This window comes from Aminobacter sp. BA135 (assembly GCF_050859125.1).
GTDB lineage: Bacteria > Pseudomonadota > Alphaproteobacteria > Rhizobiales > Rhizobiaceae > Aminobacter > Aminobacter ciceronei.
Genome location: NZ_CP139572.1, coordinates 2603512 through 2659767, shown reverse-complemented (window position 1 = coordinate 2659767; position 56256 = coordinate 2603512). Strand labels below are relative to the sequence as shown.

Sequence of the window (56256 nt, the reverse complement as noted above, 5' to 3'; positions counted from 1 at the left end):
GCGGCGCGGCAAACAGCTTGCTCTGCGGACGGAAGTCGTCAGCCGGAGCGGCCGGACGCGGCTGCGCCATCGCGGCGGCATTGGCTTCGGCAAGGCGGATGGCCTCGGCGACCGGATCGTTGGTGCGCACTTCCATGCGCGGCTGTTCGAGAGGAGCAGCCTGCACGACAGGACGCGGTGCCTCGACCTGACGCTGTGCCGGCTTCGGCGCCTGACGGATGGTCAGCGGTGCAGCAGCCATGTCGGCAGCCGACTTGTCGATGCCGGTGGCGACGACCGACACGCGGATGACGCCTTCGAGGTCTTCGTCGAAGGTGGCGCCCAGGATGATGTTGGCGTCCTGATCCACTTCCTCACGGATTCGGGTGGCAGCTTCGTCGACTTCGAACAGGGTCAGGTCGCGGCCGCCGGTGATCGAGATGAGCAGGCCCTTGGCGCCCTTCATCGAGGTTTCGTCGAGCAGCGGGTTGGCGATTGCCGCTTCGGCGGCGGCCATCGCACGGCCCTCGCCCGAAGCTTCGCCGGTGCCCATCATGGCCTTGCCCATCTCGCGCATCACCGAACGGACGTCGGCGAAGTCGAGGTTGATCAGGCCTTCCTTGACCATCAGGTCGGTGATGCAGGCAACGCCGGAATACAGCACCTGGTCGGCCATGGCGAAGGCGTCCGCGAAGGTCGTCTTGTCATTGGCCAGACGGAACAGGTTCTGGTTCGGGATGACGATCAGCGTGTCGACGCACTTCTGAAGCTCTTCGATGCCGTAATCGGCCGTCTTCATGCGGCGCTGGCCTTCGAAGTGGAACGGCTTGGTGACGACGCCGACGGTCAGGATACCCTTTTCGCGAGCGGCGCGGGCGACGACCGGAGCAGCACCGGTGCCGGTGCCGCCGCCCATGCCGGCGGTGACGAAGCACATATGCGTGTTCGACAGGTGGTCGATGATCTCGTCGATGCACTCTTCAGCGGCGGCGCGACCGACTTCCGGCTGCGAACCCGCGCCCAGGCCCTCGGTGACATGCGCGCCGAGCTGGATGAGGCGCTCGGCCTTCGACATGGTGAGTGCCTGCGCATCGGTGTTGGCCACGACGAACTCGACGCCGCGCAGGCCAGCGGTGATCATGTTGTTGACGGCATTGCCGCCGCCACCGCCGACACCGAACACGGTGATGCGGGGCTTGAGCTCGGTGATGTCCGGCTTCTGCAGATTGATCGTCATAGTCCTCGTCCTTTTTGCCTTTCGAACCGCTTCGCCGTGCGGCCGGTAATGGGGCTGCCCCCGTCAATTCCTAAAAACTGTCTCTCAACCACTGACTCATGCGATGCAGTTTTCCGCCAGTTCCCGTTGCCCTGTAACGGGAAATCCCTTTCGCAGACTGGCTCTCGATGCCGGCCATCTGCGGGTAGATGAGAAGCCCGACGGCGGTCGCGAAAGCTGGCCCCTTGGCCGCCTCCGGCAGACCTGCCACGCCGAGTGGGCGGCCGATGCGCACATTGCGGCCGAGAATGCGTCGCGCTGCCTCGGGCAGGCCGACGAGCTGACTGGCACCGCCGGTGAGGACGACGCGCTTGCCGACGGCATTGCCGTAACCCGACTTGTTGAGCCGGTCGCGCAGCAGCTCCAGCGTCTCGTCAATGCGGGCGCGGATGATGCGCGTCATGACAGAGCGCGGGATCTGCAGCGGAACTTCGCTGTCGTCGACGCCGATCGGCTGGATGCTGATCATGTCGCGGTCGTCGGTGGTGCCGGGAAGCGCCGATCCATGCATGACCTTGAGCCGCTCGGCATCGTCGAGGCGCGTCGACAGGCCCTTGGCCATATCCATGGTGACGTGATTGCCGCCGACAGGAATGGCGTCGGCATGGACGAAGCGCCCTTCCGCAAAGACCGAAAGCGTGGTCGTGCCACCGCCCATATCGATGCAGGCAGCACCCATTTCGAGTTCGTCGTCGACGAGTGCCGCAAGGCCGCTGGCGTAAGGCGTAGCCACCATATGCTCAACCGACAGGTGCGAGCGGTTGATGCAGAGCTCGAGATTGCGCATCGGCGCCGAATCGCCGGTCAGCACATGCATGTCGACGCCAAGCGTGTCGCCGACCATGCGGCGCGGATCGCGCACGCCGCGCTCGGCGTCGAGCGAGAAGGCGACGGGCAGCGAGTGGATAACGTCGCGCTCTGCCCTCAGCGCCTGTTTGGCACCGGCGGCGAGCACGCGCTGGACGTCGGTTTCGTCGACCTCATGGCCGCCGAGATTGATGGTTGCCGAAAACGCCTCGCTCTTGATGCGGCCGGCGGACAGATTGACGATCAGTGAGTCGGCGGTAAGGCCTGCCATGCGCTCGGCGGCGTCGACGGCGAGACGGATGGCATGTTCGGCGCGGTCGAGATCGACGACCACGCCCGACTTCACGCCCTGCGACTTCTGGTGGCCGATGCCGATGACCTGGGCCTGGTGGGTACGTCCCTTGAGCAGCTGACTGCCTTCGGCCGGCTTCAGCTTGGCGACCACGCAACAGACCTTGTTCGAACCGACATCGAGCACCGTAAGGATGCCCGAGCGACGCGAAACCGGATCCTTTTGACCGCCCAGCCAGCTCATATTCTCTTCTCCGCCTTCGCCTTGAGGGCTTTCGGCTTGTTTTTCAGCAGATCGGCGCGCCGCTCGACGGCTTCCGGCGTCAACTGCACGACCAGCCGGTCACTGAAACGCATGTCGACGGCCGAGATGTCACGGGTCAGCAGCGCGTTCTCGCGGTCGAGATCGGCAAGGTCGGCAAGCGCTGCATCGACCTGATTCTCGGGCAGCTTGACGGTGATGCCGTTGTCGAGACGCAGATCCCAGCGCCGTTCGCCGACGCGAATGTAGCCTTTTACCCGCGACGCAAGCGCGGGGAACGCCTGAACCCTGGCGACGAAGTCGGCGGCACGGTTGGCGGCACCAAAGCCGATGACCAGCGGCAGCGTGGCCTGGCGCCCGCCAGCATAAGGAGCGATGATCTTGCCGTCCTTCTCGACGACGCTGAGCTGGTTGCCGTGCTGCCAGATCGCAAAAGCGTCACGCTCGTCGATGCGAACCTCGATCGTATCGGGATAGACCTTGCGAACAGCGGCATCGCGCACCCAGGGCAAGCTGACGATACGCTCGCGCGCCTCTTCCGGATTGAAGCCGACGAGCGAAGTCCAGCCATCGAGCTCGAGCTTGTCGAGAATGTCGATTTCGGAGGTTTCGCGATTGCCCGAGACCTTGATCTGGTCGACGGCAAAGCCGCTGCGAGCGGTCACACCCTGGACCATCGCCGGGAAGTGACCACCGAGATAGGCGCCATAAAGCGAGCTTGCGGCAAGGAACGCAGCCGTCAGCATCGACGCAGCATAGGGCGGAGGAGTGAACTCCCCACGCCCGAAGCGCGACAGCATGCGAACCGGCTTGCGCAGCAGCCGCGGCAGCACGAAATGCTCCGCGGACAAGGGCAGCCCGAAGACGCGCGGCGCCGAGCCACCCATCCTTCTGTTCTGTCCCGACCTCAACGCAAACACGAAGCGTCCTCCACCATCCAACTCAACAACTCACCAAACGAATGCCCGGCTTGGGCGGCAATCTCAGGCACCAGCGACGTCGGCGTCATGCCGGGTTGCGTATTGACCTCCAGCCAGACGACCTCTCCATTTTCGGAATGGCGATCGTCGTACCGGAAGTCAGACCGGGAGACGCCCCGGCACCCGATCGCTTGGTGAGCCTTGAGCGACAGTGTTTGTATTTTTTGGTAAATATTCGGTGAAACTTTCGCGGGGCATTCGTGCTTTGATCCCCCGGCAACATATTTTGAATCATAATCGTAGAAGGCGTGACCGGTCGGGATGATCTCGCAGACGCCGAGCGCGACATCGCCCATGACGGCGCAGGTCAACTCACGGCCATGGACGTAGCGCTCGACCATCACCGTATCGCCGTAGCGCCATTCCGACGACGAGATGACCTGCGGCGGATGCGACTGGTCTTCCTTGACGATGACCACGCCGAAGCTCGACCCTTCCGACACAGGCTTGACCACGTAAGGCGGCTTCATCGGATGCTGATTGCCGATGGCGAACCGGTCGAGAACCCTGGATTCGGCAATCGGAATACCGGCAGCTTTGGCCACCTTCTTCGACTGCTCCTTGTTCATTGCAAGCGCCGAGGCAAGCACGCCAGAATGGGTGTATGGAATGGCCAGATATTCGAGAATTCCCTGGATGGTGCCGTCTTCGCCGAAAGGGCCATGCAGAGCATTGAATGCGACATCAGGCCTGAGCGCCGAAAGCGCTGCGCCGACGTCACGATCGACATCGACCCGAGTAACCTGAAAGCCCACCTGCTCGAGCGCTTCGGCGCAGGCATTGCCAGACGACAGGGACACAGGCCGCTCGGACGAAAACCCGCCCATCAGGACAGCGACGTGCTTTGACTTCATCCCCTGAGATCCCCTCTCGACTCAGACACAACGCCTTGTTTCCAAAGATCAAAAAAGAGCACCCGGAAGTTGGACCTCCGGCTGGAAACGCGGGCTACGCGTCACGCGACTCAAATCAGGAAACGCTTTAGGTCAGAGAATCAGAGACTTGATTCCGTGGCAAGAGCCGATTGGAATTCGTTGCAATTTCATGACCAATGCGGCTTCCGCTGACCCGCAGGATGACGATGGTAAAAGGCGAAATTCAGCTCGCAAAAAGGCCCCGGCAAGGATGTGTCGAGGCCTTTCGAAGATCGTCATTTCGGATGGCTTTCACAGGCTCCTGCTGCTCCGGCGGAGCGCGCCGCCTAGAGCAATTGCCCCAAGAATTCCTGCACTTCGTGGCCGGGCTTGAAGTTGCCGAGACGCTTGATTTCCCACTGCAGGCGGATGCCCGAATTCTCGAGCACGCGGCTGCGCACCGTCTCGCCAAGATACTCGAGATCATAGCCGCTGGCGTTGCCGGTGTTGATCATGAAATTGCAATGCAGCGGCGACATCTGTGCGCCGCCGATCATCAGTCCGCGGCAGCCGGCGTTGTCGATTTCCTTCCAGGCCGAGGTTCCCTCGGGATTCTTGAAGGTCGAGCCGCCCGTCTTCTCGCGGATCGGCTGCACCGTCTCGCGATGGTGCTGGACCGCATCCATAGCGGTCTTGATGGCGTCCTTGTCCTCGGCATAACCCTCGAAGGTCGCCGAGGTGAAGATCAGGTCGGCTGCGGCAGCCGATTGACGGTAGCTGTAGCCCATGTCGGCATTCGACAGCAGATGCAGGTCGCCCTTGCGGTCGAGCGCGCGGACCTCGACGACGCGTTCGCGCGTCTCGACGCCATTGGCGCCCGCATTCATCCGCAAGGCGCCGCCGATGGCGCCGGGAATGCCGTGGTAGAAATGAAAGCCGCCGATGCCGTTGTCATGCGCAAGGGCTGCCACGCGCTTGTCGGGCGTCGCAGCACCAGCCTTGATGCCGGTCGCCGAAATCGCCTCGGCCTCGCCGAACCCCTTGGCGGACAGGCGGACGACGAACCCCGGAATCCCGCCCTCGCGCACCAGCAGATTGGAACCGATGCCGACGACCATGACAGGGATTTCTTCCGGCACAGCCCTCAGGAAATCTGCCAGATCCTCTTCGTCGGCGGGCTGGAACAGCGCCTGGGCCAGGCCACCGGCACGAAACCAGGTGATCTTCTCCATCTCGGCGCTGGGCGTGATGCGGCCGCGCAGGCCGGTTAGCCGGTCACCGAGCTTGGCAATGAGCGCCTCGCCTCCGATCACGATCCGCTCCCGGCGAGTTCGCCCGGCAGGGCATAGGCCCATTGCGTGATGTTGCCGGCGCCGAGATAGACGACGAAGTCGCCCGGCTTGGCCAGTTCGCGCACGATCGGTGCCACGGCGGCGGGGCCATCGACGTAGCGTGCATCGCGGTGGCCACCGGCACGGATGCGCGACACCAGGGCTTCCGAATTGACGCCTTCGATCGGATCCTCGCCGGCCGTATAGACGGGCGCGATCATGACGGTATCGGCGTCGTTGAAGCAGGCAGAGAAATCGTCGAACAGGTCGCGCAAGCGGGTGAAGCGGTGCGGCTGGGCAATGGCGATGACGCGGCCGGCGGTGGCCTCGCGCGCGGCGCGCAGCACGGCCTTGATCTCGACCGGGTGGTGGCCGTAGTCGTCGAACACCTCGACGCCATTCCAGGTGCCGGTATGGGTAAAGCGGCGCTTGACGCCGCCGAACGACAGCAGCCCGCGCTTCACGGCCTCGGGCGTGATACCGAGTTCGGTGGCGACCGCGATGGCAGCGGTTGCATTGGAAACGTTATGGCGGCCCGGCATCGGCAGGCGCAACCCTTCGATCACCGTTGAAGACACGGACTTGCGGTTGCGGATGACAACGTCGAAGACCGAAACGGCACCTTCCATGCGGTGATTGGTAAAGCGCACATCGGCCTGGGCATTCTCGCCATAGGTGATGACGCGGCGATCCTCGATGTGGCTGACCAGCGCCTGCACCTCGGGATGGTCGGTGCACATCACCCCAAAACCGTAGAACGGCACATTCTCGACGAACTGGCGGAACGCCTCGCGCACCTTGTCGAAGGTGCCGTAATGGTCGAGATGCTCGGGGTCGATGTTGGTGACGACGGCGACGTCGGCCGGAAGCTTGAGGAAGGTGCCGTCGCTCTCGTCGGCTTCGACCACCATCCACTCGCCTTCGCCCATGCGGGCGTTGGTGCCATAGGCATTGATGATGCCGCCATTGATGACGGTCGGGTCGAGCCCGCCTGCATCGAGCAGCGTCGCCACCATCGAGGTCGTCGTGGTCTTGCCGTGGGTGCCGCCGATGGCGACCGCGTTGCGGAAGCGCATCAGCTCGGCCAGCATTTCGGCGCGGCGTACGACGGGCAGAAGCTTCTCGCGTGCCGCCTGCAGTTCGGGATTGGTCTTCTTGATCGCGGTCGAAACGACGATCACCTCGGCATCGCCAAGGTTCTCGGCCTTGTGACCGACGAAGCACTCGATGCCCTTGTCGCGCAGGCGCTGGACGTTGGCGCTCTCGGACTGGTCGGAGCCTTGCACCTTGTAGCCGAGATTGTGCAGCACCTCGGCGATGCCGCTCATGCCGATGCCGCCGATGCCGATGAAATGCACGAGGCCGATGGTCTGCGGCATCTTCATGACCGCACTCCCTTCTTGAATTCCGAAACGGGCGTTTTGGACGCAATAGCCTCTGCGAGGTCGGCGAGCAACCGTGTGGCGTCCGCTTTGCCGACTGACTTGGCGGCAGCCGCCATCGTCACCATGCGCGCCGGATCCTCCATCGCGCCGCCGATCATCTCGGCAATGCGCTCAGTCGAAAGCGTTGCCTGCGGGTGCACTTCGCCGCCGCCGGCTGCAGCCAGTCGCGCGGCGTTCGCCGCCTGGTCGTGGTCGAGCGCGTAGGGATAAGGCACCAGAAATGCCGGGCGGCCGATGACCGCAATCTCGGAAACCGTCGAGGCACCCGAGCGCGAGATCACCAGATGCGCTGCCGCCATGCGCTGCGCCATGTCGCCGAAGAACGGCGACACGTCGGCGGCGATGCCGAGCCTGGCATAGGCCGCCTTGACCTTGTCGGCATCCTCGACGCGTGCCTGCTGGGTAACACACAGGCGCTTGCGCTGCGCTTCGTTCAATAGCGCGATTGCACCAGGAACCGCGTCGGAAAAGAACTGCGCGCCCTGGCTGCCGCCAAAGACCAGCAAACTGAAGGCATCCGCGCCCGTCGACGCAATGTAAGGCGTCTTCGCCGCCTCGATGACCGCCGGGCGCACCGGATTGCCTGTCACGACGACCTTGGCGCTGTTGGCGCCGGCATTCTCGGGCAGGAAGCCGCCGGCGACTGCGTCGACCCTGGCTGCGAGCGCCTTGTTGGCGCGCCCCATCACGGCGTTCTGCTCATGCACCATCGACGGCACAGAACGCCGCGTCGCAGCGTAGAGCGGCGGCAGCGTCGGATAGCCGCCGAAGCCGATGACGACGGAGGGCTTGATCTGGGCAATGACCTTCGAGGCCTGGCGCACGCCGCGCCAGATGCTCCAGAAGGCGCGCAAGAGCGCTATCGGGTTCTTCGAGCCGATGGTCGACGATGAAATCGGATGAATGGCCGCAGCCGGAAACTTGCCGGCGAAACGTTCCGCGCGGTCGTCGGTGGCGAGATGCACCTGCCAGCCGCGCGCGGTCAGTTCATGTGCCAGCGCCTCGGCCGGAAAGAGATGGCCGCCGGTCCCGCCGGCGGCAAGCATGACAGTTCCCTTGGCCATGTTATTCGGCCGCAACCACATGGCGCGGCATGGCGGAGAAACCACCCGGCCTGAGTTTTTCCGGCTTCTTGCGGGTCAAGGACAGCACCATGCCCATCGACATGGCGATCGCGATCAGCGACGAGCCGCCATAAGAGATGAAGGGCAGCGTCATGCCCTTGGCCGGCATCAGCTGCAGGTTCACACCCATGTTGATGACCGACTGGAAGCCGAAAACGACGACGAGGCCGGCAACAGCATAGCGGGTGAAGTCGTCATGCTCCCTGAGCGCGGTGCGCAGGCCGCGCAGCACGATGAAGGCAAAGATCGCCATGATGATCAGGCACAGGATGATGCCGAACTCCTCGCCGGCGACGGAGAAGACGAAGTCGGCGTGGCTGTCGGGGATGACCCGCTTGACGGTGCCCTCGCCCGGTCCGACGCCGAACCAACCGCCATTGATGATGGCGTCGCGGCCCATGTCGACCTGGAAGGTGTCGCCCTCGCCGGTCATGAAGCGGTCGATACGTCCGGCGACGTGCGGGAAAATCGTATAGGCGGCAAACAGGCCGCCGGCGCCCACGCATCCAAGCGCGATGATCCAGAACCATGACATGCCGGCCATGAAGAACATCACGCCCCAGGTGCCCAGCACCAGCATGGTCTGGCCAAGGTCTGGCTGCGCCACAAGCAATGCCACGACGAGGCCAAGCAGGATCATGGCAAACAGGTTGCCGGGGATGTCGGGCTGGCGCTCGTGCTCAGCGAACAGCCAGGCGCAGATGACCACGAAGGCCGGCTTGAGAAACTCGGAGGGCTGGATCGAGACACCGGCCAGCGACAGCCAGCGCCTGGCACCCTTGACCTCGACGCCGATGAACAGCACGGCCACCATCATCACCAGCATGATGCAGAGCATCACCAGCGCCATGCGCCTGATCTGCCTGGTGTCGAGGAACGACACCGCGATCATCACCGCCAAGGCGGGGATGGTGAAGATGATCTGGCGGGTGGCGAAGTGGAACCCGTCCAGGCCGATGCGCTCGGCAACCGCCGGGCTTGCCGCGAACGAAAGCACGATGCCCAGTCCCATCAGCGACAGGAATGCCGCGAGGAACCATCGATCGACCGTCCACCACCACAAGGCGACGGGACTTCTGTCGAGACGGCTGGCCATTATCTTGCCCCTCCGATAGCGCTGACGCCATCAATAGCATTCACAGCTTGCCTGAAGGCTTCGCCGCGAATTTCGAAATTCTTGAACTGATCGAAGCTGGCGCAGGCTGGCGACAGCAGCACCACGGCCTCGCTCGTATCGTCCCTGGCGGCATCCTCGGCCGCGTGCTCGACGGCTGCCGCCAACGTGCCCGAGATTTCATAGGGCACCGCTTCTCCAAGCGTCGCGGAAAACGCCGGAGCCGCTTCGCCAATCAGATAAGCCTTGGCGATGCGCGGGAACAGGCTGCGCAGCGGCTCGATGCCTCCCTCCTTGGGCAAGCCGCCGGCGATCCAGTAGATGCGCTGGAAGCTAGACAGAGCGGGTGCCGCGGCATCAGCGTTGGTCGCCTTGGAATCGTTGACGAACAACACATGCCCCTTGCGGCCAACCTGCTCCATCCGGTGGGCAAGGCCGGGAAAGCTTTCGAGACCGGCCTGGATCTCGCCGAGGTCGAGCCCGACCTTGAGACAGGCAGCCACAGCTGCGAGCGCATTCTGGGCGTTGTGTTGGCCGCGCAGCGAACCGATGCCTTCGAGGAAGGCGATGCGGCTGTAGCGGCCGTCGATGGCTTCCATCAGGTCGCTGCCGTCGGCGAAATAGCCGTCGGTCAAAGGAAGACGCTTCGAAATACGCACGACTTCCTTGCCGGCGCGTTCGAGCCTGTCGGCGATCTGGGCGCAGTAGATGTCGTCGACGCCGATGATGGCGGTGTCGCTGCCGGCGACCAGGCGCTCCTTGATCGACGCGTAGTGCTGCATGGTGCCGTGGCGGTCGAGATGGTCAGGCGTCAGGTTGAGCAGCACGCCGGCAGTCGGGTTGATCGATGGCGCGAGGTCGATCTGGTAGGACGAGCACTCGACGACGTAATGGCGGTCAGGCCGCGGCGCATCCAGCGTCATCACGGCGCGACCGATATTGCCGCCCATCTGCGTATCACGACCGGCCGACTGCAGGATGTGCGCCGTCAGCGCCGTCGTCGTCGACTTGCCGTTGGTGCCGGTGATGGCGATGAAGGGCGCGGTCGGCGCCGTCGCCAGGCGTTCGCGCGCGAAAAGTTCGATGTCGCCGATGATCTCGACGCCGGCGCCACGCGCCAGTTCCACGGTCCAGTGCGGTTTGGGGTGCGTCAGCGGCACGCCCGGCGACAGCACGAAGGACGCGACGCCGGCCCAGTCGGCGCCGCGCAGGTCGCCGGTCGAAATGCCCTCGGCAGCGGCCCGCGCCACGCTTTCGGGATTGTCGTCCCAGGCAAGCACGTCGGCCCCACCCTCCGCAAGCGCGCGCGCGGTCGCGATTCCGGAGCCGCCGAGGCCGAAGAGCGCCACTCGCTTTCCCTGAAATGACGTCGCGGGGATCATGGGAGCCTCAGCGCAGCTTGAGGGTGGAAAGGCCGATCAGCGCCAGGATAACAGCAATGATCCAGAAGCGGATGACGACCTGGCTTTCGGTCCAGCCAAGTTTTTCGAAATGGTGGTGGATCGGCGCCATCAGGAACACCCTCTTCCCGGTCATCTTGAAGAAGCCGACCTGGATGATGACCGAAAGCGCCTCCATGACGAACAGACCGCCGACGATCGCCATGACGATCTCGTGCTTGGTGGCGACAGCAACCGTTCCGATCAAGCCACCAAGCGCCAGCGAGCCGGTGTCCCCCATGAAAATGGCGGCGGGCGGCGCGTTGAACCAGAGGAAGCCGAGGCCGGCGCCGATGACGGCGCCAAGGATGACGGCGAGTTCGCCGGTGCCGGGTACGAAGTGAATCTGCAGATACTCGGCGAAGACCGCGTTGCCCGAGAGATAGGCGATGACGCCGAAGGAGGCCGCCGCGATCATGATCGGAACGATTGCAAGACCGTCGAGGCCGTCGGTCAGGTTCACGGCATTGCCGGCACCGACGACCACGAAGCAGGCGAAGGGAATGAAGAACCAGCCGAGATTGAGCAGGAAATCCTTGATGAACGGGAATGTCAGCGACGACGAGAACGGCGCCTGGCCATTGTGCATGATGACCCATGCAGCGATGCCGGCGATGACGAATTCGATGCCGAGGCGCGCCTTGCCTGACAGGCCGAGATGCGACTGCTTGGTCACCTTGAGATAGTCGTCATAGAAGCCGATGGCGCCGAAGCCGAGGGTGACGAACAGCACCACCCAGACATAGACGGAGGTAATGTTGGCCCACAAAAGCGTCGACCCGACGATGCCGCTGAGGATCATCAGGCCGCCCATGGTCGGCGTGCCGGCCTTCTTGAAATGGGTTTGCGGACCATCGGCGCGGATCGGCTGGCCCTTTCCTTGCCTCAGGCGCAGGGCGTTGATGATCGCTGGCCCGAAGATGAAGACGATCAGCGCCGACGTGATCAACGCGCCGCCGGTGCGAAATGTGATGTAGCGGAAGACGTTGAAGAACGACACCTTGTCCGCAAAGTCGACAAGCAAAGTTAGCATGCGTATCGGTCCCCCGAGACCTCGTCAGGTCGGTGTGGTGTTGCCGGCCTCAGCCGGGAATGTCTTGATGAGCGCTTCAACCAGGCGATTGAAGCCAATGCCTTTCGACGACTTGATCATGACCGCGTCGCCAGGCCGCAGCGTGGTGAGGAGCACGGATTTCAGCTCCTCGACGCCGCTGCGATACTCGGCCCTGAACCCCTCGGGCAGCGTATCGGCAAGCGCCTTCATTTCGGGTCCCGCCATCAGCACCATGTCGGTCCTGGTCGAGCCGATCAGTTCGGCAAGTGCCTGATGCAGCTTGGCCGAATGGCTGCCGAGCTCCAGCATATCACCGAGCACGGCGATGCGGCGGCCGGCACCATGGATCGGCGTCGCGTCAAGCAGCTCGATCGCTGCCTTCATCGAGGCCGGATTGGCGTTGTAGCTCTCGTCGATCAGCGTGATCGGCCCGTTCGGCAGCTGCAAAATGTGGCGCTGGCCGCGTCCACTCTCTGCCGTCATCGAGGCGAGCGCCGTAGCGACCGTCGGAACGTCGGCGCCGCAGAGATGGGCTGCCCCCAGCACGGCGAGCGCATTCTGGACGATGTGGCGTCCAGGAGCACCGATGCGGGCCGGCACGTCGCGGCCGCCGATGCGCGCCATGATCATCGAATGATCGGCTTCCAGCGTGCATTTCAGCAGGCGGAAATTGGCACGGGCGTTCTCGCCATAGCTCATGACATTGTCGATGCCGGCAGCGCGAGCGAACTTTTCCAACAGCTTGAAGCGGCCGTCGTCGCGGTTGAGCAGCACCGCCCCGCCCGGCTCGACGCCTTCGAAGATCTCGGCCTTGGCCTTGGCGATCTCGTCGAGATTGCGGAAGAAGCCGAGATGGGCCGCCGCGATCAGCGTGACGATGGCGATATGCGGGCGGACCATGCGCACCAGCGGGCTGATCTCGCCGGGATGGTTCATGCCGATTTCGAAGACCGCGTAGTCGCAATCCTCGGGCATGCGTGCCAGGGTCAGCGGCACGCCCCAGTGGTTGTTGAAGGATGCGGCCGAGGCATGGACCTTGCCGACCGACGACAAAGCGTGGCGCAGGGCTTCCTTGGTCGAGGTCTTGCCGACGGAACCGGTCACCGCGATGATCCGTGCCCGCGAGCGGGCACGCGCCGCAATACCGGCCTTCTCCAGTGCAACGAGCACGTCGGGCACGACGATCATGGGCGCCGTCAGGCGCCCCAGGGCGGGCAGCTTGCCTTCGGCGACGACCAGCAGGCCGGCACCGGCCTTGATCGCCGCGGTAGCGAAATCGTGGCCGTCCATCGCGTCGCCCTTGATGGCGAAAAAGGCCTCACCGGGTTTAAGGCTGCGGCTGTCGATGGAAATGCCCGAAATGCCTTCCGGCATCTGGCCGAGCGGGCGGCCGCCTGTCGCCTCAACGAGCGCCTCGGAGGTCCACAACAGGCTCATGCCGCAACTCCGGCAAGCGCGTTGCGGACTTCCTCGTGATCCGAGAAGTGCAGTGTCTCGGCGCCGATGGTCTGGCCTTCCTCGTGGCCCTTGCCGGCGACGATCAGCGTATCGCCCGCATGCAGCATGCCGACGGCATCGTAGATCGCCCGGCGGCGGTCACCGATCTCAATGGCGCCGGGAGCCGCAGCCATGATGGCCGCGCGGATGGTTTCAGGAACCTCCGAACGTGGATTGTCGTCGGTGACGATGGTGACGTCGGCCAGTCGCGTCGCGATCTCGCCCATGATCGGGCGCTTGCCGCGATCGCGGTCGCCGCCGCAACCGAACACGACGATGACGCGGCCGGTGGTGAACGGCCTGACAGCCGCCAGCACGTTTTCGAGCGCGTCGGGCTTGTGGGCGTAATCGACGTAAACAGGCGCACCTTGCGCCGTTGTGCCGACGAGGTCGAGACGGCCCGGTGCGCCTTCGAGATGTTCAAGCGCTGCCAGCGCCTTGGCAACGTCGGTGCCGGTAGCGATCGCGAGCCCCGCGGCAACGAGCGAGTTGGAGACCTGGAAATCGCCGGCCAACGGCAGGTCGATCTCATAGATGGTGCCGTCGCATTCGATTTCGGCGCGCTGGCGGTGGCGTTCGTGCTCGACGCGCTTGAGCGCCAGGAACTGGCCGTTACGGCCGACGGTCAAGACGTCGAGGCCCGCAGCGCGGGCAGCCTTGATCGTCGGCTCGGACCAAGGGTCGTCGGCGAAGACGATCGCCGGCGCGCCCTTGGGCAGCAGCGTATCGAACAGGCGCAGCTTGGCGCGGTGATAATCCTCGACCGTCGGATGGTAATCCATGTGGTCGCGGCCGAGATTGGTGAAGCCGGCGGCAGCGAGGCGCACGCCGTCGAGGCGGCGCTGGTCGAGGCCGTGGCTGGACGCCTCCATCGAGGCATGGGTCACCCCTGACACTGCCAGTTCAGCGAGCAGCTTGTGCAGTGCGACCGGATCGGGTGTGGTCAGTTGGCCGTATTCGACGCGTCCGGGCGCCACGACACCTGTCGTACCTATGCTGGCCGCGGCCAGGCCGGCATGTTTCCAGACCTGCCGGGTGAAGGCGGCGACCGAGGTCTTGCCGCTGGTGCCGGTGACGGCGACCATGGTCTCCGGCTGGCTGCCATAGAACTTCGCTGCCGCAAGCGCCAATGCCCGACGCGGATCGTCGACCGCGATCACCGGCAGGCTGGCGGAAGAGAGATCGACGCCCGTGGCCGCGACGACAGCAATCGCACCGCGCCTGGCTGCATCGCCTGCATAGGTCGCGCCGTCCGCCTTGCTGCCGGAGACGGCAAAGAAAAGGATCCCCGGCGTCACCTGCCGCGAATCCGACGAAACCCCGCTCACCTCGACATCCCGGGGCAGAACCCCGTCGACGGGCAGGATACCAGCAAGGTCTTCTATTTTCATCGAGTTCCGTTCGTCACAAACAAGCAGGACGCTTCTGCGCGCCCAGAATCAAGGGTAGGAAGCCAGCGTTGCCCCAGCTTCTTGGCCGAATTCTGGCTTCACGCCAAGCAGAGACGCCGAACGGCGGATAATGTTGGCGACCATGGGTGCCGCGTTGAAGCCCGCCGTTGCGCCCACGCCCGGATGTTCACGCTTGGGTTCGTCGACGATGGTCAACACGACGTATTTCGGATTGTCCATCGGAAATGCCGCAAGAAAGGCGTTGAAACGGACGTCGGAGGAGTAGCGGCCGTTGACGACCTTCTCGGCGGTACCGGTCTTGCCGCCGACACGGTAGCCCTCGACCTGCGCTCGCGCGCCTGAACCGCCCGACCCCTTGGTCGCGTTGAGCTTGTAGAGATACCTCATATCCTCGCTGGTCTGCGGCTTGATGACCTGCGTCGCAACCGCGTCGGCCTCGGCCTCGGTCCGCGTCAGGAAAGTCGGCGGTATCAGCTTGCCGCCATTCATCAAGGCGGCGGCGCCAACCGCCGTCTGTAGCGGCGTCGTCGACATGCCGTGGCCGAAGGAGATCGTGATCGAATGCACCTTCTTCCACACCTTCGGCTCGGTCGGACGGGCAACTTCGGGCAGCTCCGTCTTCATGCGGTCGAGCAGACCCATGCGCTTCAGGAACTCGCGGTGGCCTTCGATGCCGACAACATCGGCTTCACGCGCCGAGCCGATGTTGGACGAATAGATGAACACCTCAGGCACGGTCAGCACCCTGCCCTTGCCGTGGAAGTCGCGGATGGTCTGGCGTCCGATGGTGATCGGCCGGCGCGCGTCGAAGGTGCTGTCCATCGTCACCTTGCCGGAATCGAGTGCCATCGCGGTGGTGAAGCTCTTGATTGTCGAACCCATCTCGAACAGGCCCGCCGACATGCGGTTCAGTCGATCCTTGTCCTGGGCGTTGTAGGGATTGTTGGGATCGAAATCGGGCACCGAGCCCATGGCCAGCACCTCGCCTGTCTTGACGTCGAGCACGACGGCGCCGGCGGCGATGGCCTTGTACTTCTCCAGGGCGCTGACGAGTTCGTCGCGGACGATGTGCTGGACACGCAGGTCGATGGACAGCTTGACCGGCTTGAGGTCCTTGGCGATTGCCAGGCCCGAAGCCTGGAGGTCGGCGAGACCCTGATCGTCGATGTATTTCTCGAGGCCGGAAATGCCCTTGTTGTCGATGTTGGTCAGGCCGACGATGTGCGAAGCCGTTTCACCGCCGGGATAGAAGCGGCGCTTTTCGGTTCGGAAGCCGATGCCGGGAATGCCCAGCGCCATGATCTCGGCCTGCTGCTTGGGTGTGAGCTGGCGCTTGAGCCAGACAAAGCCGGTGCCGCTCTTGAGCTTGAGATAGGTCTGCTCAACCTCAAGGTCGGGCAGCACGGTGGTGAGCTTCTCGATCGCCTCGTCGGCATCAACGATGCGGCGCGGCTCGGCGAACAGCGACGACGTCTTGATGTCGGTGGCAAGCACCTCGCCGTTGCGATCGACGATATCGGGACGCGACGCCGTGACGCGCGATTCAGGTCCCGAAGACGTCTCGGGGTCCTGCATGCCGAGATAGACGAGACGTCCGGCAATCGTCGCATAGATACCGAAGAACACCGCCATGGTCATGACGACGCGGTTGCGCGTGCGGCCGCCGGTCGCCTTGCGCGCGCTGTCGACGACGATCGAGGGCTTGCCTTCACCCTTGCCGCGCTTCCTGCCAAGCAAGCCGATCATCGGGCAATCCCTCCGGTCACGGTCTGGTCGGGTGCGGCTTCGGCAACGCCGCCGAAACGCTCCGATGTGATGTCTTCGATGGTCAGCTGGCGTTCCGGCAGATCGTTCAGGCCAACGATCTGGCGCGCATCCACCGGCTGCAACTTGAGTTCGGCCTCATAGACCTGTGACAGCTTCTGCAGGCGCGCGGGCTGGGTGAGCAGGCTCCAGTCCGCTTTCAACAGGTCGATCGTGTCTTCCTCGAAGCGGATCTGCGCCTCAATCTTGTTGACGGCCTTGAGCTGGTTCTCGGCCTCATCCTTGGTCTTGTAGGTGAACGCCGCGGCGCCAACCATGACGGCGATCAGCACGATGTCACTGGTGCGGAACATGGTTCACCTTTCTCCCGACTGGCTGACGTCGGGAAGTTTCGGAAGCCCGAAAATGGAAAAGTCTTCGGCGCGCGGTGCAGCCGTCGTGCGAACGGCAGCCCTGAGCTTGGCCGAACGCGAACGCGGATTGATTGCCGTCTCGGCGTCGCTCGGACCGACAGCACCGCCGGCCTTGTCGAAGGTCGTGGCGATGGTTTCGAGTTCCGGCATGTAGCGCGACCGCGACGGGCTCGACGAGCGGTCGGTGATGAAGCGCTTGACGATGCGGTCTTCGAGCGAATGGAAGGTGACGACCACAAGCCGCCCGCCGGGCTTCAGCGCACGCTCGGCTGCGAACAACGCCCGCGCCAGTTCGCCAAGCTCGTCGTTGACATAGATGCGCAGCGCCTGGAACACGCGCGTCGCCGGATGGATCTTGTCCTTCGGCGCGCGACCGATGTGGGTCTCGATGGCGTCTGCCAGATCGAGCGTGCGCTCGAACGGGCGGCGCTCGCGGCGGCTCTCGATCATACGGGCGATACGCCCGGCGTGGCGCTCCTCGCCGAGGAAACCGAAGATGCGCGCAAGATCGCCTGATTTGAAGCGGTTGACGACGTCGGCGGCGCTGGGACCGGCCTGGGCCATGCGCATGTCGAGCGGACCGTCGGCGCGGAAGGAAAAGCCGCGCTGCGCCTGGTCGATCTGCATCGACGACACGCCGATATCGAGCACGACACCGTCGACGAGCTCGACATGCTCGTCGAGGTTGGAGAATGGCGCCTGGACGAGACGGAGCTTGCCGCTCGACTGCGCTTCGAGCTCGCGCCCGGCTGCAATGGCATCAGGATCGCGGTCGATTGCCACCACCGACGCGCCGGCCGCGAGGATAGCCTTGGTATAGCCGCCGGCACCGAACGTGCCGTCGACGACCACGTCGCCCGGCTGCGGATGAAGCGCCTTCAGAACTTCGGCGAGGAGGACCGGAATGTGGCGGGCCGGTCCGCCGACAGCAAGATGGTCATCGCCGTGGCCAGCCGTCATTCCGGTCGCTCCCCAGGCTTCGTCCCCTGCCGAAGCTTCAGGAGCCGGGCACGCACGTCCGCGCCATGGCTGCGCAGCCGCTCCGGCTCCCACATCTGAAAAAACTGCCCCCGCCCGACAAAGGCCACGTCGGTGGTGATCCCCGTATGCTCGCGCAGGAAATCCGACACCGAAATGCGCCCATCCTGATCGAGCTTGAGGAAGGTGCTGTCGCCATGGATGAAAAAGGACATGTCGTCCGCCGTCTGCAGGAACGGATCTTCTTGGGCGATGCGCTGCTCGTAACGGTCGAGCAGGTCGAGGCCGCCAACATCCAGCGCCGGCACGTCGAGTGCCCTGAGCGCATAGAGCTCGGCGTAGCCGCGCTTCTGCAATACGGCACGGAAATGCGCCGGAACGGAGACCCGCCCCTTCGCATCGATCCTGTTCACCGCGTTTGACAGAAACCGATCCATCGACTGATCCGGCCACTTCCGTGGCCGCGCCCCTCTTCGTCATGCCACCCGAGCCCCGATGGCCCGGATCTATCCCAAAATGCCTCCGTCGCAGGGCCAGCGCACTTCGACCTGCAGCCGCCGCGGCTGCCGGATCGGCGAACGCCTTACCCTTTACTGGAACGAAATCATGGTTACCGATTTGGGATAACATGGGGTGATATGGGCGTCAACGGGAACTGGGCACACTTGGCCGTCACCAGCGCCCTTTCGGACCCTTTCGCGGCTTCCTGATTTTTATGATCCCTTAAGGCTAACGAAGTCTTACGTGGCCCAACGCTGCGGCCCGGTTTCCGTCTTGCCGCGCAAGGACCTAGCCCCTAGCGTTGAGGTGTCATCTGCATTGCCAGGGAGAGACAGCAAATCATGTCCGAGACCATGAAAGCCCGCGCCGCCACCCTCGCCCATCTGCGCCGTTCGAAACTCGGCGTCGGCGACCCGATCCCGGTGCCGTTGACCATGGCCTCGATCTATCACGCGCCCGGCGACGCGACGGGCTTCAACCAGTATGGCCGCTTCAGCAACGCCAACTGGTCGGCCACCGAAGAGATGCTCGGGCATCTGGAGGGCGCGCCTTGCGTGGCATTTCCCTCAGGCATGGGGGCCATTTCGGCCGCTTTCTTCGCCTTGCTCAAGACCGGCGACCGCATCCTCGTCGCCTCGGACGGCTATCACACGACGCGCATCCTGGCCGATCGCTTCCTCGGCGCCTTCGGCGTCAAGACCGACGTGCGGCCGACAGCAAGCTTCCTCGATGGCGGCTTCCAAGGCTACCGCCTCGTCTTCATCGAAAGCCCGTCCAACCCGACGCTCGACATCTGCGACATCGCGGCCGTGGCGGATGCCGTGCACAAGGCCGGCGGCCTGCTCATCGTCGACAACACCACGATGACGCCCTTCGGCCAGCGCCCGCTCGACCTCGGCGCCGACATCGTCGTCGCCGCCGACACCAAGGCGCCCAACGGCCATTCCGACGTGCTGTTCGGCCATGTCGCCAGCCGCGATCCGGACATCGTCGCCGCCGTCACCGAATGGCGACAGAATGCCGGCGGCATTCCCGGCCCGTTCGAGGCCTGGCTGGTGCATCGCGGCCTGGAAACGCTCGAGCTGCGCTTCGACCGCATGTGTTCGACAGCCGAAATCATCGCGCCGCGCCTCAATGCGCACCCGGCCGTCAGCGGCTTGCGCTTCCCAGGACTGGAAGGCGACCCGTCGCACAATCTGGCCCGTGTCCAGATGGACCGCTTCGGCTTCCTGATCAGCTTCGATCTCGGCTCCGAGGAGCGGGCGGAAACCTTCATCAATGGCTGCGAACTGATGCATGCCGCCACCTCCTTCGGTGGCGTGCACACCGTCGCCGAGCGCAGGCTGCGCCGCGGCGACGCGGTTACGCCGGGTTTCGTCAGGCTGTCGGTCGGCTGCGAGCCGGTGGAGGAGCTGTGGACCGCGATGAAGGCATCGCTGGACAGGCTGGACGGTTGACGGCAGTCAGGACGACGAAACGTCGTCGACCGAGATACCGCTATGGCCATGAAGGACGCACAGGATGTCTACGCATCCGCCTCCAACACGATAGAAAAACATGATCGACCTCGGCCAATCACATGCCCCGGGGCGCGGCCTCCGTGCCCTTGATTCAAGACACGCGAGATCGGCCACAAGCGATTGAAGACATGGGCAAAGAGGCAAGCGCCAGCTGGCCTGTAAGCCGGGTTCTGTATGGCCCCCGCGCCTTGCAGCACGGGAACGTGGCGACCATTCTTCTTGGGCGCATGTTGCCATGCGCCTCACGCAACCTACCCGGGCGGTGAGCCGGAAACAGCCCTGAGGGTTTCCCCTCGCACCACCCCTATTCGGTTTTGCTCCCGGTGGGGTTTACCTTGCCGCTTCTGTTGCCAGTCGCGCGGTGGGCTCTTACCCCACCCTTTCACCCTTACCGCGAAAATCGCGGCGGTTTGCTTTCTGTGGCACTTTCCCTGGGGTCGCCCCCGCCGGCCATTAACCGGCACCGTGTATCCATGGAGCCCGGACTTTCCTCACGCGCTGCCTTTCGGCAATTGCGGGTGCGGCCGCCCGGCCAGCTGGCAAGGCGTATAGAATGGTTCACACGGCAAAAGGCAAATGAAAACATTCGCCTTCAGCGCACTGTGCGTCCGAATGGACGCACCCCGTACGCTCCAACTCGCTACATCTGCGCATCGTGCTTTCCAAAATCGCCGACGATTTTCCAGCCGATGCGGCGGGAACCATTCCGTCCCCGAGCGGTCAACCGCCGATGCGGGCCTGGACTTTCTTGCAGTAGGCGGCGGAAACCGGGTTCATGCGCTTGGCACCGTGACCGGCATTGTACTTCAGGATCGTGCCGCAAGTCGTGCCGCCGGAAAGCTCGTGAGCCTTGGCAAGGTACTTCATGCCGAACTTGATATTGGTCTCGGGGTTGAACAGGCCCTTGGCCGAACCGCTGTAACCCATCATGCGGGCAGTCGACGGCTTGATCTGCATCAGCCCGATTTCGCCGGCGCTGCCGCGGACGTTGGGGCGATAGTTGCTTTCGACGCTGATCACGGCATGGGCGAGCGAAACCGGAACGCCGTAGGACGAAGCATAGCGCGCGACGATCTCACCGTAAGGTGCGTTCGCCTTGGCAGCCTTGGCCGACTTGCCTGCCTGCTCCTTCAGCGACTTCGCGCCCTTGGCGCCGATCGAGGCGGTCGTGAAATTGTCGACGGCGGTTTCCTTCTTGGCGCTGCAGCCGAACAGATATGGGCAGTCGTCGCCGATCTTGTTTGCTTTGGCTGCACTGGCCTTCTTGCTGGTTTCGATGATCGCCTTCGAGGCCCTGGCTGCGCCGTCCTGGGCGTGAGCGGCAAAAGAGGTCAGGCCGGCGGCAAATGCCACCGCTAAAACGGTCAAATTCTTCATATTATCCTTGTTCTCGAACAGGCCGAACGACAGCCGAAAGCCGTCGCGCAGCATCCCTTCCTAAACGCCGGAGGGCCCTCTTACGGGGCATGGCAGACTTAGCCGGCGCCTTGCACGGAAATGCATGTGACGGGGGAACTGGCGGGAAAAATGGCCGGACAAGTCACAATGCGTGACAGGTTGTAATCTGGCGAATCACCAACCCAGGGCTAGTCAAGCCCGCCGGGAAGCGCCGCAAGTAGTCGCCGCAGCGTCGACACGGTCGATGCGTCGACCACTCCGTCGACGCAGCTGGTGCGGAAGTGACGTTGAAAAGCCTGAACAGTTACAACCGTTTGCGCGTCGAGGCGGCCGGTGATCTCGACGCCGTAACCATAGAGCGCGAGCATCGACTGCAACTCCTCGACAGCCGCCCCGCCGTCGCCCGGTTGCAGCAGCGCGCGCCCGTTGCGCGGCGAAGGTGCGACCCAATGACCTATGCCGGACTGGGCCAGCATCCGCCACGAAAACTTCTCGCCGGGGTCGACCTTGCGTCCCAGGGCGACGTCGGAATGCGCTAGGACGCGTTCCGGCGCCACATTGTGGCGCTCGGCGATGCCGAGGCAGAGCTCGATCACCGCCCGCATCTGACGTCTGGGAAACGCGCTGTAGCCGAGCGCATGGCCCGGATTGACGATCTCGATGCCGACCGAGCAGGAGTTGATGTCGGTTTCGCCGCGCCAGGAGCTCTTGCCGGCATGCCAGGCGCGGTCGCCTTCGCGCACCATCTGAACGATGCGTCCGTCCTCATGCACCAGATAGTGCGACGACACTTCGCTTTCGGGATTGCACAGCCAGGACTCCGCACCGTCGCCGGTTTCCATGCCGGTGTAGTGCAACACGATCATGTCGGGCTTCATCCCGTCGCGCCGCTGCCCGAAATTGGGCGAAAGCCGTACCTCGGCATGCGGTTGGTCGGGTTGAAAACCGCTCATGCGTGCCGGAGTCCCCTTTCGATCATCTCGTAGGCCGCATTGATTGCGGCGATGCGGGTGGTGGCGATCCTGATGAACTCTTCCGGCAGGCCGCGCGCGATCAGCTTATCGGGATGATTGCTGGCGACAAGCTTGCGGTAGTGTTTGCGCACATCTTCGAACGGCTTGCCGCGCTCGATGCCGAGCACACGATAGGGATCGGTGTCGCCGAGATCGAGATGGCGCGCCACGATGGTCTGGTAGTGCAACTCGTCGATGCGGAAGATCTCGGAGACCCGATGCAGAAAGCTGCCCTCGCACTGGTGCATCATGCCGTCGGCCTTGGCGATGTGGAACAGGCCGTCGAGAATGTCCTCCAACATTGCGCAATTGGAATGGCCGGAACCGCACAGCTTGGCCATGCGTTCGGCGTAAAACTCGAAGCCGGCGACGTCCTGCTGGGCAATGTCGTAGAGCCGCGCGACGTCGCGCGCATGCTCGGGCGGGACCGCAAATATTTCGTAGAAGGCGCGCACCTCGGCCTGGGAAACAATCCCATCGGCCTTGGCCATCTTCGCCGACAGCGCGATCATCGCCACTGAAAACGCCACGCGGCGGCGGGTTTCCGCGTCTCCGGAAAAGACGGTGCGCACGGCCTCGACGACGTCCGCGACGCCATTTGCCGCCGACGCAGAGATACGCGCGATGAAGTCGCCGAGACGGTCCCAAATCGACATGGCCGCTTCTTAGGATGAAACATTCGCAAATGCGAGATGCCTTGGTGCCACGCGCATAACTTTGTCGGCAACAGTCCGGCATCTGGACCAAAATTCTGGCCCAATGGAATTTTCACGACGCAAAAGCCAGCTGCCGCTATCGATCTGCGTCATGGATGCACGCAACACCACCCAGCCGGCACGCACGGTCTCCCGCGAGACGATTGGCCTTGCCTTGGGCACGCTCGGCGTCGTCATCTTCGGCGGCACCCTGCCGGCGACGCGCGTGGCTCTCGCAACCTTTTCGCCCTGGTTCGTCACCAACGGCCGCGCGGCAATGGCCTCGCTTGCTGCGGCCGCGCTGCTGCTCATCCTGCGCAAGCGGTTCCCGAAGGACGATGCGCCGGCATTGTTCCTCGCCGGCCTGCTTCTGGTCTTCGGCTTCCCGATCTTCTCCTCCATCGCCATGCAGACGGTACCGGCGTCCCATGGCGGTGTGGTTCTCGGCGTACTGCCGCTGAGCACCAGCATCTTTGCCGCCCTCATCGGCGGCGAGCGGCCATCCTCGTTTTTCTGGGCCTGCGGCGTCGCAGGCGCCGCTCTCGTCGTCACCTTCGCCATCAGCGACAGCGGCATGCAGCTGTCGTCAGGCGACCTGTTCCTGTTCCTCGCTGCCCTCTCGGCAAGCCTCGGCTACGTCGTGTCTGGCAAGCTGTCCCGCCGCATGCCGGGCTGGGAGGTTATCTGCTGGTCGCTGATCCTGACCGCGCCGATCTCCATGACAGGAGCCCTGCTGAGCTGGCATCCGGAGTTCGCCTCTGCCTCCTCGGCGCAGACATCTGCCTTCTTCTATCTTTGCTTCGGCTCGATGTTCCTCGGCTTCTTCGCCTGGAATGTCGGTCTCGGCATGGGCGGCATCGCCCGCGTCAGCCAGGTCCAGCTGCTGCAGACATTCGTCACCCTCGCCATCTCCGCCTTCCTGCTTGGCGAACATGTCGGTGCAAGAACTCTCATCTTCGCGCTCGCCGTCATCGCGATCGTGGCGCTTGGCCGCCGGGCCCGGGTGACGCGCTAACCTCGACACAAAAGAAAAGCCCGGAGCGATGCTCCGGGCTTGCCTCCTCCCGCAACTTTACTGCGCGGGTGCAGCCGGCTCGACGGGCTTGGGCTGCATCGGATCGGTGTTCTGCATCTCGCCGCTCTTGCCGCTCTCCGGTGCCGGCGTAATGCTCTTGGTCGTGGTGTTGTCGGTCGCCGGCGGCGAGGCCTCGGGCGTGGCCGGTGCCGGGTTCACGGGAGCCGACTGCTCGGTCACAGGCGGTTTCACGCTTTCAGTGGTCGTGCTGTCGGTGCCGCTGTCACTACAGGCGGCAACGCCGAACAGCGCAATGGCGGAAACCGACGAGAATGAACTTCTTCATAACAATCTCCTTTCGAGAACAGCCCGTTGAACGGGCGTCGGGAAGGAAATGCGCGAGGTCCCGCACGGTTTCGTAACGTTCGGTTGCGCCCTGACACATAAGCGCCTGTCGTACCGCCGTCATCGCACCGTCACCGCGCTGTCACGCCGGTAGGCTACCCGCTGCGCCCAACAACGAAGCGGGGAATCGCATTTCCATGACCGACGTTTCCGGAGAACTTGTCTTTCGTCGCGGCAAGAAAGTTGGAAAGGCGGTTTACCAGAACCGCGCACTTTCGAAGGAGGGCCTGTCCGAGCGGCTGTTTGCGCTGCTGTTTTCGGGCCTCGTCTATCCGCAGATCTGGGAAGATCCCGACGTCGACATGGAGGCCATGCAGCTTGGCAAGGGCCACAGGATCGTCACCATCGCCTCGGGCGGCTGTAACATTCTCGCCTATCTTACTCGCTCGCCAGCCAGGATCGACGCCGTCGATCTCAACGGTGCCCACATCGCGCTGAACCGAATGAAGCTGGCCGCGGTACGCCACCTGCCAACGCAGGGCGACCTGTTCCGCTTCTTCGGCGAAACCGATGTCGAGCACAACTCACATGCCTATGACCGCTTCATCGCGCCGCATCTCGATGCTTCGAGCCGCGCCTATTGGGAGCGCCGCAGCTGGCGCGGCAAGCGCCGCATCGCCACCTTCGACGGCAATTTCTACAAGACCGGCCTGCTTGGCCTGTTCATCGCTGCCGGTCACCGCGTCGCCAAACTCTACGGCGTCGACCCGGCCGCCATCATGGCCACCGGCAGCCAGCAGGAGCAGCGCCGCTTCTTCGACGAAAAGATCGCGCCGGTGTTCGAGCGCCGCATGCTGCGCTTCATCACGTCGCGCAAATCCTCGCTGTTCGGTCTCGGCATCCCGCCGGCGCAATACGACTCGCTTCTGACTTCGGGCGACGGCTCGATGGCCGGCGTGCTCAAGGCGCGGTTGGAAAAGCTCGCCTGCGACTTCCCGCTCGAAAGCAACTATTTCGCCTGGCAGGCCTTCGCTCGCCGCTACCCCAAGCCTGGCGAAGCCGCCCTGCCCGCCTATCTCGAGCAGGACAATTACGCCACGATCCGCGCGAGCGTCGATCGTGTCACCGTCCACCATGCCAACTTCACCGAACTTCTGGCCGACAAGGATGCCGGTTCCGTCGACCGCTACATCCTGCTCGACGCCCAGGACTGGATGAGCGACGAGCAACTCAACGCGCTGTGGACCGAAATTACGCGCACGGCCGCGTCAGGCGCCCGCGTCATCTTCCGCACCGCGGCCGAACCCAGCCTGCTGCCAGGCCGCCTGTCGCCGGCTTTGCTCGACCAGTGGACCTACGAGGAACGGGCCTCGCGCGATTACACCGCCCGCGACCGCTCGGCGATCTATGGCGGCTTCCACCTCTATGTGAAGAAATCCTGATGAGTACGCCCGAGCTTTCGGCCGGCCATTCCGGGCTGATGGACGGCGTCTACCGGCATCAACGCCACATCTACGACCTGACGCGCAAATACTATCTGCTAGGCCGCGACCGCATGATCTCCGAACTCGCTCCGCCCAAGGGCGGCACCGTGCTCGAACTCGGCTGCGGCACCGGCCGCAACCTGATCCTCGCCGCCAAGCGTTATCCCAATGCTCATTTCTATGGCCTCGACATTTCCGCCGAGATGCTGGCAACGGCCAGGGCGTCGATTGCCCGCGCCGGCCTGTCTGATCGCATATCGCTCGCGCAGGCCGACGCGACCTCATTCGACGCCGCATCCCTGTTCGGCCGTACCGGCTTCGACCGGGTGTTCGTCTCCTATGCCTTGTCGATGATCCCGGGCTGGGAACGCTCGGTGTCGGCGGCGCTGGCAGTGTCGGTGGGCTCGGTCCACATCGTCGATTTCGGCCAACAGGAAGGGCTGCCAAACTGGTTCCGCAACCTGCTGCGCGGCTGGCTGGCACGGTTCCACGTCAGTCCACGCGAAACCATGGCGGTCGAAATCGCCGCCCAGGCCAGCGCCGCCGGCAAGAGCTGCCGCTTCAGCGCACTCTACCGCGGTTACGCCTGGCTCTTCGTCGTCGGCGGGCCCAAGCCTATCTGAGTGCTGCCACCAAGGCCGACAGCATCGCCTGCGGCTTGTAGCGCAGCTTGGACGGGGTCAGGCCGAGGCGGACGACCACCAGATTGGCCGAAGGCACCATCGCCACCGTCTGGCCGTCATGGCCCTGCATCCAGAAGGTGTCGTCGGGCAGATCGAAGCCGACATCGGGATCTTCGCCTTCCGGCGTGCCGCCCTCCGGTCCCTGCAGCCACAACTGGCCGCGGCCGTACTCGCCAATCGCGGCTGCCGGCGCCTTCTCGCGCATCCAGGCGACATAGCCTTCGGGCAGGATGCGCGCGCCGTTCCAGACACCATCCTGCAGCAGGAACTGGCCAAAGCGCGCCCAATCATGCGCCGAGGCGTAGAGATACGACGATCCGGCGAAGGTGCCGCGCGCATCGGCCTCCAGCACCGCACTGGTCATGCCGAGCGGACCGAACAGTTTTTCGCGTGGCCAGGCCAGTGCCCTGGCCGGATCGCCGACAGCGTCCTGCCAGAGGCGCGACAAAAGCAAGGTCGTGCCGCTGGAATAGGAGAATTTCTTGCCGACTTCGGCGACCAGAGGCTTGGCCGCGGCGAAACCTGCCATATCGGATTCGAGATAGAGCATGCGCGTGACATCGGTGACGTCGCCGTAATCCTCGTTGAACTCGAGTCCGCTCGACATCGCCATGAGGTCGGCGAGGCTGATCGCAGCGCGGCGGTCGGCCTTCCACGGCTCGAACAGTCCGCTCTTGTCGACCGACATCTTGCCGTCGCCGACGAGCGTTCCGATGATCGCGGCCGTAACCGTCTTGGTCATCGACCAGCCGAGCAGCGGCGTCGAAGAAGCAAAACCCTCGCCATAACGTTCGCCGACGATCCGGCCGTTCTGCACGACGACGATGGCGCGCATGCCGGGGCCGGCCAGTGCCGCATCGTCAAGAACGGCCGTGATCGCCGGGTTCTGCGAGGCATCGACCTTCTCGCCCTCCGGCCACAGCGCCTCGGCATTGGCATCGGCCGCGGGTGCGACCGGTACGGCACCCAGCGCCGCGGCGGCAATGTCGCCGTCCGGCACGTTGCTGCAACCGGCGCCGTCATGGGCAACGGCAAGTCCTCTGCCGAAGACGCCGAACAGGCCCGCGCGCACCGTGCCGGCGCTCTGGTCGACGCTCACCGACATCAGCCGGAGCAACGGATGACCCGGCGCCTGGACATCGTCGGCCAGCACCTGATTGGCGTCGCGGCCGGCGAGGAAGACATTGGAACAGACTATCTTGGCGGCATAGCCGGAGCCGACACGGATCAGCGCCGGGGGCGCAAAGTACAACCAGGCCGACAAGCCGGCGACCACAAGGACAATGACGCCGACCAGCCATTTCAGGATCTTGCCGATGATGCGCATAGCTTTCCCCGCCCCCGACGTCATGCGTCCGCCATGGAATTGCCGTCATTCCTCCGCCAAATCTTTCAGGCTGTCGAGCGCGATCAACGGTTTATCAACCATGATCGGCGATCACAGAGGGGGATGTGCGGTGTCTCGGGGAAACCGCTGATCCATCGGAATAACATCCGGGCCTAAGGGCCTGCCCCATAAACGACGTGCTCTGGCCGGTTCCTGCCGGCCGCAAGGAGAAGTAATGCGCCGCGCTTCGGCTCTTGTGCTGCTCGCCTTCCTCGGCGCTTGCTCGACCTCCGACACCTTGTCGCTTGGCCCTGTCGGCAATGCCGGCAACATGGCCTCCGTTTCGGTCAAGAACCCGCGCTTCAGCGACAGCGATCCGCACCAGTGGGAAAGCGGCGCCCCGTGGACCTACGCCGTCCACGGCACCGACGTTTCGAAATACCAGACCTCGATCGACTGGCCGCAGGCCAAAGGCAGCGGCATCTCCTTCGCCTTCATCAAGGCCACCGAGGGCGGCGACCGCGTCGACGACTATTTCGCCGAGCACTGGCGCGAGACAAAATCCGCCGGCGTGCCGCGCGGTGCCTACCATTTCTATTATTTCTGCCGGCCGGCCGCCGAGCAGGCGCGCTGGTTCATCCAGAACGTGCCCAATGAGCGCTCGTCGCTGCCGCCGATCCTCGACATGGAATGGAACCCGCAGTCGCCGAGCTGCAAGCTGCGTCCGCCTGCCGCCACCGTACGCAGCGAGATGAAGATCTTCCTCGAAATGGTCGAGAACCACTACGGCAAAAAGCCGATCATCTACACCTCGATCGATTTCTTCGACGACAACAACCTGTCGACGTTCCGCGGTTATCCCTACTGGCTGCGCTCGGTCGCCGGTCACCCGACGTCGCGTTATGGCAGCCACCCCTTCACCTTCTGGCAGTACACCGGCACCGGTGTCGTGCCTGGGATCAGGGGCGACGCCGACATCAACGTCTTCAACGGCAGCGAAGCCCACTGGAAGAAGTGGCTGGCCGCCAACACCAGATAGTCCGGACTGCACCTCCGGGCTGCGCATTTCGCATGGCAGATGCGACAAGAAGAGGGGGTGCGGCCCTCGCCCGGGTTCTGTAGAAGGCGCGGCAAGACATTGAGCTGGCCGTCTGCCTGCTTTCGCCGTTCAGCGAAGGCCTGACCGGTCAAGCAGGAGAGCTGCCCATGAAACTGCTGAGCAAGGCGCTGGTCGCCGCCCTTTTCGCCACCGCCGCAATGCCGGCAAACGCGCAGAATACCGCTGCCGTAACCCCTGCCGCGCCGGCAGCGACGCTGGAATGCGGCGACGACTTCGCCACCTGGAAACAGAACCTTGCCAACGAAGCCCGGGCCGCAGGCGTTGGTGAAAAGGGTCTTTCGGCTCTGGCGAATGCCACCCTCGACCCCAAGGTGCTCGAGCGCGACCGCGCCCAGGGCGTGTTCGCCCAGACCTTCACCCAGTTCTCCGAGCGCATGATCAGCGATTACCGGCTGAAGCATGGTGCCGCCAACCTGCAGAAATACGACCAGTATTTCACCGTGGCCGAACAGGAATTCGGCGTGCCCGGCCCGGTCATTGCCGCCTTCTGGGCGCTGGAGACCGATTTCGGCGCGGTGCAGGGCAACTTCAACTCGCTCAACGCGCTGGTGACGCTGGCGCATGACTGCCGCCGCCCGGACCTGTTCCGGCCGCAGGTCATCCCGCTGATCACGCTGATCGACCGCAACGTGCTGCCGGCCGACGTCCAGGGCGCCTGGGCCGGCGAAATCGGCCAGACTCAGATCCTGCCTTCCGACTATCTGGCGCGCGGTGTCGACGGTGACGGCGACGGCATCGTCGACCTGCGCAACACCCCCGCCGACGTCATCCTGACGACCGGCAAGAAGATTCAGTCGCGCGGCTGGAAGCGCGGCGAGCCGTGGATCGAAGAGGTTCGGGTACCGGCCGAAATGGCCTGGGAAGAAACCGGCCGCACCAATAAACAGCCGCTGTCGAAATGGGCGGCTATGGGTGTAACAATGCGCGACGGCACGCCGCTCAAGGACACCGGCCTCAAGGCAGGCATCGTGCTGCCGATGGGCCGCAAGGGCCCAGCCTTCCTGACCTATGACAATTACGACGTCTATCTCGAGTGGAACCAGTCGGCGACCTACACGCTGACGGCAGCCCACCTCGCTGCCCGCCTCGCCGGCCAGCCGGCCTTCGACCGCGGCAATCCTGACGCCGGCCTGACCGGCGACGCCATGAAGGCGTTACAGCAGAAGCTTCACGACAGAGGCTACGACGTCGGCGGCATCGACGGCATTTTGGGCACCAACACCCGTGAAGCCATCCGCCAGGAGCAGATGCGCCTCAAGCTGCCCGTCGACGGTTGGCCGACCGACGAGCTGCTGGCGGATCTGTAAGGGAATAGGGAGGGATACCAACGCCTTGCCGTTGGAACCTCTTTATTCGCTATTCGCTTCCAAACAACTCCGCCACGCTGCCGTGCCTTGGTTTCCAGCCAAGCTCGGCTCGCGCCTTGTCGCCGCCCAGCCGCTGGCTGATGGCATAGCCGCGTGCCCACTCGCCGAGCCGCTCCGCAGCCTCATCGACGGCAGTAGCGCGGACTGCCGGTTGCACCATTCCCAGGTGCTGCGCCACGGCTGAGGCGATGTCGCCCACGCTCATGCCTTCAATAGCCGAACCGTTGTAGACGGAGCCAGGCCGCGCTTTCTCCATGACCCGCACATAGAGGTCGGCAAGGTCCTCGGCATGGACGAGCGGCCAGACGACATCTATCGATCCGATGACGTCGACGGTGCCGTCCTTGCGCAGAGCATCCATGTAGGACGAGAACACCCCGCCCTCGCCGGAATAGACCATCGCCGGATGAACCACGGTGCCTTCCACCTCCGGCGCCAAGAGCACGCGGTTCATGTTCTCGATCATCCAGCCGAAGGCCGGCAGCGGATCGAACGGGCTGTCTTCAGTCGCGGCCCGCTCCCCAGTCGCACCGAACAGCCAGCAGCCGCCGGTATAGACGAAGCGCGGCCGCTTCGGCATCGCACCGAGCACCGGCAGCAGCGCATCAAGCAAGGTCGTCTCGACCTCGCCCATGTCGTCGCCGAAGTCGGCAGCGGCATGGATCACGGCATCGACCGGTGGAAGCTTGCCGGCCCATTCGCGCGGAGTGCGCAGGTCGCCGAGCAGCGGCGTGGCACCTGCAGACTTGAGGCGTTCAGCCGACGCTTGGGAACGAGCGAGGCCGATCACATCGTGGCCGCCCTCGACCAGGCGCTGCAGGATATGGCGACCGATGAAGCCGGTGCCGCCGAGAAGGAAAACATCCATGGGAATAGTCACTTAGCGAATGGTGGGCAACGAGTGGTGAGATGCGTAGATCGGAACGCGCCCAAGGCTATTCAAGCCACGATCATTGTTTGCCTGTTCGCTCTTCCCTTCCCTCACTCCGCCGCCATCGTCTCCAGGCTGGCGAAGCCTTGCGGCGCGTCGCCTTCGTCGAACGGCGTTGTCACCTCGACGAAGGTGTCGGGGTAGAAGCCGTTGAAACGGGTGCGCAGCGACAAAGAGTAGGCACCGATATGGCCGATTTCGATCCAGTCGCCGGTGTCGATGGTCTCGGGCAGCCAGAACGGCCGTGACAGGATGTCGACGGAATCGCAGGTCGCGCCGCAGACCTTGAACGGAACGATCTTGTCGGCGTCACCGTTGCGGGCGCGTATCGCGGGATCGGGGATGAAGCGCGCCGGCAGCGTGATCTTGCCGGTCCATGAATCCGACAGCGACGCCCAGATGCCGTCATTGATGTAGAGCCGCCTGCCCTTGCGCAACAGCACCCGCACGATCAGCGACAGGCACCGCGCCACAATCACCCGACCCGGCTCGGCAACGAGCGGCATCTCGTCGAAATTGTATTCCTTGAGGTCGCCGCGCAAGCGCGACATGATCTGCCCGATCGAAGGCATGGCCGGCTTCTTGGAATTCGGATCGTGGCCGTATTCGGCCGGGAAGCCGCCGCCGACATCGAGTCCGGCGAGGTCAAACGACACACGATTACGCACCCAGTCGACTGAGGCGAGCGCCCGCTCATATGTGTCGGGGTCCTCGATCTGGCTGCCGACATGGAAACACAGGCCGACCTTGTAGCCGTTGCGGTTGAGCCGCTCGCACAGCTCGACCGCATTGGCCGGCCCGGCGCCGAACTTCTTCGACAGTTCATATGCCGCCGAGCCCTTGGTCTGGACACGCACGAAGACGGTGGTCGCGCCGGGGTCGATGTCGAGCGCCCGCACGACACGGTTCAGCTTGTTGATCTCGTCTTCGTGGTCGACCGCGATCACTCTGATGCCATAGGTCTCAAGCGCCAGGCGGATGTCGGACTGCGCCTTGACCGGATGCATGTAGATCATCTCGGCCTCAGTGGAGACTTCCCTCACCGCGGCGAATTCGCCTGGAGAAGCCACGTCGAACATGGTCACGCCGGCCTCGACAAGCGCCTTGAGCACGATCAGTTCGCCATTGGTCTTCACCGCATAGGCGGTTCTGCCGGGGAACATCTCCATGAAGGCGCGTGCATCGGTCTTCAGCACTTCCGGTCGGAAGCAATAGACCGGTGCATCGGGGCGAAGAGCGAGGGCTGCCTCGCGTGCATTCTCGAATCGCTGCATGGAAGCTCCTCGTTTGCCGGCCAAAATCTAAACCAAGCGGTCCGCGATGCAACCCGACAGGGCTTGGCAGGAGTGTTGCGTCAGCCAAAGGAATCGGGTGGCCCTACCCAGGAATCGCGCGTAGCTGTCGAATGTGACGAAGCGAAGAAGGAAGCGGACATGAGTGCACGCGACTGGGCCAGGCTGTTGCTTCTGGGGGCGATCTGGGGCGGGTCGTTCTTCTGCGTACACATCGCGGTCGCCGAGATCGCGCCGCTGAAACTGGTGCTGTTCCGTGTGCTCATCGCGGGAGCGGCACTGCAGCTGTTCCTGCTGCTCCGCGGCCCCTCCTTCCGCCTTGCTGTCCCCCACCTCGGCACGCTGTTCGTGCTCGCAGTGCTCAACAACGTCATCCCGTTCACGCTGATCTGCCTCGGCCAGACCGAGATCGGCGCGGGCCTGGCCTCGGTGCTCAACGCCACGACGCCATTCTGGACGCTGGTCATCGCCAACATCGTCACCAACGACGAGAAGCTGAACTGGAACAAGCTGGCCGGCATCGGTCTGGGCATCGCCGGCACAGCCATCATGGTCGGACCCGGCATCGTCGCCGGGCTCGGCGGCCCGGTCTGGGCCAAGTTCGCCCTCGTCGGCGCCTCTCTCTCCTACGCCTTCGCGCTGATGGTGGCGCGCCGGCTGAGGGGCATACCGCCGGCAATCATCGCCACCGGCCAGCTCACCTGCTCCTCGATCATCATGATCCCGCTTGTGCTTGCGCTCTACGGCACGTCGGGCCTGTTTGTGGCCAGCTCCAATGCCTGGCTGGCGACCTTCGCGCTGGCGCTCGTCGCCACGGCCTTCGCTTATATCCTGTTCTTCAAGCTGGTCGAGTCGGCAGGCGCCACCAACACCTCGCTGGTCACGCTGGTCGTGCCGGCAAGTGCGATGCTCCTGTCGGTGAGCTTCCTCGGCGAGAGGCTTGAGATGTTCGAGCTTGGCGGCATGGCGCTGATCGCGCTCGGGCTCGTCACCATCGACGGACGTCTGTTCAAGCGGCGCCAGCCGGCGGGCGCGTAAGCGAAATCGGGTTGCCATTGGGGAGAGCAATACCCAGCTCGGGATTGCTGCAGCGCCGTCTTTCACCTTCCGAAAAGGTGATAAGGCACTGTTGTGGCTAATCGATTTGCCACAATTTCTCCACAACCCTTGCCGGTGTGTTTACCAAGCAAATCCAACGGCTAAGCGTGAGAAACGCGTCGCATTTTCCACAATCTTGTCGCAATGCAGCACATTTTTCGCTTGTGTGTGACCGAAATGACCCTAGATTCCGGCCTGTGGCTTGCAAACAGGAGGCTATGCATGGGACTGACTAGGTCAATCAATGCAGTCATGATTTGCGCTGCCTTTGCCTTCATCGGCGCGCTTATTGTCGGAGTTCTTCCATAGGCCGTTCAACGGCGGAAGACCAAAGCACCTCCAAGGTGGAAGCTTCGAAAAGGCCGGGATCACCCTCCCGGCCTTTTTGATTCCGCCCAGTCGGTTCCAACTTGCCGTCAGGCGGCTGCCGATCCCTGCACAACCGGCTGCGGCCGGATGCCGATCATGTGGCACACCGCCACCACCAGGTCGGCGCGGTTCATGGTGTAGAAATGGAAGTCGTTGACGCCGCGCTCGACCAGGTCGAGCACCTGTTCCACCGCCACGGCCGACGCCACCAGCGCATGGGTCTGCGGATCCTTGTCGAGGCCTTCGAAGCGCTCGGCCAGCCAGCCCGGCACATGGGCGCCGCAGCGCGAGGCAAAATTGGCAACCTGGGTGAAGCTGTGGATCGGCAGCACACCCGGCACGATCGGAATGTAGATGCCGGCCTTGCGGGCGCGCTCGACGTAACGCTCGTAAAGATCATTGTCGAAGAAGAACTGGGTCACCGCGCGCGTCGCGCCATTGTCGACCTTGCGCTTCAGCATGTCGAAATCGGTAACGAAATCAGGGCTTTCCGGATGCTTTTCCGGGTAGGCCGAAACCGAAATGTCGAAATCGCCCTGCGCCTTCAGCGCGCCGACCAGCTCGGCGCCGTTGGCGTAGCCGCCGGGATGCGGCTGGTAGGCAGCACCTACGCCCTCCTTGGGATCGCCGCGCAGCGCCACGAAGCGCTTCACGCCCATGGCGGCGAACTCTGCGATCACCTGGTCGACTTCCTCGCGGGTCGCGTCGACGCAGGTCATGTGCGCGGCGGGCGTCAGCGTCGATTCCTCAAGGATGCGCTTGACCGTGCGGGCGGTACGCTCGCGGGTCGAGCCACCGGCACCGTAAGTCACCGAAACGAACTGCGGGCGCAGCGGCTCGAGCCGGGTCACAGTCTCCCAGAGACGCGCTTCCATGTCGTCGTTCTTGGGCGGGAAGAACTCGAAGGAAACACGGATCTTGTTGCCGATGTCGGAACGCCTGGAGAGCGGAAATTGGTTCATCAGGCAGTTTCCCTATGGGCTTGCAGTTCAGGATTGGGATCGGCGACCAGCAGGCGCTTGTCGCGCGCCAGCCAGAGTTTGACGGTCAGGCTGGCCTTGGCCGAACCGCGTGGCTCGAATTCCTGCGTCTCCTCGAGTTCCAGCCCGGCCTCGGACAGCCAGTCCTCGATCTGACGGTCGGAGAAGCCGAGGCGCGCATGCGCATGCTCGGAGCGCAGGAAGTCGAGCCCGTGCGGGGCGAAGTCGACGATCACCAGCCGTCCCGAAGGGCGCAGCAGCCGCGCCGCCTCTTGGATGGCGCGGGCGGGATCGTCGAGATAGTGCAGCACCTGGTGGATGGTCACGAGGTCGAAGGCATCGCGCTCGACCGGCGGCGAGAAGATGTCGCCCTGGCGCACCTGCGCGTTGGCAATTCCCGCCTTGTCGAGATTGGCGCGGGCAACGGCCAGCATTTCGCGCGACTGATCGATGCCGACGCCGCGGCGATAGATCGGGGCGAAAATTTCGAGCAGGCGCCCCGTGCCGGTGCCGAGGTCGAGCATCGACTGGAACGGCCGCTTGCCGACCAGCTTGACGAGTGCGGCTTCCACGGCGCGATCAGGTGCATGCAGCGAGCGCAATTCGTCCCAGCTCGCGGCATTGGCGCTGAAGTAACGGGCCGCGCGCTCCTGGCGCTTGTGCTTGACGTCATCAAGACGCTCGAAATCGCGCACCACCTGGCTATCTGATGTATCGATGCTTGACACCAGCCCCTGCACGAAACCGCGCGCCTGGTCGGCGTCGGAAAGCCGGAAGAACGCCCAGGATCCTTCCTGGTAGCGGTCGATCAGCCCCGCCTCGAGCAACAGCTTGAGATGACGCGAAACGCGCGGCTGCGACTGGCCGAGAATCTCGGTCAGGTCGGAAACCGTCAGGTCGCCGCGCGAAAGCAGCGTCAGGATGCGAAGCCGGCTGGATTCGGCCGCCGCCTTCAAGGTATCTACCATGGTGTCGAGCGTCACATGCATCGGCTTTGGTTCTCGCCAAAAGACATAAACATATCTTTATGTGACGCAGTGAATGATTGCAACGCCCAATGTCGCATGCGGGCAAGAAAATGGCGCGACCGTGGGAGGCGACATGAAGATGTTCGAACAACGCGAGGGCGAAATTCCGCTGGCCTGCGATCCGGCGGCGGACGCCGACGACGCCCGCCTCGCCTATATCGGCCGCGTCACCTCGCCCTGGAAGTTGCGCGAGGATTGTCCCAAGAACATGAACGACGCGCGTGAGCGTGGCGGTGGAGCGACGGTGACCGTCGATGCCGCCTATCGCGCCGGGCTCGCCGGCCTTGCCGGCTTCAGCCATGTCATCGTGCTCAGCTGGTTCGAACAGGCGCCGCGGAATCTGATTGTCCAGAAACCGCGCCATGCCTCTGACGCGAAAGGCGTTTTTGCCCTGCGCTCGCCTGCCCGACCGAACCCTATCGGCCTTCACGTCGCGGCGATCGTCTCGCTCGACATGGAAAACGGCGTGATTGAACTTGATGCCATCGATGCGTTGGATGGCACACCGGTCATCGACCTGAAACCCTACTTCGCTTCGGTCGACGCCATTCCGGACGCGACGCGTCCGACCAAGGACGCCTGAGCATGCCAGCCTCCACTGGCCGCCAACGTGCAGTGGCCAAATCGCTGACCGCGCTCCTGCCACTCGCGCCCTATGCCGACACGGAAGCCATCCGCGCCGACGCGCTCGCTGTGCATCTGAAGACGCTGCCGCCGTCGATCGCCGTGTGGCTGGCGACCGTCGCCCATGTCCGCCATGCCCATACCGACTACGAGAAGCTGCTCTCGGAGGGTTACGACCGCGATTCCGCCCGCTTCTTCGTCATCGACCAGGTCAACGCCACCCTCACCCGCTGGCGCGCCACCCGCCTGCTCGACGCCGACGAGGATTTGGAATGACCGGAACGCAGCCCAACAGCCGAAGTGCTGTGCCGCTCGACGAGCTCGACCGCCGTATCCTGGCCGCTCTGCAACAGGACAACCGGCTGTCTTTCGCCGAACTTGCCGAGCGGGTCGCCTCGTCGGCAGCCTCCTGCATGCGACGGGTCAAGCGCCTGCGCGATGCCGGTGTCATCATCGCCGACGTTTCGATCCTCGATCCTGTAGCCGTCGGCAAATCGCTGACAGCGGTGGTCAACATCGACCTCGAGGCCGAGCAGCGCGATCTTGTCGACGCGTTCAAGCGGCAGATGCGCGCAGCTCCCGAAGTGACCCAATGCTACATGGTGACGGGCGGGGCCGATTTCGTGGTGATCGTCAACGTCGAAGACATCGACGCCTATGAGGCATTCACCCGCAAGTGGCTCTACTCCAATCCCAACATACGCAAGTTCCGCTCGATGATCATGCTGGACCGCGTCAAGTTCGAACCGCGCGTCGCCGTATAACGTCATTCGCTCTTCAAACAGCTCGACTGCATTGCTCTTGTTTCAGCAAGGCCGGGATTTTGATCGGCCTGCGTCATCTGGCCCGGCATTTTGACCGAAATGGCGTATCGCGAGGCGGCATACTCCGGTCGATCATCCTGGACGCGGAGAACCAGCGACAATGGACGTCAAGCCACAGCAATTGCCGGCGATCGAACCCCGCCACGTGGATGCGCATGCCTATCCCCAAGGCGTCGCCTTCCTCGACGGCCAATATCTGCCGATGTCGGAAGCCAAGATCTCGGTACTCGACTGGGGCTTCCTGCATTCGGACGCGACCTACGACACCGTCCATGTCTGGAACGGCGCCTTCTTCCGGCTCGACCTGCATATCGAGCGCTTTTTCAACGGGCTGGAGCGGCTCCGTATGTCGATCCCCTTCGACCGGGCTGGCGTCACTGAGATCCTGCACAATTGCGTGGCGCTGTCAGGGCATCGCTCGGCCTATGTCGAGATGCTGTGCACCCGCGGCGCCTCGCCGAACTTCAGCCGCGACCCGCGCGACGCCACCAACCGTTTCATGGCCTTCGCCGTGCCGTTCGGCTCTGTCGCCAATCCTGAGCAGCTAGAGCGCGGCCTGCATGTGTCGATCAGCCAGCGCGTGCGGATCCCGCCGGCCTCGATCGACCCCACAATCAAGAACTACCACTGGCTCGACCTCGTGCGTGGCCTCTATGATGCCTATGACAACAACGCCGAGACGGCACTGCTGCTCGACTTCAACGGTAATGTCGCCGAGGGCCCGGGCTTCAATGTCTTTGCCGTGAAGGACGGGCGCCTGGCGACGCCGGCAACCGGCGTCCTGCCCGGCATCACCCGGCGCAGCGTCTTCGACCTCTGTGCCGAAGCCGGCCTTGTCGCCGAAGCCGTTGACGTCAGCGTCGATGCATTGCTTGGCGCCGACGAGGTGTTCATCACCTCGACCGCCGGCGGCATCATGCCGGTGACCAGGATCGACGGCGTTGCTGTCGCCGACGGCAAGGTCGGCCCTGTGACCACGAGGTTGACAGACGCCTATTGGGCGAAACACGACGACCCCGCCTGGTCGACGCCGGTCGTCTATTCCTGATAGGCTCAGCCCCCCGGGAGGATACGGCGGATGTCGGAAGCGACAGAACCCTATCGCCATCATCACCGCGACGGCAGCCTCTGGATCGTCGGTCAGTTGCGCGACGGCAAGGCCGATGGTTACTGGGAGTGGTTCCGCAAGGACGGCAGCAAGCTCCGCTCCGGCCATTTTGCCGAAGGTGTCCAGGTCGGCGATTGGACGACCTATGACAAGGCGGGAAAACTGTACAAGGTGACCACTATCAAGCAACCGGACCCGGGTGCGGTGACCAGCAGCGCCACATTGCCCCGTTAGGCCCTGTAGATCCACTGCTCCGGCACGCGCACTGAAACTTCTTCGCCGGCTGATATCGTGCCGGGCTTCTCGACCCAGCCGACAAGCCCGCGCAGGCGGCGCGACACTTTCGGGAACAGCAGCGAGCCGGCGTCGTGGTCGGCCATGCCGGCATGCTCGGCGATCGAGCGACCGGCAACACGGCACGGCGCGTTCTGGCCGTCGATCTTGATCGTCACGCCACCCTTGAAGAACAGCATGGTGCCGGCAGGCAGCATCGACAGCATCGGCACGCCCTCGAGCAGGAGATTGGCGCCGATCCACTCCGGTTTGATCTCGGCAAGCCCCATGCGCTCGGAAACGATCGCCATCTCGTCGGGTGCGACGATCGACAGCTGCCGCTCGTTGCGCATTTCAGTGCCGCGCGGATACCACGGCTCGCGCCCGCCGGAGCGCCTGGTGTGACCGGCATGGACATCGCCGACGATGCCCTCGAAGGTCAGCGGCAGCGTTTCCACCGCCCGGGTGACGAAATGGTCCTCCGGCGCGGTGTAGACACCGGCAACGCGCGCCGCGAATTTGCGGCCCGGCAGGATTTCAGGTTCGCCCTCGCGGTGCATCGTCGGGTCGAGCATCTCTAGCCTCTCGGTTTCGGACTGCTGCTTTGAACGGCATGACCCGGGAAATCCAGACAAAAAGCCTGATCCCGGCGATCATCCGAACTGATCGATCGCCTGGTCGCCCCTTCACATCATGCGGACCAGCGCGCCGCCGATCGAGTAGCCGGCGCCGAAGGCGCAGATCAGCCCGTGGTCGCCCGCCTTCATGTCCTCGTGATTTTCCTTGAGCGCGATGACAGCACCTGCCGCCGCCGTGTTGCCCAGCCGCTCCAGCACCATCGGCGCCTTGTCGTGGTCGGCGTCATGGCCGAGCGCCAGCTTCAGGATCATCGCGTTCATCCGCGCATTGGCCTGGTGCAGCCAGTAGCGCCTGATGTCGGACGGTGTCATGCCATGGTCGGCAAGGAAGGCGGTGATGAAGCGATGCGCCGCATGTGTCACCTCCTTGAACACCTTGTTGCCGACCTGCTTGATCATGTTGCCCTCCATCTCGACGACGGAGGTGTTTTCCTGACCAGTGCGCAGCAGGAAGCCGAAATTGGTGCGGATGTTGTTGGAGAACTGCGTCCAGTTGCGCGTGTCGAGCATCTCGAAGCGCCCCGGCCGGGTCTCCTTGGGTCCAATAGCCTCGACGACCATCGCCACCGAGGCGTCGCCGAAGATGAAATGCGTCTGGCGGTCGCGGAAATTGAGTTGCCCGGTGATGATCTCGGGCGTCACGATCAGCACGCGCTTCTGTCCGCCCGAGCGGACGAGATTGAAAGCGACGTGCAGGGCGGCCGCCGCCGACGAGCAGCCGAGGCTCATGTCGAAGGCAGCACCCTCGATGCCGAGCTCCTTCTGGATCTCGATCGAGATCGCCGGATAAGGTCGCTGCTGGTGCGAGGCGGCGCAGATCACCATGTCGATGTCGCCGCCGGTGAGCCCGGCATGGGCGAGCGCCTTGCGTGCCGAGGCAACACCGAACTCGGCCTCGACCGAAAGGACGTCGTCGGCGCGCGGCGCGATGCGCGGCGTCATCCGCGCAGGGTCGAGAATGCCGTCGAGCGTGTGGACGTGCCGGTTCTTCACGCCGGAGGCATAGACGATGAAGTCACTGTCCGATTTCTTGATCGGCTCCTGCCCTGCGGCTTCGCGCCTGATGTTCTCGATGTCGGCCCAGGCGTTGAAGCTCTCGACAAGTTCGTCGTTGCTGATCGTTGCCTGGGGAATTTCGACGCCGATGCCACTGATGATGACGCGATGCATAAGACCGTCCATGCCTGAATTCCCGAAGCATGCCCGATAGCAGTTACCGCTTCGGAAAAACCCATGCTCCAGCGACGAAAATGGAGCCATCGGGCCCCGGCGCGTCCTGTCCCCGTCTCCACCAGACTCGCCAAGTGCAGCTTACGTCACATGGAGGCGTTCGAATACGCCCTGAGCGCAACACTCGCCCCGATATCCCGCCCTATGCTCGCTGTGCCACCAGGAAGATCCTGGGAAAGCGCAACAGCACCTTGCCGTCGGCGGCGGGCGGATAGGCAGCGGCGATGCGTGCCGTGTAGGCGGCGAGATAGGCTTCGCGCTCGGCCGGTTCGAGCGGATCGACGAAGGGCTTGAGCCCCGTCCCCTTGACCCACTCGACGATCGCCGCGGCGTCCGCCAGCGGGTGGTTGTACACGGTGTGCCAGATGTCGACCCGCGCCGACAGCGGCACGAGCAGGTCATAGTATGAAACGACCGATGGCAATTGCGCGCGGGCGGCGCCTGCGATCCTGGCGGCGAAGGGCACTGCGGCTGCGGTCTCGCGCATCGCCATATGCGACGGCTCGCCGATATTGTCGGGCATCTGCACTGCGAGGTACCCGCCCGGGGCGAGCAGCGTCATCAGGCGTGCCAGAACGGCCTGATGGTCCGGCAGCCACTGGAACACGGCATTGGCGAAGATCACGTCGACGGGCTCGTCGGGCGTCCAGTCGCGCGCATTGGCGAGCTGGAACTCAACATCGGGCAGCCGACGCCTGGCCTGCTCGATCATGTCGGGCGACGTGTCGAAGCCGGAAACCGCCGAATCCGGCCAGCGCTCGACCAGAAGCTCGGTCGAATTGCCCGGCCCACAGCCGATGTCGACCACTCTTCTCGGCCGCTCCAGCGGGATTTGCGCCAGAAGGTCCCGGGACGGCCGCGTCCGCTCGTCCTCGAATTTGAGATATTGCGCGGCGGACCAGTCCTTCACGTCGGGGACTCCAGAAGCAATTCCAGGAAGTGCGAGGGCGTTTTCCGTCTCGCTAAGCAAGGCAGCGGGCAGAAAACAAAAACGCCCCGCTTTGTGGGCGAGGCGTTTCTTGGTCTGTCAGCGCGTCAGGCGCTTGTGGCTCATCCGGTGCGGGGTGGCCGCATCGGCGCCGAGACGACGGATCTTGTCCTTCTCGTACTCTTCGAAGTTGCCTTCGAACCACTCGACATGCGCATCGCCTTCATAGGCCAGCATGTGGGTGGCCATGCGGTCGAGGAACATACGATCGTGGGAGATGATAACGGCGCAGCCGGCATATGCTTCCAGTGCGTCTTCGAGCGCGCCCAGCGTCTCGGTGTCGAGATCGTTGGTCGGTTCGTCGAGCAGCAGGACGTTGCCGCCGTTCTTCAGCATCTTGGCGAGGTGGACGCGGTTGCGCTGACCACCCGACAGGTTGCCGACGCGCTGCTGCTGGTCGCCACCGCGGAAGTTGAACGACGAGCAATAGGCGCGGCTGTTCACTTCATGCTTGCCGAGCTTGATGACTTCGGCGCCGCCAGAAATCTCTTCCCAGACCGTCTTGGTCGGGTCGAGCGCATCGCGGCTCTGGTCGACATAACCGAGCTTGACGGTCTCGCCGACGCGGATCGTGCCGGCATCAGGCGTTTCCTGGCCGGTGATCATCCTGAACAGCGTGGTCTTGCCCGCGCCGTTGGGGCCGATAACGCCGACGATGCCGCCGGGCGGCAGCTTGAAGTTCAGGTTTTCGATCAAAAGCTCGTCGCCGTAACCCTTGTTCACGCTATCGACCTCGATCACCACATTGCCAAGGCGTTCGCCGGCCGGGATGACGATCTGCGTGTCGGTAGGCTTGCGGTTCTGCGACTGCTCGACCAACTCCTCATAGGCCTTGATACGCGCCTTCGACTTGGTCTGGCGTGCCTTGGGCGAGGATGCGATCCACTCGCGCTCGCGCCAGATCGCCTTCTGGCGCGAATCGTCTTCGCGGCCTTCCTGGATCAGGCGCTTGGCCTTGGCGTCGAGATATTTGGTGTAGTTGCCCTCATAAGGGATGCCGCGGCCACGATCGAGTTCGAGGATCCAGCCGGTGACGTTGTCGAGGAAGTAGCGATCGTGGGTGATGATCAGCACCGAGCCTGGATAGTCGCGCAGGTGCTTTTCCAGCCACGCCGTGGTCTCGGCGTCGAGATGGTTGGTCGGTTCGTCGAGCAGCAGAAGGTCAGGCTGTTCGAGCAGCAAGCGGCATAGCGCGATGCGGCGGCGTTCGCCACCCGACAACTGGGTCACTTCGGAGTCGCCGGGCGGGCACTGCAGAGCGTCCATCGCCATCTCGACCTGCTGTTCCAGGTCCCACAGGTTGAGACGATCCATCTCGTCCTGCAGCTTGGCGCCCTCGTCGGCGGTCTCGTCGGAGTAGTTCATCATCAGCTCGTTGTAGCGCTCGATGATGGCGGTCTTCTTGGAGACACCGTCCATGACGTTCTCGAACACGGTCTTGGCCGGGTCGAGATGCGGCTCCTGCGCCAGGTAGCCGACGGTGGCGCCGTCAGCCAGCCAGGCCTCGCCCGACCATTCCTTGTCGAGGCCGGCCATGATCTTGAGCACGGTCGACTTGCCCGCACCGTTGGGGCCGAGGATGCCGATCTTGGCATCCGGGTAGAACGAAAGGTTGAGGTTTTCCAGCACCTTCTTGGTGCCGTAGGACTTGGTCAGTCCCGACATGTGATAGATGAACTGGCGTGCCACGCGCGCGTATCCTGCTTCAGGTGAACGGAGATTTGCGCGCTATGTAGGCCATCCCACCCCAAACGGCAAATGCTTTCGGGGCGAACATCGCGATGACACGCGCGTCCGAGCACCGTCCGGACACCACGCCTCGGTCGTGCCCGCGCCAATAGGCAAGAGGACCATCCAGATCACCTTGGTGGTATTCTTGCCAAGGCAATATCTAAGGTTGCCAATGCCTCCCACGGGACTACATTACCTTCGCTCGAAGGCTGATGGGGGATGCAATGCTCCGGTTAGGTCAGAAGTACCAGCACCTCGTTCACGGAACCGGCTGCAGCTGCTTCAGCCCCGAGATTCAGCAGGCATCGCGACGCCTCGAGGCCCTTACGCGACGCGGCTTCATGGCGGGCATGGGAGCAAGCCTTGCCGCTCTTGCCTCGCCTTCCCTGGCCCAGGCACCCGGCCCGTCACAAAAAACCCTGTTCCGACAGGTCAGGCTGTTCGACGGCACCTCCGACACACTCAAGACTGGCGTTCAGGTTCTGGTCGAAGGCAACCGTGTCGCAGCGGTAGACACGACAAACAGCGCAGCACCTTCCGACGCAATTGTCATCGACTGCGGCGATCGTGTGCTCATGCCGGGCCTGATCGACGCCCACTGGCATACGGTCTTTGCGGCGGTGCCGTTGAACGTATTGCTGGCGGGCGACCCGGGCATCATCTTCGCTGCCACCACCGCCGAGGCAGAGCGTACCTTGCTGCGCGGCTTCACCACGATCCGGGATTTGGGTGGTCCGGTTTTCTCGTTCAAGCAGGCCGTCGACAGCGGCATCGTGCCGGGCCCGCGCATCTTTCCCTGCGGCGCAATGATCACGACGACCGGCGGACACGGCGATCTGCGCATGCCGACGGAAATTCCACGAAACGGCAACCAGCTTAGCGTCGGCGAACTGATGGGAGGCTCCGCCATCGTCGACGGCATCCCCGACTTGAAGATGCGCATCCGCGAGCAGCTGATCCAGGGGGCATCGCAGATCAAGCTTGTCGGCGGTGGCGGGGTTTCGTCGCCGCGCAGCCCGCTCGACATGTCGACCTTTGCCGAAGACGAAATACGCGCTGCCGTCTCTGTGGCAAAAGACTGGAATACATACATCACCGTCCACGCCTATGCCCCCAACACCGTTCAGCGGGCGATCAACGCCGGAGCGGCCTGCGTCGAGCATGCGCACCTGATGGATGAGGCGACGGCAAAGCTGTTTGCCGAAAAAGACGTATGGCTCAGCATGCAGCCGTTCCTCACTGTCGAGGATGCTGAGCCTCAGACCGGTCCAAGCGCGGAACGCATCCAGCAGCTGTTCGCCGGCACTCCCAAGGTCTACGAGTTTGTTCGCAAGCACGGCATCAGGACCGCGTGGGGTTCCGACGTGCTGTTTTCACCTGCAATGACCGCGCGCCAAAGCGTCATGTTCACCCATCTCAGCAATTTCTACAGCAATGCCGAGGCACTCCGCATGGCAACTTCGGGCAATGCACAGCTGCTGGCGCTGTCCAATCAGCGCAATCCCTATCCCGGCAAGCTCGGCGTGATCGAACAAGGCGCTCTCGCCGACATGCTCCTTCTGGACGGCAATCCGCTCGAAAATATCGACCTGATCAGCGACCCCGGCAAGAACATGGTGGTGATCATGAAGGACGGGACGATTCACAAGAACACACTTGGCTGAATGTCCCACCAACGTGCCAATTGCAGCCCAATCAGGCCTGTGCGACAGATGGTAAGCATTGCGCTTGAACAAAGGTTAGCTGGGAGGCAGCAGGCAGGTGTGGCCCGTATTCAGAAAGCTGTTCTCCCGGTCAAAATCTCTGAACGCTCTCCTTGGCGACGTCATTTTTGCAACGCCGCGAGAACATGGCACCAATCTGAGCTCGTTCTTTGAGTGGCGCGTGAAGAAATCTATAGATGGCGCCAAATTCTACGTATCGCTCGCCATGATACCTGACGGCTATGCCGGCGCTCAGGGCTCCCCTACCAATTACATCAACTTCGACCTGGAAACTGCTGAAAGGGTGCGCGAGCACCTCACCGAGTGCATCGACGTTGCACGCCGCAGCCAGAATTCGCCTGCCGCAGCGAGCGCCGACAACGGCTGATTTTTTGGTATTGGCCATTTGGCTATACGCGTACGGCTGGAGCAGTTGAACGCGAGCGCGACACATCGCTCAAACGCAAAGCAAAAATTAACCACATTTGTCCATCCTTTCTCCATCGTTCTGTCGAGTTGGGGACATTCCGGAAATCACGCACTGCGGTCGCTTCGCCGGCCGCACGATGTTGCGGGACAACTGGTCTGCTACGCGTTTTGAGTAAAATCGTTCGTCCACAATCCTTGCGCCGTCTAATGCGCCCGTTTGTCATCGCTTGTGTCGGCACGGCTTTCGCCGGCATGGCCGCATGGTCGATGGCCGGCATGGCCGCGATGGGCAATGTCAGCGCTTTCAATCCGGCCCACTTCGCGCCCAAACCACACGCGCAGCCGGTGATCGTCAAGCAGGCGCGCCTTTCGGCCTATGTCAGCACCGACAAGGCATCGCGGCTCGCCGCCTCGACCAAGCCCTTGATATCCGCCAACGGCGCCAAGCCCGCCGCCATGGCCAGCCTAGCCGGCAGTCTGGGCAAATCAGCCCGCCATGCCACCGTGGCGGCTGCCGCGCCCGCAAACAGCAATGCCGCCCGCTTCGACAACATAGCCAGCAAGGCTGATCTGAGCTCCAAGAAGCTCGCCAGCCTGTTCGCGGCCAGTTCCGTCGAACTGAAACAGCTTGCCGACGCCGCAGAGAGCGCCGATCAGCCGGTATCCTTGCCAGCTTCGGTCGCAGAGCGCCCGACCATCCTCGCTTATGCTGATCCGTCGCCTGGCGGCGCTGCCGACACTGCACTGTCGACCCTTCTGACCGGGCCTTCCGAAGAGGAACTCGCCGCGGCACAAGCGGAAGCAGAAGCGGCCGCCCTACCCGACTATGCCGAAACCCCGTCGGCCGGCCCCCGTCCGGAACTCCGCCCCGAAGCCGCTGCCGCCGAGCCTGCAGATGCCGGCAAGGCGAACGGCCCCGATCCCGAGGTCAGTGCACCGAAGGTGGTCGAAAAGCCAGAAACCCGAAGGCCGCAAAAACTCGCCTATGCGCGCCCGGAAATTCCCGAGGACAAGCCGGGCAGCACGCTCGGCCAGTCGCTGCGCAGCCTGTTCGGCGGCAAGACGCGGGCCGGAAATGGCGTCGCCGTCTATGACATCAGCGCCGCCAAGGTCTACATGCCCGACGGCAGCGTGCTCGAGGCACATTCGGGCATCGGCAACATGGCCGACAACCCGCGCTACGTCCACGTCAAGATGAACGGCCCGACCCCGCCCCACACGTATAATCTCAAGATGCGCGAGAGCCGCTTCCACGGCGTCGAGGCGATCCGCATGCTGCCGGTCGACGGCAAGAACAAATATGGCCGCGACGGCTTCCTGACGCATAGCTATCTGCTGCGCGGCGGGCGCGAGGAGTCGCATGGCTGCGTCGCCTTCGCCGACTACAAGCGCTTCCTCACCGCCTTCAAGCAGGGCAAGGTCAAGCAGATGATCGTGGTGCCGAGCGGCGGCCGCGAGAGCTTCCGCCTGGCGTCGAACGGCAAGGCGATCTGAGGCAAGACCGCCCTTAAAGCCGTCAGCGATGGACATCCGCAGGCGGCTATTTCATAGCTGAGCCATGAAAACCGAAACAAATCTGCTTCGGATGTCAATCGCCGTGACGTTCGTCGTCGCGCTGTTCGGCATCGTCTTCGGCGTCCTCAGCGGCTCCTTCTCCATCGCCTTCGACGGCGCCTATTCGCTCGCCGATGCGACGATGACCATCCTGGCGCTGATCGTCGCCCGCCTCATCACCAGCAATGCCACCCACAACCGACGCCTGCACAAGCGCTTCTCGTTTGGCTTCTGGCATCTCGAGCCCATCGTGCTCGGCCTGAACGGCATCGTGCTGATCAGCGTCTCCTGCTACGCGCTGATCAATGCTGTCGCCAACCTTTTGGCCGGCGGACATCATCTCGAATTCGATTTCGCCATCATCTATGCGGCCGTCACCCTTGCCGCATGCCTGACGATGGCGACCATCGGCAGCCGCGCCAACCGGACGATCCAGTCCGACTTCGTGGCGCTCGACGTCACCGCCTGGATGATGTCGGGCGGCATCACCGCGGCACTGTTGATCGCCTTCATCGGCGGCTGGCTGGTCGAAGGCTCAAACCTTGCCTGGACAGCGCCTTACGTCGATCCGGCTGTGCTCGCGCTTGTCTGCCTGGTCATCATCCCGATGCCCATCGGCACAATTCGCCAGGCCTTCTCCGACATTCTGCTGATCACGCCCGAGGCGCTCAAGGCACATGTCGACGAGGTCGCACGGGCAACGGTGAAGAAGCACGGCTTCGTCTCATACCGCGCCTATGTCGCCAAGGTCGGCCGCCTGATGCAGGTCGAGCTCTATTTCATCGTCCCGCCCGGCCTGCCCGCCAGGACCATCGAGGAATGGGACGCCCTGCGCAACGAGATCGGCGACGAACTCGGCGACGAAGGCCCCGACCGCTGGCTGACGATCGCCTTCACCGCCGACAGGGAATGGGCGGAGTAAGCCTCCGCCCTTCCGTTACACCTTGATGCGCCAGCCAGTCCTGAAGATCCACCAGACGGCGGTAAGGCAGGCCGCCAGGAACACCAGCGTCATGCCGAGGCTGATGCCGACATTGACGTCGGAGACGCCGAAGAAGCTCCAGCGGAAGCCGCTCACCAGATAGACCACCGGATTGAACAGCGACACCGTGCGCCAGAACGGCGGCAGCATGTCGATAGAGTAGAAGCTGCCGCCCAGGAAGGTCAGCGGGGTGACGATCAGCAGCGGCACCAGCTGCAATTGCTCGAAACTGCGCGCCCAGATGCCGATGATGAAGCCGAACAGGCTGAAGGTTACCGCCGTCAGCACCAAAAACAGCAGCATCCAGACCGGATGCTGGACCTGCAGCGGAACGAACAGGGCCGCCGTGGCAAGGATGATCACGCCTAAAATGATCGACTTGGACGCCGCCGCCCCGACATAGGCGATGACGATCTCCAGATAGGACACCGGCGCCGACAAAAGCTCGTAGATAGTGCCGACAAATTTCGGGAAGTAGATGCCGAACGATGCGTTGGAAATGCTCTGGGTCAACAGCGACAGCATGACCAGGCCGGGCACGATGAAGGCGCCATAGCTGATGCCGTTGATCTCGCTGATGCGCGAACCGATGGCCGCACCAAAGACGACGAAATAGAGCGAGGTCGAGATAACCGGCGAGACGATGCTCTGCAGCAGCGTGCGCCACGTACGCGCCATTTCGAAAAGATAGATTGCTCGGATCGCGTAAAAATTCATCGCCGTTCACTCACCAGATTGACGAAGATCTCTTCCAGCGAGCTCTGCTTGGTCTGCAGGTCGCGGAAGCGGATTCCTGCGTCGTTGAGGTCCTTGAGCAGGGCCGTGATGCCCGTCCGCTCGCCTTGGGTGTCGTAGGTGTAGATGAGCTCGTTGCCGTCCTCGGACAGTTCGAGCCCGTGGCTCGAAAGCGCCGGCGGCACCTGCTCCAGCGGCTGCTGCAGCTGCAGCGTCAGTTGCTTGCGGCCAAGCTTGCGCATCAGCTCGGCCTTTTCCTCGACCAGGATGATCTCGCCATGGCTGATCACGCCGACGCGGTCGGCCATCTGCTCGGCTTCTTCGATATAGTGCGTGGTCAGGATGATCGTAACGCCGGTTTCGCGCAGCAGGCGCACCACCTCCCACATGTCCCGCCGGAGCTCGACATCGACGCCTGCGGTGGGTTCGTCGAGGAACAGAATCTGCGGTTCATGCGACAGCGCCTTGGCAATCATCACGCGGCGCTTCATGCCGCCCGACAGGGTGATGATCTTGTTGTCCTTCTTGTCCCACAGGGAGAGGTCCTTGAGGATCTTTTCGATGTGGGCCGGATTGGCCGGCTTACCGAACAGGCCGCGGCTGAAGCTCACCGTCGCCCACACCGTCTCGAAGGCGTCGGTCGTCAGCTCCTGCGGCACCAGGCCGATCAGCGTGCGCGCCGCACGATAGTCACGAACGATGTCGTGGCCATCGGCCAGTACGGTGCCCGAAGTCGGATTGACGATGCCGCAGATGACGCTGATCAGCGTCGTCTTGCCGGCACCATTGGGCCCGAGCAGCGCAAAAATCTCGCCGCGGCGAATGTCCAGATTGATGTTCTTCAGCGCCGAAAAGCCCGACGCATAGGTCTTGGAAAGATTGGAAACGGAAATAATCGGCTGCATGACGATCATCACTTCAGCTGGGAATGGTACGGAAAATCGCGAAAAATGCCGGCGGAGGCGGCCGGTTCTGGGGTTAGCGCAATATATGGGCTGGCTTCCGCCGAACAAGGGACGTCGTGACAACTCCTGACATTGTCCCTGTGCACCACGGTTCGCCGGCCTTGACGGGCGCACCTGACATCCCCGACAGTCCGCCGAGGGGGAGACAGCAATGCCATTCGACACCACCACCACGCTTGCCTCCCCGACCGGGGCAAAACTCAGTCTCTATTTCAGACACGCCGAGGCCCCTGCCCGCGCCGTCGTCCAGATCAACCACGGCCTCGCCGAGCATGGCGCGCGCTACGCCCGTTTCGCCGATTTCCTTGCCGCGCGCGGCTGCCATGTCTATGCGCACGACCATCGCGGCCATGGCGCGACTACTGCCCCCGACGCGCCCAAGGGCCGTTTCGCCGGCAAGAACGGCCTTGATATCGTGGTCGCCGACGTCGCGGCGATCCACGACCATATCGCCGGAAAGCATCCCGGTCTGCCGGTGGTCGTCTTCGGTCATTCGATGGGCGGGCTGATCGCACTCAATTTCGTCCAGCGCCACTCCGAACGCGTTGCTGCTGCCGCGATATGGAACGCCAATTTCTCCGCCGGCATCCTTGGTCGCCTGGCGCAGGCGATCCTCGCCTTCGAGCGCTTCCGGCTGGGCTCCGACTTGCCCTCCCGCATGCTGCCCAAACTGACCTTCGGCGACTGGGCCAGGAAGATCCCCAACCGCCGCACCGAATTCGACTGGCTGTCGCGCGATGTCTCAGAGGTCGACGCCTATGTCGCCGACCCGCTCTGCGGCTGGGATGCCTCGGTGTCGATGTGGACCGACGTCTTCGACCTCGTCTTCGCCGGCGCCGCCGACGGTAATTTTGCCGGTGTGCGTAAGGACCTCCCCTTCAATCTGGTCGGCGGTCAGCGCGATCCCGCAACCGACGGCGGCAAGGCTGTCGAGGCGCTGGCCGCGCGCCTGCGCCGGATGGGCTTTTCGAATCTCGTTTCAAAGATTTATCCCGAAACCCGCCACGAAAGCCTGAACGAGATCAACCGCGAAGCGATCATGGCCGATTTCGCCGGCTGGCTGGACCATACCCTACCTGGGTGACTGGCCCACTGCATCGCGGTGGCGACACTGCGGAACTCCTGTTAGAGCCAATTGTGTACAATCTGCTGAAATGACATCTGGTGTCTCATGAGCAACCCGCCTCTTCACGGTATCCGAGTCATCGAACTTGCCCGCATTCTCGCCGGCCCCTGGGCCGGGCAATTGCTGGCCGATCTCGGCGCCGACGTCATCAAGGTCGAAAATCCCGATGGCGGCGACGACACCCGCAAATGGGGCCCGCCTTTCGTCACCGGCCATGACGGCGAAAACCTTTCGGCGGCCTACTATCATTCCTGCAACCGCGGCAAGCGCTCGATCGCGCTGGACTTCTCGACACCGGAAGGGGCCGAGATCGTGCGCAAGCTGGTCGCGGGCGCCGACGTGCTGATTGAGAACTTCAAGCTCGGCGGCCTGAAGAAATACGGCCTCGACTATGACAGCCTGAAGAAGATCAATCCGAAGCTGGTCTATTGCTCGATCACAGGTTTCGGCCAGGACGGACCCTACGCCCCCCGCGCCGGCTACGACTTCATCGTCCAGGGCATGTCCGGACTGATGTCGATCACCGGCCCCGCCGGTGGCGAGCCGCAGAAGGTCGGCGTCGCCGTCACCGACATCTTCACCGGGCTCTACTCCGTCATCGCCATCCAGGCGGCACTGCGTCACGCCGAGGCCACCGGCCAGGGCCAGCATGTCGACATGGCGCTGTTCGACGCCCAGATGTCGGTGCTCGCCAATCAGAACCTGAACTACCTCGTCTCGGGCAACTCGCCGGTGCAGATGGGCAATGCCCACCCCAACATCTCGCCCTACGAGGTGTTGCCGGTGCGCGACGGACACTTCATCCTTGCTGTCGGCAATGACGGCCAGTTCCAGAAATTCTGCGCCATCGTCGGGCTCGAAGCCATCGCCACCGACCCGCTCTTCGCAACCAACTCGGCCCGCGTCGCCAACCGCGTCGCGCTGCGCGAAAAGATCGTCGCAGCCCTGGCCGGCTTCGGCCGCGAAGAGTTGCTGGCAAAGCTCGAGGCTGCGGGGGTGCCGGCGAGCCCGATCAACACCATCGGCCAGGCTTTCGCCGATCCGCAGGCGATCGCGCGCGGCATGCGCTTGGACCTCGACGACGGCCTCGGCAACAGGCTGCCGTCGGTGCGCGCGCCGATGGTGATGTCGGAGACGCCGCTTGCCTATGACCGCCCGTCGCCGCGCCTCGGGCAACACACCGCTGAGATCCTTGCCGAACTGGAGAAGACTGCGAAATGAAGACCGGCGGAAAACTGATCGTCGAGGCGCTCGAGGCCAATGGCGTCGACCGCATCTATTGCGTGCCGGGCGAATCCTATCTGGCCGTGCTTGATGCCCTGCATGATTCCAGGGTCCAGAGCATCGTCTGCCGCCAGGAAGGCGGTGCCGCGATGATGGCCGACTGCCACGGCCGCCTCACCGGCAAGCCAGGCATCTGCTTCGTCACCCGCGGTCCCGGCGCCACCAATGCGTCGGCCGGTGTTCATATCGCCATGCAGGATTCGATCCCAATGATCCTGTTCATCGGCCAGGTGGCGAGCCACGCCAAGGAGCGCGAGGCCTTCCAGGAGGTCAATTACCGCCGCTTCTTCGGCGACATCGCCAAATGGGTTGTCGAGATCGACGACGCTGCGCGCATTCCCGAGCTGCTCACCCGCGCCTTTTCGGTGGCGACGTCGGGCCGTCCCGGCCCGGTCGTCATCTCGTTGCCCGAGGACATGCTGACCAGCGAAGTCGAGGCACCTGTCGCCCTTCCCGCCGTACAAGTGGAAACCCATCCTGGCGAGGCCGAGCTGGACCGGGTCGAGGCGCTGCTCAACGCAGCCAAGCGCCCGTTTGTCATCCTCGGCGGCACACGCTGGGACCAGCGCCTGGCTTTCGATGACATTCAGGCGATATCAGAGAAATGGTCGCTGCCGGTCGGCGTCTCGTTCCGGCGCCAGATGCTGTTCGACCACCTGCACGCCAACTATGCCGGCGATGTCGGCATCGGCATCAATCCAAAACTCGCCACGCGCATCAAGGAAGCCGACCTCGTGCTGCTGATCGGCGGCCGCTTCGGCGAAATGCCGTCATCCGACTATGCGTTGCTCAAGAGCCCCTATCCGGACCAGCAGCTCGTCCACGTCCATGCCGATCCGGACGAGCTCGGCCGCGTCTACCGGCCAACGATCGCCATCAATGCCTCGCCCGCCGCTTTCGTGCGCGCTTTTGCCAAGCGCAAGGGGCCATCGGAGCCAGGCTGGGCCCAGGAAACCAAGAAGGCACATGCCGACTATCTCGCCTGGTCGACACCGCCACTCACCGGCCCGGGCCCGGTGCAGATGGGGCCGATCATCAACTGGCTGGAAAAGGTCCTGCCGGAGGACGCGATCCTCACCAATGGCGCCGGCAACTATGCGACCTGGGTGCACCGTTTCCACCGCTTCCGCCGTTATGGCACGCAGGCAGCACCGACTTCGGGCTCGATGGGCTATGGCACGCCGGCCGCTGTCGCTGCCAAAGGCCTGTTCCCGGAGCGCGAGGTCATCGCCTTCGCCGGCGATGGCTGCTTCATGATGAACGGCCAGGAATTCGCCACCGCCGTGCAGTACAGCCTGCCGATCATCGTGATTGTCGTCAACAACGGCATCTACGGCACCATTCGCATGCACCAGGAGCGCGAATATCCCGGCCGTGTTGAGGCAACCGACCTCAGGAACCCTGATTTCGCTGCCCTTGCCCGCGCCTATGGCGGCCATGGCGAGACGGTGGTCGAGACGGACGAGTTCGCCGCTGCCTTCGAGCGCGCACGCGCCAGCGGCAAGCCGTCGATCATCGAGATCAAGCTCGACCCCGAAGCGATCACGCCGACACGCACGCTGAGCGACATCAGGGACAAGCGCTGAGAGCTGCACCGGGACACGGAATGCCGTGGCCCGGTGACGATGTCGGAAAAATGAGACCTGCCCCAGAAAGCAACTGGTGGGAACTTGCCCCAGGGGGACAAGTGCAACTTGCCCCAGGGAAAGGCGCAACCATCGTGGCAAAGACGTGGCTTTGGTGCTATTGAAGCCGCGAATTTCGCCATCCTGTTGCAACCTTCCCCAGGCAAACTGATGATTTCAATCGTCATTCCGTGCAAGAACGAGGCTGAGAACCTGCCGATCCTGGTCGGCGAGGTTCACGCCGCGATGGCCGGCCGCGACTACGAGATCATCGTCGTCGACGACGGCTCCACCGACCGCACGCCAGACGTTCTCGCCGAGCTAGCGCGCAGCGCCGGCCGCCTGCGCCATGTCAGGCACGACCGTTCCGCCGGCCAGAGTGCGGCCGTCCGTTCCGGCGTTTTTGCCGCGAAAGGCGACGTCGTCGTCACCATGGATGGCGACGGCCAGAACGACCCGGCCTATTTGCCCAAGCTCGCCGACGCGCTTGTTGCCGCCGGCCCCACCGTCGGCATCGCCGCAGGGCAGCGTCTCAAACGCACCGACACCAAGCTCAAGCAGCTGTCTTCGCGCTTTGCCAACGGCCTGCGCGAGCGGATCCTGCACGACGGCACCCGCGACTCGGGCTGCGGCCTCAAGGCCCTGCACACTGACCTGTTCCGCCAGTTGCCGTTCTTCGACGGCTGGCATCGCTATTTGCCGGCACTTGCGCTGCGCGAAGGCCGTGGCGTGGTCCATGTCGACGTCGTCGACCGCTCGCGAATCCACGGCAAGTCCAACTACGGCATCCTCGATCGCGGCCTGCGCGGCGTTCTCGACCTCTTCGGCGTGTGGTGGCTGCGCCGCCGCCGCAAGGTCGTGCCATCAGTCACGGAGCTTGGCCAATGAATCTGATCTCGGAACTCGGAACCTGGCTGCACGACGTTTTCATCGCCCAGTTCGACGGCTGGATCCTGCTAGGCTTCGTTGCCCAGGGCTTCTTCACCATGCGCTTCGTCGTGCAGTGGCTCGCTTCCGAACGCGCCAAGCGCTCGGTCGTACCGATCGCCTTCTGGTTCTTCTCGCTCGGCGGCGGCGCGCTGCTTCTGATCTACGCCATCAAGCGCCAGGACCCGGTCTTCATTGCCGGCCAGGGGCTCGGCCTGTTCATCTACATCCGCAATCTCTGGCTGATCGCCAATGAGCGGCGCCTGGCCATGTCCAAGACGGACTGACCGCGGCATGTCGACGACCGGACTCAAAACCTCCGCAACGTCCCGCAAAACGTTGACGCCGCTGACTTATCTCCTCCTTGGCCTGCTCGCGTTGTTCGCCTTTGCGCCGGGCACCTCGACCTTGCCGCCGACCGACCGCGACGAGTCGCGCTTCGTCCAGGCGACCAAGCAGATGGTCGAGAGCGGCGACTATGTCGACATCCGCTTCCAGGACGTGCCGCGTTACAAGAAGCCCGCCGGCATCTATTGGCTGCAATCCACAGCCGTGCTTCTGAGCGGCCAGGGCAGCGACGCCCCGATCTGGGTCTACCGCCTGATCTCGGTGCTCGCCGGCACCTTCTCGGTGCTGGCGCTGGCCTTCATCGCCGACCGCATGTTCGGACGCAGCGCCGGTGTCATTGCCGGCCTCGGCATGATGGGCATCCTGATGCTGGGCGTCGAGGCGCGCATCGCCAAGACCGACGCCACCCTTCTCGCCACCGCCCTGCTCGCCCAGGGCGCGCTAGCCACCATCTATCTCGGCCACAAGGCCGGCAGGCCGCAGGGCAACGCCAACTGGCTGTTCTGGGCCGCACAGGGCCTGGCGCTGCTGATCAAGGGACCTGTGATCCCCTTCCTCAGCCTGCTCACAATCGCCGGCCTCGCCGTCTTCGACAAGGACCGCGCCTGGTTGCGCAAGCTGAGGCCATTCACCGGCCTGCTGCTGACCCTTCTGGTTGCGGCCCCCTGGCTGGTCCTCATTACGCTCAAGACCGGCGCCGAATTCTGGCAGGAATCGGTCGGCAAGGACCTGCTGAGCAAGGTCGGTTCCGGCCAGGAATCGCACGGTTTCCCGCCCGGCTACTACTTCCTCACCTATTCGCTGTTCATGTGGCCCTTCGCGCTGGTGGCACTCGAAGGCGGCCTCAAGGCGCTCAACAACTTCCGGCAGGACCCGCGCCTGCTGTTCTGCCTTGCCTGGTACTTGCCCTACTGGGTGGCGATCGAGCTGATTCCGACCAAGTTGCCGCATTACGCCCTGCCGGCCTACCCGGCGA

53 protein-coding genes and 1 other RNA gene (2 of these 54 cut by a window edge) are annotated in these 56256 nt (G+C 63.7%); 22 read left to right on the top strand and 32 right to left on the bottom strand.

Annotated elements, in window-relative coordinates:
• From ftsZ to mraZ, 16 genes are all read right to left on the bottom strand, one after another.
• Nucleotides 1-1216, bottom strand: the 5' portion of a protein-coding gene (gene ftsZ, locus SLT36_RS12850) for a cell division protein FtsZ (protein WP_432287923.1). It extends 473 nt beyond the left edge of the window; 1216 of the gene's 1689 nt are visible here — the first part of the coding sequence; its start codon is at nucleotides 1214-1216; its stop codon lies beyond the left edge, outside the window.
• A gap of 70 nt (nucleotides 1217-1286) precedes the next feature.
• Nucleotides 1287-2597: a cell division protein FtsA gene (gene ftsA, locus SLT36_RS12845; protein WP_432287922.1), complete on the bottom strand. Its 1311-nt coding sequence runs from the start codon at nucleotides 2595-2597 to the stop codon at nucleotides 1287-1289.
• Nucleotides 2594-3535, bottom strand: a complete 942-nt coding sequence (locus tag SLT36_RS12840) for a cell division protein FtsQ/DivIB (protein WP_432287921.1) — start codon at nucleotides 3533-3535, stop codon at nucleotides 2594-2596. The genes ftsA and SLT36_RS12840 overlap by 4 nt, the downstream gene beginning before the upstream one ends.
• A complete protein-coding gene (locus SLT36_RS12835) occupies nucleotides 3523-4449 on the bottom strand; it encodes a D-alanine--D-alanine ligase (protein WP_432287919.1) in 927 nt (308 codons plus the stop codon). The genes SLT36_RS12840 and SLT36_RS12835 overlap by 13 nt, the downstream gene beginning before the upstream one ends.
• Nucleotides 4450-4796: 347 nt before the next feature.
• A complete protein-coding gene (gene murB, locus SLT36_RS12830; protein ID WP_432287918.1) occupies nucleotides 4797-5762 on the bottom strand; it encodes a UDP-N-acetylmuramate dehydrogenase in 966 nt (321 codons plus the stop codon).
• Complete coding sequence (murC, locus tag SLT36_RS12825) at nucleotides 5759-7165, bottom strand: UDP-N-acetylmuramate--L-alanine ligase (protein ID WP_432287916.1); 1407 nt, start codon at nucleotides 7163-7165, stop codon at nucleotides 5759-5761. Before murC ends, murB begins: the two co-directional genes overlap by 4 nt.
• Nucleotides 7162-8289: an undecaprenyldiphospho-muramoylpentapeptide beta-N-acetylglucosaminyltransferase gene (murG, locus tag SLT36_RS12820; RefSeq protein WP_432287915.1), complete on the bottom strand. Its 1128-nt coding sequence runs from the start codon at nucleotides 8287-8289 to the stop codon at nucleotides 7162-7164. Before murG ends, murC begins: the two co-directional genes overlap by 4 nt.
• 1 nt (nucleotide 8290) lies before the next feature.
• Nucleotides 8291-9445: a putative lipid II flippase FtsW gene (gene ftsW / locus SLT36_RS12815; RefSeq protein ID WP_192315548.1), complete on the bottom strand. Its 1155-nt coding sequence runs from the start codon at nucleotides 9443-9445 to the stop codon at nucleotides 8291-8293.
• The gene (gene murD / locus SLT36_RS12810; RefSeq protein ID WP_432287913.1) at nucleotides 9445-10845 is read right to left on the bottom strand and encodes a UDP-N-acetylmuramoyl-L-alanine--D-glutamate ligase; all 1401 of its coding nucleotides are present in this window, start codon (nucleotides 10843-10845) and stop codon (nucleotides 9445-9447) included. The genes ftsW and murD overlap by 1 nt, the downstream gene beginning before the upstream one ends.
• Before the next feature lie 7 nt (nucleotides 10846-10852).
• Entirely contained in the window at nucleotides 10853-11935 is a 1083-nt protein-coding gene (gene mraY, locus SLT36_RS12805) for a phospho-N-acetylmuramoyl-pentapeptide-transferase (RefSeq protein WP_067960384.1), read from the bottom strand.
• 24 nt (nucleotides 11936-11959) lie between these two features.
• On the bottom strand, nucleotides 11960-13393 hold the full coding sequence (locus tag SLT36_RS12800) for a UDP-N-acetylmuramoylalanyl-D-glutamyl-2,6-diaminopimelate--D-alanyl-D-alanine ligase (protein WP_432287911.1): 1434 nt from the start codon (nucleotides 13391-13393) through the stop codon (nucleotides 11960-11962).
• Nucleotides 13390-14844, bottom strand: a complete 1455-nt coding sequence (locus tag SLT36_RS12795) for a UDP-N-acetylmuramoyl-L-alanyl-D-glutamate--2,6-diaminopimelate ligase (protein ID WP_432287910.1) — start codon at nucleotides 14842-14844, stop codon at nucleotides 13390-13392. Before SLT36_RS12795 ends, SLT36_RS12800 begins: the two co-directional genes overlap by 4 nt.
• 48 nt (nucleotides 14845-14892) lie before the next feature.
• Nucleotides 14893-16611 carry a peptidoglycan D,D-transpeptidase FtsI family protein gene (locus SLT36_RS12790; protein ID WP_432287908.1) on the bottom strand — a complete coding sequence of 573 codons (1719 nt, stop codon included), beginning with the start codon at nucleotides 16609-16611 and terminating at the stop codon, nucleotides 14893-14895.
• Nucleotides 16608-16982: a cell division protein FtsL gene (ftsL, locus tag SLT36_RS12785; RefSeq protein ID WP_067960370.1), complete on the bottom strand. Its 375-nt coding sequence runs from the start codon at nucleotides 16980-16982 to the stop codon at nucleotides 16608-16610. The genes SLT36_RS12790 and ftsL overlap by 4 nt, the downstream gene beginning before the upstream one ends.
• 3 nt (nucleotides 16983-16985) lie before the next feature.
• Nucleotides 16986-18002 (bottom strand): 16S rRNA (cytosine(1402)-N(4))-methyltransferase RsmH, encoded by a 1017-nt coding sequence (gene rsmH, locus SLT36_RS12780; RefSeq protein WP_432287907.1) that lies wholly within the window; start codon nucleotides 18000-18002, stop codon nucleotides 16986-16988.
• Nucleotides 17999-18457, bottom strand: a complete 459-nt coding sequence (gene mraZ / locus SLT36_RS12775; RefSeq protein WP_055969736.1) for a division/cell wall cluster transcriptional repressor MraZ — start codon at nucleotides 18455-18457, stop codon at nucleotides 17999-18001. Before mraZ ends, rsmH begins: the two co-directional genes overlap by 4 nt.
• Nucleotides 18458-18862: 405 nt before the next feature.
• On the opposite strand from mraZ, the gene SLT36_RS12770 reads away from it, so the two are divergent.
• Nucleotides 18863-19978 (top strand): cystathionine gamma-lyase, encoded by a 1116-nt coding sequence (locus SLT36_RS12770; protein ID WP_432287905.1) that lies wholly within the window; start codon nucleotides 18863-18865, stop codon nucleotides 19976-19978.
• Nucleotides 19979-20184: 206 nt separating this feature from the next.
• On the opposite strand, the gene rnpB is transcribed toward SLT36_RS12770, so the two are convergent.
• The 4 genes from rnpB to SLT36_RS12750 all read right to left on the bottom strand — a co-directional run bounded on the left by rnpB (nucleotide 20185) and on the right by SLT36_RS12750 (nucleotide 23108).
• An RNA gene (gene rnpB / locus SLT36_RS12765) (RNase P RNA component class A) lies at nucleotides 20185-20581 on the bottom strand.
• 180 nt (nucleotides 20582-20761) lie between these two features.
• Nucleotides 20762-21472, bottom strand: coding sequence for a lytic transglycosylase domain-containing protein (locus SLT36_RS12760; protein WP_432287902.1), 711 nt, complete (start codon nucleotides 21470-21472; stop codon nucleotides 20762-20764).
• A 155-nt stretch (nucleotides 21473-21627) separates the two neighbouring features.
• Entirely contained in the window at nucleotides 21628-22392 is a 765-nt protein-coding gene (locus tag SLT36_RS12755; protein WP_432287900.1) for an N-acetylmuramoyl-L-alanine amidase, read from the bottom strand.
• Nucleotides 22389-23108 carry a TerB family tellurite resistance protein gene (locus SLT36_RS12750; protein WP_432287899.1) on the bottom strand — a complete coding sequence of 240 codons (720 nt, stop codon included), beginning with the start codon at nucleotides 23106-23108 and terminating at the stop codon, nucleotides 22389-22391. The genes SLT36_RS12755 and SLT36_RS12750 overlap by 4 nt, the downstream gene beginning before the upstream one ends.
• Before the next feature lie 151 nt (nucleotides 23109-23259).
• Here SLT36_RS12750 and SLT36_RS12745 point away from each other — a divergent pair, with 151 nt between their 5' ends.
• A complete protein-coding gene (locus SLT36_RS12745) occupies nucleotides 23260-24162 on the top strand; it encodes a DMT family transporter (RefSeq protein WP_432287897.1) in 903 nt (300 codons plus the stop codon).
• Between the two features lie 57 nt (nucleotides 24163-24219).
• Here the strand turns inward: SLT36_RS12745 and SLT36_RS12740 are convergent, their stop codons facing one another.
• Nucleotides 24220-24381: a hypothetical protein gene (locus tag SLT36_RS12740; RefSeq protein WP_432287896.1), complete on the bottom strand. Its 162-nt coding sequence runs from the start codon at nucleotides 24379-24381 to the stop codon at nucleotides 24220-24222.
• Nucleotides 24382-24704: 323 nt separating this feature from the next.
• On the opposite strand from SLT36_RS12740, the gene SLT36_RS12735 reads away from it, so the two are divergent.
• Nucleotides 24705-25949: a DUF3419 family protein gene (locus SLT36_RS12735; RefSeq protein WP_432287894.1), complete on the top strand. Its 1245-nt coding sequence runs from the start codon at nucleotides 24705-24707 to the stop codon at nucleotides 25947-25949.
• On the top strand, nucleotides 25949-26614 hold the full coding sequence (locus SLT36_RS12730) for a class I SAM-dependent methyltransferase (protein ID WP_432287893.1): 666 nt from the start codon (nucleotides 25949-25951) through the stop codon (nucleotides 26612-26614). The genes SLT36_RS12735 and SLT36_RS12730 overlap by 1 nt, the downstream gene beginning before the upstream one ends.
• Here the strand turns inward: SLT36_RS12730 and SLT36_RS12725 are convergent.
• Nucleotides 26607-28001, bottom strand: coding sequence for a serine hydrolase domain-containing protein (locus SLT36_RS12725; protein WP_432287891.1), 1395 nt, complete (start codon nucleotides 27999-28001; stop codon nucleotides 26607-26609). The genes SLT36_RS12730 and SLT36_RS12725 overlap by 8 nt on opposite strands.
• Nucleotides 28002-28236: 235 nt before the next feature.
• On the opposite strand from SLT36_RS12725, the gene SLT36_RS12720 reads away from it, so the two are divergent.
• Together SLT36_RS12720 and SLT36_RS12715 are read left to right on the top strand one after the other, a co-directional pair.
• Nucleotides 28237-29040, top strand: coding sequence for a glycoside hydrolase family 25 protein (locus SLT36_RS12720; RefSeq protein WP_432287889.1), 804 nt, complete (start codon nucleotides 28237-28239; stop codon nucleotides 29038-29040).
• 167 nt (nucleotides 29041-29207) lie between these two features.
• Nucleotides 29208-30428 (top strand): lytic murein transglycosylase, encoded by a 1221-nt coding sequence (locus SLT36_RS12715; RefSeq protein WP_432287887.1) that lies wholly within the window; start codon nucleotides 29208-29210, stop codon nucleotides 30426-30428.
• Between the two features lie 49 nt (nucleotides 30429-30477).
• On the opposite strand, the gene SLT36_RS12710 is transcribed toward SLT36_RS12715, so the two are convergent.
• Entirely contained in the window at nucleotides 30478-31356 is an 879-nt protein-coding gene (locus tag SLT36_RS12710; RefSeq protein WP_432287886.1) for an NAD-dependent epimerase/dehydratase family protein, read from the bottom strand.
• A gap of 113 nt (nucleotides 31357-31469) precedes the next feature.
• Nucleotides 31470-32693 (bottom strand): alanine racemase, encoded by a 1224-nt coding sequence (locus SLT36_RS12705; RefSeq protein ID WP_432287884.1) that lies wholly within the window; start codon nucleotides 32691-32693, stop codon nucleotides 31470-31472.
• A 159-nt stretch (nucleotides 32694-32852) separates the two neighbouring features.
• Between SLT36_RS12705 and SLT36_RS12700 the strand changes: the two genes are divergently transcribed.
• A complete protein-coding gene (locus SLT36_RS12700) occupies nucleotides 32853-33749 on the top strand; it encodes a DMT family transporter (protein WP_432287883.1) in 897 nt (298 codons plus the stop codon).
• Between the two features lie 476 nt (nucleotides 33750-34225).
• Here the strand turns inward: SLT36_RS12700 and metF are convergent, their stop codons facing one another.
• Both metF and SLT36_RS12690 read right to left on the bottom strand, forming a co-directional pair.
• Entirely contained in the window at nucleotides 34226-35140 is a 915-nt protein-coding gene (gene metF, locus SLT36_RS12695) for a methylenetetrahydrofolate reductase [NAD(P)H] (protein ID WP_067960329.1), read from the bottom strand.
• A complete protein-coding gene (locus SLT36_RS12690; RefSeq protein WP_432287881.1) occupies nucleotides 35140-36147 on the bottom strand; it encodes an ArsR/SmtB family transcription factor in 1008 nt (335 codons plus the stop codon). The genes metF and SLT36_RS12690 overlap by 1 nt, the downstream gene beginning before the upstream one ends.
• Nucleotides 36148-36265: 118 nt before the next feature.
• Here SLT36_RS12690 and tsaA point away from each other — a divergent pair, with 118 nt between their 5' ends.
• From tsaA to SLT36_RS12665, 5 genes are all read left to right on the top strand, one after another.
• Nucleotides 36266-36769 carry a tRNA (N6-threonylcarbamoyladenosine(37)-N6)-methyltransferase TrmO gene (tsaA, locus tag SLT36_RS12685; protein ID WP_432288316.1) on the top strand — a complete coding sequence of 168 codons (504 nt, stop codon included), beginning with the start codon at nucleotides 36266-36268 and terminating at the stop codon, nucleotides 36767-36769.
• A 2-nt stretch (nucleotides 36770-36771) separates the two neighbouring features.
• Entirely contained in the window at nucleotides 36772-37086 is a 315-nt protein-coding gene (locus SLT36_RS12680) for a DUF2293 domain-containing protein (protein WP_067960323.1), read from the top strand.
• Nucleotides 37083-37574, top strand: coding sequence for an Lrp/AsnC family transcriptional regulator (locus SLT36_RS12675; protein WP_432287880.1), 492 nt, complete (start codon nucleotides 37083-37085; stop codon nucleotides 37572-37574). The genes SLT36_RS12680 and SLT36_RS12675 overlap by 4 nt, the downstream gene beginning before the upstream one ends.
• Before the next feature lie 160 nt (nucleotides 37575-37734).
• The gene (locus tag SLT36_RS12670) at nucleotides 37735-38682 is read left to right on the top strand and encodes an aminotransferase class IV (RefSeq protein WP_432287878.1); all 948 of its coding nucleotides are present in this window, start codon (nucleotides 37735-37737) and stop codon (nucleotides 38680-38682) included.
• 30 nt (nucleotides 38683-38712) lie between these two features.
• Nucleotides 38713-38976, top strand: a complete 264-nt coding sequence (locus SLT36_RS12665; protein ID WP_432287876.1) for a toxin-antitoxin system YwqK family antitoxin — start codon at nucleotides 38713-38715, stop codon at nucleotides 38974-38976.
• On the opposite strand, the gene SLT36_RS12660 is transcribed toward SLT36_RS12665, so the two are convergent.
• The 4 genes from SLT36_RS12660 to ettA all read right to left on the bottom strand — a co-directional run bounded on the left by SLT36_RS12660 (nucleotide 38973) and on the right by ettA (nucleotide 43560).
• Nucleotides 38973-39590 (bottom strand): MOSC domain-containing protein, encoded by a 618-nt coding sequence (locus SLT36_RS12660; RefSeq protein WP_432287875.1) that lies wholly within the window; start codon nucleotides 39588-39590, stop codon nucleotides 38973-38975. The genes SLT36_RS12665 and SLT36_RS12660 overlap by 4 nt on opposite strands.
• Before the next feature lie 111 nt (nucleotides 39591-39701).
• Nucleotides 39702-40823: a beta-ketoacyl-ACP synthase III gene (locus tag SLT36_RS12655; RefSeq protein WP_432288315.1), complete on the bottom strand. Its 1122-nt coding sequence runs from the start codon at nucleotides 40821-40823 to the stop codon at nucleotides 39702-39704.
• A 202-nt stretch (nucleotides 40824-41025) separates the two neighbouring features.
• On the bottom strand, nucleotides 41026-41793 hold the full coding sequence (gene tam, locus SLT36_RS12650) for a trans-aconitate 2-methyltransferase (protein WP_432287873.1): 768 nt from the start codon (nucleotides 41791-41793) through the stop codon (nucleotides 41026-41028).
• A gap of 117 nt (nucleotides 41794-41910) precedes the next feature.
• On the bottom strand, nucleotides 41911-43560 hold the full coding sequence (gene ettA, locus SLT36_RS12645; protein ID WP_432287871.1) for an energy-dependent translational throttle protein EttA: 1650 nt from the start codon (nucleotides 43558-43560) through the stop codon (nucleotides 41911-41913).
• A gap of 266 nt (nucleotides 43561-43826) precedes the next feature.
• Here ettA and SLT36_RS12640 point away from each other — a divergent pair, with 266 nt between their 5' ends.
• From SLT36_RS12640 to SLT36_RS12625, 4 genes are all read left to right on the top strand, one after another.
• Nucleotides 43827-45266 carry an amidohydrolase family protein gene (locus tag SLT36_RS12640; RefSeq protein ID WP_432287869.1) on the top strand — a complete coding sequence of 480 codons (1440 nt, stop codon included), beginning with the start codon at nucleotides 43827-43829 and terminating at the stop codon, nucleotides 45264-45266.
• 97 nt (nucleotides 45267-45363) lie between these two features.
• Nucleotides 45364-45693: a hypothetical protein gene (locus SLT36_RS12635; RefSeq protein ID WP_432287867.1), complete on the top strand. Its 330-nt coding sequence runs from the start codon at nucleotides 45364-45366 to the stop codon at nucleotides 45691-45693.
• 248 nt (nucleotides 45694-45941) lie between these two features.
• Nucleotides 45942-47228, top strand: a complete 1287-nt coding sequence (locus tag SLT36_RS12630; protein ID WP_432287866.1) for a DUF2778 domain-containing protein — start codon at nucleotides 45942-45944, stop codon at nucleotides 47226-47228.
• A 64-nt stretch (nucleotides 47229-47292) separates the two neighbouring features.
• A complete protein-coding gene (locus SLT36_RS12625; protein ID WP_432287864.1) occupies nucleotides 47293-48210 on the top strand; it encodes a cation diffusion facilitator family transporter in 918 nt (305 codons plus the stop codon).
• A 15-nt stretch (nucleotides 48211-48225) separates the two neighbouring features.
• On the opposite strand, the gene SLT36_RS12620 is transcribed toward SLT36_RS12625, so the two are convergent.
• Together SLT36_RS12620 and SLT36_RS12615 are read right to left on the bottom strand one after the other, a co-directional pair.
• Entirely contained in the window at nucleotides 48226-48987 is a 762-nt protein-coding gene (locus tag SLT36_RS12620) for an ABC transporter permease (RefSeq protein WP_432287862.1), read from the bottom strand.
• A complete protein-coding gene (locus tag SLT36_RS12615; protein ID WP_067966320.1) occupies nucleotides 48984-49910 on the bottom strand; it encodes an ABC transporter ATP-binding protein in 927 nt (308 codons plus the stop codon). The genes SLT36_RS12620 and SLT36_RS12615 overlap by 4 nt, the downstream gene beginning before the upstream one ends.
• A 211-nt stretch (nucleotides 49911-50121) precedes the next feature.
• Between SLT36_RS12615 and SLT36_RS12610 the strand changes: the two genes are divergently transcribed.
• The 6 genes from SLT36_RS12610 to SLT36_RS12585 all read left to right on the top strand — a co-directional run.
• Nucleotides 50122-51054, top strand: coding sequence for an alpha/beta fold hydrolase (locus tag SLT36_RS12610; RefSeq protein ID WP_432287860.1), 933 nt, complete (start codon nucleotides 50122-50124; stop codon nucleotides 51052-51054).
• 87 nt (nucleotides 51055-51141) lie between these two features.
• Nucleotides 51142-52317: a CaiB/BaiF CoA transferase family protein gene (locus SLT36_RS12605; RefSeq protein ID WP_432287858.1), complete on the top strand. Its 1176-nt coding sequence runs from the start codon at nucleotides 51142-51144 to the stop codon at nucleotides 52315-52317.
• A complete protein-coding gene (locus SLT36_RS12600) occupies nucleotides 52314-53966 on the top strand; it encodes a thiamine pyrophosphate-binding protein (protein WP_432287857.1) in 1653 nt (550 codons plus the stop codon). The genes SLT36_RS12605 and SLT36_RS12600 overlap by 4 nt, the downstream gene beginning before the upstream one ends.
• A gap of 210 nt (nucleotides 53967-54176) precedes the next feature.
• On the top strand, nucleotides 54177-54893 hold the full coding sequence (locus tag SLT36_RS12595) for a glycosyltransferase family 2 protein (protein ID WP_286290888.1): 717 nt from the start codon (nucleotides 54177-54179) through the stop codon (nucleotides 54891-54893).
• The gene (locus SLT36_RS12590) at nucleotides 54890-55219 is read left to right on the top strand and encodes a lipid-A-disaccharide synthase N-terminal domain-containing protein (protein WP_067960293.1); all 330 of its coding nucleotides are present in this window, start codon (nucleotides 54890-54892) and stop codon (nucleotides 55217-55219) included. Before SLT36_RS12595 ends, SLT36_RS12590 begins: the two co-directional genes overlap by 4 nt.
• Before the next feature lie 7 nt (nucleotides 55220-55226).
• Nucleotides 55227-56256: the 5' portion of an ArnT family glycosyltransferase gene (locus SLT36_RS12585; protein ID WP_432287856.1), read on the top strand. Its footprint extends 659 nt past the window's final position; 1030 of the gene's 1689 nt are visible here — the first part of the coding sequence; its start codon is at nucleotides 55227-55229; the stop codon falls past the right edge of the window.

What these genes read in the sequence shown, in the direction of transcription:
- ftsA (WP_432287922.1), bottom strand. Translation starts at nt 2,597, where the DNA reads ATGAGCTGGCTGGGCGGTCAAAAGGATCCGGTTTCGCGTCGCTCGGGC.
- SLT36_RS12835 (WP_432287919.1), bottom strand. Translation starts at nt 4,449, where the DNA reads ATGAAGTCAAAGCACGTCGCTGTCCTGATGGGCGGGTTTTCGTCCGAG.
- murC (WP_432287916.1), bottom strand. Translation starts at nt 7,165, where the DNA reads ATGAAGATGCCGCAGACCATCGGCCTCGTGCATTTCATCGGCATCGGC.
- murG (WP_432287915.1), bottom strand. Translation starts at nt 8,289, where the DNA reads ATGGCCAAGGGAACTGTCATGCTTGCCGCCGGCGGGACCGGCGGCCAT.
- ftsW (WP_192315548.1), bottom strand. Translation starts at nt 9,445, where the DNA reads ATGGCCAGCCGTCTCGACAGAAGTCCCGTCGCCTTGTGGTGGTGGACG.
- murD (WP_432287913.1), bottom strand. Translation starts at nt 10,845, where the DNA reads ATGATCCCCGCGACGTCATTTCAGGGAAAGCGAGTGGCGCTCTTCGGC.
- mraY (WP_067960384.1), bottom strand. Translation starts at nt 11,935, where the DNA reads ATGCTAACTTTGCTTGTCGACTTTGCGGACAAGGTGTCGTTCTTCAAC.
- SLT36_RS12800 (WP_432287911.1), bottom strand. Translation starts at nt 13,393, where the DNA reads ATGAGCCTGTTGTGGACCTCCGAGGCGCTCGTTGAGGCGACAGGCGGC.
- SLT36_RS12795 (WP_432287910.1), bottom strand. Translation starts at nt 14,844, where the DNA reads ATGAAAATAGAAGACCTTGCTGGTATCCTGCCCGTCGACGGGGTTCTG.
- SLT36_RS12790 (WP_432287908.1), bottom strand. Translation starts at nt 16,611, where the DNA reads ATGATCGGCTTGCTTGGCAGGAAGCGCGGCAAGGGTGAAGGCAAGCCC.
- ftsL (WP_067960370.1), bottom strand. Translation starts at nt 16,982, where the DNA reads ATGTTCCGCACCAGTGACATCGTGCTGATCGCCGTCATGGTTGGCGCC.
- rsmH (WP_432287907.1), bottom strand. Translation starts at nt 18,002, where the DNA reads ATGACGGCTGGCCACGGCGATGACCATCTTGCTGTCGGCGGACCGGCC.
- mraZ (WP_055969736.1), bottom strand. Translation starts at nt 18,457, where the DNA reads ATGGATCGGTTTCTGTCAAACGCGGTGAACAGGATCGATGCGAAGGGG.
- SLT36_RS12770 (WP_432287905.1), top strand. Translation starts at nt 18,863, where the DNA reads ATGTCCGAGACCATGAAAGCCCGCGCCGCCACCCTCGCCCATCTGCGC.
- SLT36_RS12760 (WP_432287902.1), bottom strand. Translation starts at nt 21,472, where the DNA reads ATGCTGCGCGACGGCTTTCGGCTGTCGTTCGGCCTGTTCGAGAACAAG.
- SLT36_RS12755 (WP_432287900.1), bottom strand. Translation starts at nt 22,392, where the DNA reads ATGAGCGGTTTTCAACCCGACCAACCGCATGCCGAGGTACGGCTTTCG.
- SLT36_RS12750 (WP_432287899.1), bottom strand. Translation starts at nt 23,108, where the DNA reads ATGTCGATTTGGGACCGTCTCGGCGACTTCATCGCGCGTATCTCTGCG.
- SLT36_RS12745 (WP_432287897.1), top strand. Translation starts at nt 23,260, where the DNA reads ATGGATGCACGCAACACCACCCAGCCGGCACGCACGGTCTCCCGCGAG.
- SLT36_RS12735 (WP_432287894.1), top strand. Translation starts at nt 24,705, where the DNA reads ATGACCGACGTTTCCGGAGAACTTGTCTTTCGTCGCGGCAAGAAAGTT.
- SLT36_RS12730 (WP_432287893.1), top strand. Translation starts at nt 25,949, where the DNA reads ATGAGTACGCCCGAGCTTTCGGCCGGCCATTCCGGGCTGATGGACGGC.
- SLT36_RS12725 (WP_432287891.1), bottom strand. Translation starts at nt 28,001, where the DNA reads ATGCGCATCATCGGCAAGATCCTGAAATGGCTGGTCGGCGTCATTGTC.
- SLT36_RS12720 (WP_432287889.1), top strand. Translation starts at nt 28,237, where the DNA reads ATGCGCCGCGCTTCGGCTCTTGTGCTGCTCGCCTTCCTCGGCGCTTGC.
- SLT36_RS12715 (WP_432287887.1), top strand. Translation starts at nt 29,208, where the DNA reads ATGAAACTGCTGAGCAAGGCGCTGGTCGCCGCCCTTTTCGCCACCGCC.
- SLT36_RS12710 (WP_432287886.1), bottom strand. Translation starts at nt 31,356, where the DNA reads ATGGATGTTTTCCTTCTCGGCGGCACCGGCTTCATCGGTCGCCATATC.
- SLT36_RS12705 (WP_432287884.1), bottom strand. Translation starts at nt 32,693, where the DNA reads ATGCAGCGATTCGAGAATGCACGCGAGGCAGCCCTCGCTCTTCGCCCC.
- SLT36_RS12700 (WP_432287883.1), top strand. Translation starts at nt 32,853, where the DNA reads ATGAGTGCACGCGACTGGGCCAGGCTGTTGCTTCTGGGGGCGATCTGG.
- metF (WP_067960329.1), bottom strand. Translation starts at nt 35,140, where the DNA reads ATGAACCAATTTCCGCTCTCCAGGCGTTCCGACATCGGCAACAAGATC.
- SLT36_RS12690 (WP_432287881.1), bottom strand. Translation starts at nt 36,147, where the DNA reads ATGCATGTGACGCTCGACACCATGGTAGATACCTTGAAGGCGGCGGCC.
- tsaA (WP_432288316.1), top strand. Translation starts at nt 36,266, where the DNA reads ATGTTCGAACAACGCGAGGGCGAAATTCCGCTGGCCTGCGATCCGGCG.
- SLT36_RS12680 (WP_067960323.1), top strand. Translation starts at nt 36,772, where the DNA reads ATGCCAGCCTCCACTGGCCGCCAACGTGCAGTGGCCAAATCGCTGACC.
- SLT36_RS12675 (WP_432287880.1), top strand. Translation starts at nt 37,083, where the DNA reads ATGACCGGAACGCAGCCCAACAGCCGAAGTGCTGTGCCGCTCGACGAG.
- SLT36_RS12670 (WP_432287878.1), top strand. Translation starts at nt 37,735, where the DNA reads ATGGACGTCAAGCCACAGCAATTGCCGGCGATCGAACCCCGCCACGTG.
- SLT36_RS12665 (WP_432287876.1), top strand. Translation starts at nt 38,713, where the DNA reads ATGTCGGAAGCGACAGAACCCTATCGCCATCATCACCGCGACGGCAGC.
- SLT36_RS12660 (WP_432287875.1), bottom strand. Translation starts at nt 39,590, where the DNA reads ATGCTCGACCCGACGATGCACCGCGAGGGCGAACCTGAAATCCTGCCG.
- SLT36_RS12655 (WP_432288315.1), bottom strand. Translation starts at nt 40,823, where the DNA reads ATGCATCGCGTCATCATCAGTGGCATCGGCGTCGAAATTCCCCAGGCA.
- SLT36_RS12640 (WP_432287869.1), top strand. Translation starts at nt 43,827, where the DNA reads ATGCTCCGGTTAGGTCAGAAGTACCAGCACCTCGTTCACGGAACCGGC.
- SLT36_RS12630 (WP_432287866.1), top strand. Translation starts at nt 45,942, where the DNA reads ATGCGCCCGTTTGTCATCGCTTGTGTCGGCACGGCTTTCGCCGGCATG.
- SLT36_RS12625 (WP_432287864.1), top strand. Translation starts at nt 47,293, where the DNA reads ATGAAAACCGAAACAAATCTGCTTCGGATGTCAATCGCCGTGACGTTC.
- SLT36_RS12620 (WP_432287862.1), bottom strand. Translation starts at nt 48,987, where the DNA reads ATGAATTTTTACGCGATCCGAGCAATCTATCTTTTCGAAATGGCGCGT.
- SLT36_RS12615 (WP_067966320.1), bottom strand. Translation starts at nt 49,910, where the DNA reads ATGCAGCCGATTATTTCCGTTTCCAATCTTTCCAAGACCTATGCGTCG.
- SLT36_RS12610 (WP_432287860.1), top strand. Translation starts at nt 50,122, where the DNA reads ATGCCATTCGACACCACCACCACGCTTGCCTCCCCGACCGGGGCAAAA.
- SLT36_RS12605 (WP_432287858.1), top strand. Translation starts at nt 51,142, where the DNA reads ATGAGCAACCCGCCTCTTCACGGTATCCGAGTCATCGAACTTGCCCGC.
- SLT36_RS12600 (WP_432287857.1), top strand. Translation starts at nt 52,314, where the DNA reads ATGAAGACCGGCGGAAAACTGATCGTCGAGGCGCTCGAGGCCAATGGC.
- SLT36_RS12595 (WP_286290888.1), top strand. Translation starts at nt 54,177, where the DNA reads ATGATTTCAATCGTCATTCCGTGCAAGAACGAGGCTGAGAACCTGCCG.
- SLT36_RS12590 (WP_067960293.1), top strand. Translation starts at nt 54,890, where the DNA reads ATGAATCTGATCTCGGAACTCGGAACCTGGCTGCACGACGTTTTCATC.